This is a genomic window from Citricoccus muralis, assembly GCF_029637705.1.
GTDB lineage: Bacteria > Actinomycetota > Actinomycetes > Actinomycetales > Micrococcaceae > CmP2.
In genome coordinates this window covers 2,934,227-2,991,434 of record NZ_CP121252.1, presented here as the reverse complement: position 1 = coordinate 2,991,434, position 57,208 = coordinate 2,934,227, and the positions used below count along the sequence as shown (strand labels likewise).

The window sequence follows — 57,208 nt, the reverse complement described above, 5'->3', positions numbered from 1 at the left end:
CCCACGGCGTCACCCCCGGCCAGGTGGTGCTGCGCTGGCATCTCCAGCACGGGGTGATCCCGCTGCCGGCGTCGTCGAACCCCCAACGTCAGCACGACAATCTCAGCCTGGACTTCGACCTCACCGGCGATGACATGCTGAGGATCGACGCGCTGGAGCAAGGCCGTATTTGGGGCCAAGATCCCGACGTCCACGAGGAGTACTGAGATGAACACCAGCATCACCGACCCTGTGCTTACCGGCCACATGAAGCAAATGCTGGACGCCCAGCTCGCCTTCGTTACCACCGTCACCGACGAGCGGACCCCGCACGTCGCACCCAAGGGGTCCCTGAACGCGTGGAGCGAGACCGAGCTGTGGTTCCACGACACCCAGGCCGGGCAGACACTGGCGAATATTCGCGCCGGGTCCCTCGTCGAGGTGGCCGTGGTGGACCGCGAGCAGCGCAATGGTTACCGGTTCCTCGGTGCGCCTGTGGTGCACGACGACGGCCCGGTGTTCGAGGAGGCCGCGCGCCGTCGGGCGGAACGCGGCAAGAGCGCCCCGGAAGCGGTCGTGGTGGTGCGGCTGCAACACATCGAGTCCTTCCGGCCGCTCACCACCCCCGAAGCCTGATCAAAATACTTATATTCACCCCTATATAAGTGTTATTGTGGTGAGATGAGTTCAGTGTCCACCCCTCCCTACGGATCACCGGTGGTCGGCATCATCGCCGACATCGTCGCCTCCCGCGCGCTCGCCGATAGAGCGTCTGCCCAGCGCGACATCATGGCGGCCTTTGCCCGCGCCGAGGAATCGGTGCCGGTGCTCCGCTCCGCCTGGGCCACGGTGGGGGATGAGTTCCAGGTGATCGTCGCGGACTGGGCCAGCGCCTTGCGGCTGACCCTGCGTGTGCAGTCGCTGCTGCCGGAGACGGTGAGTTTGCGTTTCGGGATCGGCGTCGGCGAGATCAACACCATCAGGCTCGAGATGGACGACGACGAAAGTGCCGACGACGTCGCACCGGGACCACCCATTCAGGATGGCTCCGCCTGGCTGTATGCCCGCGCCGCGCTGGAAGATGCAGAGGCGCGCCAAGACAAGCGCGACGAGGTGCGCACGGGGTTCCGTGCCGACGATGCCCATCTCACCGCGAGCGTGTCCCAGACCCTGGTGCTGCGCGATCACGTGGTGGCCCGGATGAAAGTGCGTGAGCGCCGCCTGCTGGCCGCGATACTGCAGGGCCACACCCAGCTGGAGGCTGCGCGCGCTGAGGGCATCTCCCAGGCAGCGGTCTCGCAGTCGTTGCACCGTTCCGGGGCCATGGCCCTGCTGGACGCCGATCGAGAGGACTTCCCATGCTGAGCGTTGTGACCCTGCTGGCGGTGGCGGTGACCGATCTGCTGCGCCTGGTCGAGCCGCGGTTGCCGCGCCGCCGGGCCGGAGTGTTCCTGCAGGCAGCCTGGTGGCTGATCCTCACGGTGGTGGGGCTGCTCTGGTTCGCCCCCGTGTGGTGGGCCGGACTGGCCGGTGCTGTGGTCGCTGCCGGGTGGTGGGCGTTGGCGGTCCGCATGGAGACCGGCCCTGACGTGGAGTTGCAGTCCTGGTGGGCGGTCGCCCTCATCGCGGTGGTGGCCGGCTGTGCCTGGCTGGACCTCGAGGTGCTGGGCGTTCGGCCGCCGACGGCGCTGTTCTGGCTAGCTGTGGTGCTGTTCCTGACCCAGACCGGCAACCGGATCACCCGGGCCATCCTCGAACTGTCGGGACGCAGCGTGGCCGGACCGGCGGGCGGTTCGGTGCCGGGCAGCACCTTGAAGGGCGGGCGCGTGATCGGCCCCCTGGAGCGGATCTTCATCACCGTGCTGGCGCTGGTGGGCGCCTACCATGTGGTCGCGGCCCTGATGGCGGCCAAAGGGATCGTGCGGTTCCCCGAAATTTCGGCCGAAGCCAAGCGCGCCGAAGAACAGCGCGACCAGCCCGATGCTGGCGGAATCGCATCGGGTGCCAAGGCCGAAGAATTCCTGGTCGGTTCCCTGGCCAGCTGGGGCCTGGCCGGCGGTGCCGCGCTCCTCGCCTGGCTCTTGATGTGATCGGCCATTGGTGCCAACTTGAATAGCGCAGACCTCCCCACTACCCGTGGATCAGGGGGTCTAGCTGTTCAAGCGGAGGCGGCGCGCCATTCCCGGCAATAACCCTTATTTATTCCCAAATATAAGTGTTTCCGTCAGGTCACGCAGGACCTCTGCGGCGGGCTTCGCTTCGGCCTTCGCCACCCCAACTCCGGCCCAGAGGCTGGTGGACTCGACGTCGTCGCGGCGTTGGGCGGCAGCGCGCAGGGGAGCGGTGAGCTGGTTGATCTCCGGGTAGGCGGCGGGCGCATCCTTATGGTCGCGCTGGAACCGGTTCTCGATGCCGCGGGCCCAGCGCCCGGAGTACGCCCGGGTCAGGGAGGTGCGGGTGAGATTCATCCGGGCTGCGGCCTGCTCCAGCGCCAGTCGATGCGTGGGCGTTGTGCCGGCCTCTGGGGTGCGCAGGAATGCGGTGCCGCACTGCACGGCCGCTGCGCCCAGCTTGAGCGCCTCGGCCACCTGGCCGCTGTTCATGATGCCCCCGGCGGCGATGAGCGGAATATCCGGCCCGACGACGAAGCGGATCTCGGCGAGCAGGTCCAGCAGCGGGGTCTGCCCCGGGTCAGCCTGGGGGTCGTGCAGGGAGCGGTGCCCGCCGGCGTTGGGGCCCTGCACCGTGAGCAGGTCGGCGCCGTGGCGCACCGCGGCCTGAGCTTCCGCGGGGGTGGTGACGGTGACGCCGGTCAGCGTCCCGGCCGCGCGGAGCCGGTCGAACACCTGGGGTGCGGGCAGGCCGAAAGTGAAGGTGATCAGCGGCCAGCTCTCCGCCACGGCAGCGTCGAGCTTCTCGTCCCAGTCGTCGGTGTCGTCCGGGTTCAGGTCGGAGACCTCGGGCAGCTCGACCTCGGCCGCGTGCGCTTCCTCAAGCAGGGTCTCGCGGTAGGCGGACAGCGCTTCGGCGCGGGCGCGGCGCGCTTCAGAATCCGGTGCCTTCCGCTCGGTCGGGATGGCGGTGTTGGCAGGCTCAGGGACGAACAGGTTCACTCCGATGACGCCCGGCTCCTGGGTGCTGCCGGCCGCGGCGAGCGCGGAGCCGGCACCGGCGCTGGCGGCACGGTAGTCCTCAATGAGCTGGCCCACCGGGCGCATCCCGCCGGCCAGGAACGCGGTGGCGCCCTCGGCGGTGATGGTGGCGGCCAGCTCCACGGAGGAGGGTCCGCCCGCCATGGGTGCGGCCCACACCGGTGAGGAGAGCAGCCGGGTCATCATGGTGTTACCTCGCCGGCGGTGATGGAATTGCCGGTCTTGCGCTTCTTCTGGTTGGCCGCGTGCAGCAGCGGCACCGTCCAGTCCTCGCCCGGACTCATCAGTTTCTCCCGACCTTCCACCATCAGCTTGATCGGTGCCGAGGAGCCTTCGCGCAGGTGCACACGCACCTCGTCGTGGGTGATGTGCACTTCCACGGGTTGACGGTGGAAACGCAGAGCGAAGCTCACTCCGGGAAGCGCCTCCGGCAGCACCGGGTTGATGCGCAGCACCTCGTCGCGGGTTTCAACCCCGGCGTAGCAGCGGATCACCATATCCACGGTGCCTGCCATCAGGCCGAGGTGAATGCCCTCACGGGTGGTGCCGCCCTGAATGTCGGAGAGGTCCGATTCCAACGCTTCAGTGAACAGCTCCCAGGACTTCTCCGGGTCGCCCCAGGAGGACACCCAGCCATGCACCAGCCGGGAGAGGGTGGAGCCGTGAGAGGTGCGCGCCAGGTAGTACTCGACGGTGGCGTTGAAGTCCTCGGCGTCGAAGGAGTATCCCATGTTCTCGAGAATCTCCGTGAGCTCCTGCGCGGAGAACAGGTAGGTGAGCATCAGGGTGTCTGCCTGCTTCGACAGCTTGTACCGGTTGGTCGCATCGCCCTCGGCCTGCAGGATCAGGTCCAGCCGTCCGATGTTGCCGTAGCGTTCCCGGTAGGCGTCCCAATCGAACTCGAGGAGGTCTTCGTATCCCTCGAACTGGCTCATAATATGATCGACGCCGTGATCCGTGGGGTGGTCGATGAAGGCGATCTTCAGCCCGGAGGCAATGCGATCCCACTGGTCGAGCTCATCGGAGAAGACGTCGAGCCATTCGGAGAGCGGGTCGCCACGGCCGTCCATCCAGCGCAGTAGCTCAGCTGTCTGGGTGAGCATCCAGGACGTCAGCACGTTGGTGTAGGCATTATTGCGCAGTCCGGAGCCGGGGGTCTCCGGGTAGCCGTCGTGGTACTCGTCCGGACCCATCACCCCGTGGATCTCCCAGCGCCCGGATTCTTCGTTGAAGAACGCCATCGAGGCGAAGAACCGGCAGATTTCCACCAGCATTTCGGCGCCGTAGTCCGACATGAACGCCTCATCGTGCGAGGCCTCGAAGTAGCGCAGCACCGAGTAGGCCACCGCCAGGGAGACGTGGCGCTGGTTGTGCGAGTTGTCGGGCATCCACATCTGGGAGCGCGGATTCCACAGCTCGGTGGGGGTTTCCTCGCGTCCATCGGACCCGGACTGCCACGGGAACATGGCCCCGGCATAACCCTCCTGGCGCGCCATTTCGCGGGCTTCGCCGAGGCGGCGGAACCGGTACATCAGCAAGCCGCGGGTGAGCGAGGGCCGACGCAGGGTGAGCATCGGGTACATGTACATTTCGTCCCAGAAGATGTGCCCGCGGTAGCCCTCCCCGTGCAGGCCGCGGGCGCCGAGCCCAGCGTCGAGCTCACGGCGGGAGCCGAACGAGGTCTGCAGCACGTGGAAGGTGTGCAGGTTCAGGGCCAGCTGCGCCCGGGAGAGCTGCGGGTTCGGCGTGCCGTCGGCGGGCTGGTCGAGCTCGACGGCGAAGCGCTGCCAGTTGATGCCCCAGGCCTCATCGTGGAAGGTCAACAGGGTGCGGAACGAACCGGCTCGGGCGACCCGCTTGGCGGCGTTGTGCCACACCGTGGAGGCGGCGTGATCGCGCGAGGTGGCGACGGCGACGACCTTTTCGATGCGCACCGGACTGCCCTGCTCCAGGTGCACGGAGATGTCGTGACCAACCACCGAATCGGAGTCCTCCACGGGCCGGCGGATCGGCTCTGGCTGGCCGGGTTCAGGCGAGAATACCCGGGTGCGGGTGGCGGTGGCGATGCGCACCTCGGACTGGTTGGTCTCGGTCTCCAGCAGCACGGTGTGTCCGTCGAGTTCGCGGGAGCCCACCGTGGCCAGGTGCACGGCGGCCAGCTGCCGATCGTCAGCAACGTTCTGGTTGGCCACCCGCCCGTCGATCACCGACCGCACCGTGACATCTCCCGACCAGTTCTCGGCCTCCACCGTCAGCTCCAGGGCGGCCAGGTGGTGCCCTGCCATCGACTGGAACTGCCGGGTGGTCACCCGGGTAACGCGGTCATGCAGGTCACGGTACCGGGCCGTGCGCGTCAGCAGCCCGCGTCGCAGGTCCAGGTCCTGGCGGTACTCCAGCAGCTCGGCCGAGGTCGGCAGCAGCGGGGCGCCGTCGGTGGGCGTCACGGTCATCACGGTCCAGTCGGCGGTGTTGACCATGTGCTCGGTCTCCACCTCGCGGCCCTGCACCGAGGAAGTGAGTCGGTTGAACACCCCGGCCAGATACGTGCCCGGGTAGTGCACGTCGCCCGCCACGGTGCCCGGAATCGAACCGCGAGTGCCCCAGTAGCCGTTGGCCAGCGTGCACAGCGCCTCGCGTGTGCCCTCCTGGGTGGGGTCGAAGTCGTCGTAGCGCAACACCCAGTTCGCATCGAACGGCTTCGTCACCCGCCGGTGCAGGTGCAGTACCGAGATATCGGCGACGACGACGTCAGCCCCGGCGTCGAGAAGTCGTTGCCGGTCGTTCGCCCGATCCACGCCCACGACCAAACCGAAGTCACCCGCATGCGAGGCCTGCACCCCGGACACGGCGTCCTCCAGCACGATGGCGTCCTGGGGCTCCACCTCCAGCTGCGCGGCGGCGGTGAGGAACATCTGCGGGGCCGGCTTACCCGGGATCCCGTGCTCGAGGGCGGTGTTGCCGTCCACGATGACGTCGAAGTAGTCCTGCACCCCGCCCGCGGTGAGCACTGCGGACGAGTTGCGGGAGGAGGTGACCAGCGCGGTGGGGATCTCCTGGGCGCGCAGCTCGTCGAGCAGGGCGAGTGTCTCCGGGAACACTGCGACGCCGTCGCGCTCCAGCACGGTCTCGAAAAAGGCTTGTTTGCGCTCGGCGAGGGCGTCCACGGTGAGCTGGGGGTCTGCGCCCGATGCCTCCGCCTCGTCCGCTTCCGGGACCTCGAGCCCACGGGAGGCGAAGAAGGAGCGCACCCCGTCTTCTCGGGGCTTGCCGTCTACGTAGTGCAGGTAGTCCAGCTCCAGGTCGAACTGGCGGAGCCGGTCCGGGTTCGCCGTCGTCGCCTCCACGTTCGCGGGCAGGGCACCGACTTTCGGCAGGGCGTCGTCGAACAGCTCCTTCCACGCTAGCGCGTGGATCTGGGCCGTGTCGGTGACGACCCCGTCCATGTCGAAGATGACGGCACGGTAGCTGCGCACGTAGTGACGGCGCGTGTCGGTGTCCTGCAGGGCGGGGCGATTCAACGCATGCATGGTGCCATCGTATGCGTTGAATCGCCCCGCGCTGAAGCGCGCCCACCGTATCTGGCGTTAATTCCCGATGAATCTGTTGATGCGCCGCCGTTCTCAGGTTCAGACGCCGAAGGCCTCCGGGTACCGGATCTCGCCACGCGGCGTGGGCTGCGTTGGGTGCATGGCCAGCGCCATGAACGCCTCATCGGGAACCTCGAACGGGGCGGTCACACCCAAGCGTGATGCCCGGGTGAAATCGAAGCGCGGGTAGTAGTCGGGGTGACCGAGCACCACCACCAGGTTCTCGCCCCGGTCGCGGGCAGCGTCTAAGACTGCGCGGATCGCCGCGGCCCCGGCGCCCTGTCGCTGGTATGCAGGGTCGACGGCGCAGGGCGCCAAGGCGAGGGCAGGCTGCCCGCCGACCATGCATCGGGTGAGCAGGGCATGGCCGACGGGCGTGCCGTCATCCACGAGGCTTAGCATCGATAGGCCCTCGATCCACGTGCCCGGATCGGTACGCAGCGCATCCACCAACTCCGCTTCAGTCGAGGTCGGGAAGGCAGCAACGTTGATGGCGCGCACCGCTTCCTGGTCCTGCACAGTGCCCGGGCGCTCGGCTCGGGTGCTCCATCGTGGCATGGGGTTCCTCGTTTCGGTGGGGTATCCGGATCGCGATTCAGCAGCGGCTGAGCAGCATCAGCACCTCGTAGTGGTCGGTTTGCGGGAACATGTCCAGCAGCCGGGCGTGCACAGGCGCGAAATCTGGAAGCTGTTCCAGGTCGGCCGCCAAGGTCTTCGCGTTGCACGAGGAGTACAGCACATGGCGGATCTCCTCGGTACTGTTCAGCCAGCGCGCTAAGTCTGCCCCGATGCCGCGCCGCGGCGGATTCACCACCACGAGATCCGGCACATCGTCGGGATGATCCTGCGCCAGCGCGGTCGCATCCCCGGCCACGAAGCGCACCGTGTCCGCGCAGTCGAGATCGGCTGATGTCCGCTGGGCGGCTCGGATCGCCTCGGTCGACACCTCCACGCCCCACACACGACGCCGCTGACCCTTCGCGGGCCCGCTCTGTGCCTGGGCGAGGGAGAAGCCGAATCCACCCACCCCGCAATACAGATCCCACACCGAGCGTGGCTGGTCCTGCGGCGGCAGCGCATCCACCCAGGCGGTGGCCTGGGCGTAGAGCTCCGCGGCAATCACCGTGTTGGTCTGGAAGAACCCCTGCGGGCGCAGGTTCAGCGGCACCCCATTGAGCAGCATCCGCAGCGTCTCGTCCCCGGCCAGGGGGATCTCCTCTTCGCCCTCCAGCAGCGCCTGGTGCACGGGCAACAGGTTGGCGGTGACGACGGCGGCGGGGGTCTGTAGCTGAGCCAACCGGTCCCGCAGGGCCGGCACCACCGTGCGCAGGGCAGGGAGCTGGTCGGTGGAGCGCAGCACGAACCGGATCATCAGCTGTTGCTGGGGCGAGATCGTCACGATCACGTGCTTGAGCTCCCCGGTGCGCTTCCCCACGTTGTACGGAACCAGTCCAGCCTCGGAGATGGCCTCCGCGATAGGACCAAACGCCGCTTCCAACCCGGGTTCGTAGAGCGGGCAGTCGGTGAGGTCGACGCCGGAGCCATCATGGTGCTTGGGGTGCTGGTGCTGATCCAGAATGCCCAGCTTCGGCTGCTCCGCGGTGCCGGTGACCACCATTTTCGCCTTGTTTCGGAACCGTGCCTCGGGGGAGAGCGCCGGATCCGCCCACAATTGATCGGGGTCGACGTCGACGGCGCGGATGCGCGGGTCCAGCAGCTCGCGCACCGCATGCTGTTTGGCCGCCACCTGGTGCCGGTAGCCCACGCCGATGTGCGGGCAGGATCGACACGCACCCGAGGCGAAATGGTGGCAGCGCATGTCTTCATTCTAGGTCCGCGCCGCACCCCGGATCGGCCCACGGCGAACACAACGGACGCGGGGGTTCGCAGACGGTGCGGGTGCGGAGTACTGTCATTTCTGGACCAGCACCACCGTGTTGCCACTCGCGCAACGACGTCGACCCGACCGCTTCGGAGGCACCTCTCATGACGACCATCCCCACCGTTCCCACCGTCGAACTCAACGACGGCCACTCCATCCCGCAGCTCGGTTTCGGCGTCTTCCAGGTGCCGCCGGCAGAAACGCAGAAAGCGGTCGAGCAGGCGCTGGAGGCCGGCTACCGCCACCTCGACACCGCCGCCGCCTATCGCAATGAAGAAGGCGTCGGCCGCGCCATTGCCGCCTCCGGCATCGCTCGCGACGAGCTGTACATCACCACCAAGCTGCGCAACGGCGAGCAGAATATCGCCCGCGAGGCCTTCGAGAATTCGCTGCAGGCCCTCGGTTTGGACCACGTCGACCTGTACCTCATCCACTGGCCAGCCCCGGCGCAGGATCTGTATCTGCAGGCCTGGGAGCAGCTCGTCACCGCACGCCAAGACGGCCTGGCGACCTCCATCGGCGTCTCGAACTTCCTGCCGGAGCACCTGGAGCGCCTGCTAGGCGCCTCCGATGTGGTGCCGGCGGTGAACCAAATCGAGGTGCACCCCACCTTCCAGCAGACCTCAACCCAGGCAGCCACCCGCGCCGCGGGCATCGCCGTGGAGGCCTACTCGCCGATCGGTCAGGGCAAGGATCTGACGAACGACGTCGTCACCAATATCGCCGCCGCGCACGACGCCACCCCGGCGCAGGTCGTGTTGGCCTGGCATCTGGCGCAGGGCACCATCGTGATCCCGAAGTCCACGCACCGTGAGCGCATGGAGGAAAACCTCAACGCCGTGAACGTGACGCTGAGCGATGACGAGATCGCCCAGATTTCCGGGCTGGACACCGACGAACGGGTTGGCGCCGACCCGGCCACCGCCAACTTCACCATGCTCTGAGTCTCGTCCTCGTCTGGACTTGGACGCAGAGAAATAAGCACTTATGGGCGGGTATAGGAAAACTCCTATGCTCGCCCATATTGCGTCAGTATGGATCTACGACGACGTTATTCACTGCAACTTCATCGGGAGCGTGCGCGGCATAGTAAACATTGGCGGCCAGGGAAAAACTACTGAGCAGCTCATCGATCTCTGCGTAGTCGAATGCTGCAGACGAGTGCATCCAGTACTTTTTGCGCGCCTGTTCTTGTTTTTCGATCTCTCAGAGCGGTCCACCACATGTAGAGCACGTGATCTGGTTTGCTGAAGTCAGGTTTGTTTAAAGCTTTTGCGTACGGAGACTGATGAGGGTCCGCAGCCACGAAGGCGGGAAAATCTGCTGAGCGCTGTCCCCCATGATTGTGAATGGTATTTGCTGTCAATGGTGCAATGGGTGCGATTCCTGCGAGGACGTCACGCACCTCCAATGGTGGACGGGTCATTCGCTCCGATTCGCGCGTAATGGCAGACTCCACGTCGCGTGGCTCCTCTGACCAGAGTTGGAGCAGAGAATGATCGGGGTGCTGGATTGGAACGTCACCTACTTGATCGGCAACTGTAGGGAAGTCGCGGAGGTTGAACGTCACCAGTATTTTCGCGCGGGCACACTGCGCCGCCGCATAAACATGCTGGTCCTTGATGTCACACCGAGGGTCGCCTTGGCGCTCTCATGTCCAGTAACCGTCGCTCGCGGGAAAGCATGTTGCATGGCTGCAAGCCGCCGTGAGGCTCTCGCTGGTTCAACACTAAGCTTATTGACTAGGGTGCGTTCGACTTCGTTCAGAATCTGTTCGGACCAGCGGGGTTGAAAAAGGCCGTTCTCCGCCAGTGTGAGCAGTAAACTGCTCAATCGCTGGGGCACCAATACGTGGGCGTCCAACAGTGCGATTCGTGAGCTCAACGGGTGGAAACTATCTGGTCGGGCACATTCGGATCGAAGGTATCGGCGAGATCTCTCAGTGCTTCCTTTCTCGCATCAACTTCCTTGGCCAGGTATTCCTCAAGCGCGCTTTGAGGGATGCGTCGATGTGTGCCTGGCCGCTCGAAACGAATAAGTCCGTCGTCGAGCATTTTGACCAGTGTCGGCCGACTGATCTGCAGGATCTCTGCAGCCTGTTGAGTACTCAAATACTCTCTTCGAGCAACGACTTCTACTTCGTCACCGGCGGCGATATGCCGCAACAGTTCCCGTAGCCCATGGCGGAGTTCGTCACTGAGTTGAATGTCGTGCCCGTCGATCACCAGGGAATGTGCGGACTTGACTAGATCCGCTGCCTGGCGGGCATTGTCACGGGGCGAAACTGTTGGTGCTGCCATGGCTCCATGTAAGCAAACGCAAGGAACGAAAAACAGGCAGGGGCGCAAAGATCCCTGGTTAAAAATGTGACGCACGTTACACTGTGGTCAGTGGAATGCGACACTCACATTTTTGCGCCACGGAACTCAACGACGAGATGAAGAGGACACCATGAGCTCACTCATCATGGCTGTGGTCGGGGTCGTCATGATCGTGACCGGCTACCTGCTGTACTCCCGGTTCCTGGCCAAGAAGATCTATCGGCTCGATCCGGATTTCGAAACACCCTCGCACCGCTACAACGACGGTGTTGACTACGTTCCCACCAACAAACTGGTGCTGTGGGGTCACCACTTCACCTCGGTGGCCGGTGCTGCACCGATCGTGGGCCCTGCGGTCGCGGTGATCTGGGGCTGGCTTCCCGCCTTCCTCTGGGTGACCCTCGGCACCATCTTCTTTGCTGGCATGCATGATCTTGGAGCGCTCTGGGCTTCGGCGCGCAACAAGGGCCAGTCCATTGGCACCCTGTCCGGTCGCTACATCGGCAAGCACGGTCGGAACCTGTTCCTGGTGGTCATCTTCCTGTTGCTGTTGATGGTGAATGCCGCGTTCGCCGTCGTGATCTCGAATCTGCTCGTCTCCACGCCCACCGCGGTGATACCCACCTGGGGTGCGATCGTGGTGGCGCTACTGGTTGGTCAGGCGATCTACCGGTTCAAGTGGAACTTGGCCTGGGTGTCCATCGTCGGTGTGGTGGCACTCTACGCGCTGATCTTGCTCGGCGACCGGTATCCGATCGAGCTGCCGGAGACGATTCTGGGGCTCAGCGCCAACGCCTTCTGGATCGTGGTGCTGTTCATCTACGCGGGCATCGCCTCGACGCTGCCGGTGTGGATGCTGCTGCAGCCGCGCGACTACATCAACGGCCTGCAGCTCTTCATCGGCCTGGGCATCCTCTACCTCTCTATCCTGATTTCACAGCCGACCGTGGTGGCTCCGGCGTTGAATGAGAACGTGCCTGACGGCACGCCGGGGATCTTCCCGTTGTTGTTCGTCACGATCGCCTGTGGCGCGATATCCGGGTTCCACGGGATTGTCTCTTCCGGTACCAGTTCCAAACAGCTCGACAAGGAGACCGACGCGCGATTCGTCGGCTACTTCGGCGCGGTGGGTGAGGGGCTGCTTGCCCTCGGCACCATCATCGCCGTCACCGCCGGTTACCAGACGTTGGCCGCCTGGGAAGAGGTGTACTCCGCATTCAATGAGGGCGGCGTGGTTGCCTTCGTTCAGGGTGGCGGCACCATCATGAACGCCGGACTCGGCATCCCGCCGTCACTGTCGGCCACGATCCTGGCCACCATGGCGGTGCTGTTCGCGGCCACCACCATGGACACCGGCGTACGTCTGCAACGCTTCGTGGTTGGCGAGATCGGCGAAATGATCGGGGTGAAGCTGAAGCCGTGGCTGGCCACGATCATCGCCCTGGTGGTCACCATGGGCCTCGCTTTCGGCGCCGGTGCGGACGGTTCGGGCGGCATGGTGATCTGGCCGCTGTTCGGCACCACGAACCAGCTGCTGGCCGCGCTCACGCTGTCGATCTTGACGGTGATTCTGCTGCAGCTACGCCGTCCGATCTGGCCGGTGTTCATCCCGCTGCTGTTCGTGCTGGTGGTCAGCGTCTACGCCTTGATCGTCCAGCTGGGAACCTTCTACCAGCAGGGCAACTGGCTGCTGCTGGTGATGGACATCGTCATCCTCATCTGCGCCCTGTGGGTGATCATCGAGGCGTTCCGGGCCATGGTCCGGGCGCGCCAGGAGCCCCCGGTGGCGGAGTTCCTGCCCGAGGACGACGAGCTGGAACCGGCCGAGAAGTAAGGGATCTTGATCCGGCGATGACGCGATTCGGTGAGCTGCTGCGGCAGTATTACGCGGGCCCGTACCGCCGCACCTTCGCCCGGGCACGCCGAGACGAGGAGGACCTGTTCATGATGATGGTGTTCTCCGAGGCGCTCGGCGTGCCCAACCCGGCCACCTATTACACCGCCGAGCTGATGCCGGCCATGTGGGAGCAGTTCCACGACTGGCACCGGCGTATGGGCATGGAACGCTCGCCGCTGGATTCGGTGTCGTGCTGCTGAGCCTGCTGCTGGTCCGACAGAAAGAGAGGCCCTGGTGCACCAGGAGTTGATCGGCGCGCGTCGTGTGGTGTTCTTCGGCGGCAAAGGCGGCGTGGGCAAGACAACCCTGGCGTCTGCCGCCGGGTGGTCGGCCGCGGAGAACGGTGCTCGGGTGCTGGTGGTCTCCACCGACCCGGCACACAACCTCGGCCACCTCTGGGACCGAGATATCGGGCAGGCCCCGCTTCTGCTGCACGAATCCGGTAGCGGGGGCAGCGTGACCGGGGTGGAGATCGACCCCGTGGCCACCGCGCGCCACCACTTCGAGGCGGTCGCCCGCACAGTGACCCCGCTGATGCCGGAGCACCTGCACGGCGAGGTGAACCGCTACTTCGCTGCCGCCGACGCCTCCCCCGGGGCGCATGAAGCGGCGCTGATGGAGCGGATGGCGCAGATCGCCACCACCCGGCGGGTATCGGAGCAGACGGAGCCGTTCGACGTCGTCATCTTCGACACCGCGCCGACGGGACATACCACTCGGCTGCTCGAGTTGCCGCAGCTGATGTCCACGTGGGTGGAGGGGATGCTGTCTCGTCGACGGCGCTCCGAACGCTATGCGGCCGCACTCAACGCGCTGCCCGGCTCCGAGGGTGATCAGGACCCGGGTGCTTCGCGCGACGGCACCATCCGGCGGGTGCTGGAGCGGCGTCGTGAGCTGTTCCTGCGTTATAGCGAGCTGCTGCACGACACCGAGCAAACCGGGTTCGTGATGGTGGCCTTGGCCGAACGGATGCCGCTGCTGGAGACCATCGCACTGCATGAGCAGCTGCGCCACACGGGAGTGCCGATCGTCGGGGCCGTGGTGAATCGGCGCTCACCCGCCGACCAAGGCGATTTTTTGGCGGCGCGTGCCCGCTCCGAGGACGAGCACCTGACCTGGGCGCGGGAACGGCTACCGGAGATGCCGCTGTTTCAGACCGGACTGGTGGTCGAGGACGTGCAGTCAGCGACCGGCATGGCCCGCGTGGCCGATACCTTCACCGCCGTCTGATCGTCAGACTGGCTCAGTACTGGGACGCGGGGCGGACGTCGGGTCGATCGAAGCGCTCCGCCAATCGTTCCAAAGCGCGTTCGGCGGCATCGGCCATCACAGAATCTGTGGACATCACGGCGTTGTTCAACCCGATCATGGTGCCGGAGGTGTCCACAGACCCGAGCTCGCCCAGGGTCGTTGCCGCCTCCACTCGCACCGAGGGCTCCGGGTCATCGAGCCGGGAGACGACGGTCAACTCGGCGTCGGTGATATCGCGGAGCGCGGCGACTTTCAGACACACGGAGCGTACCTGCCACGCCTCATCCGATAGCCCGGTGACTACGGCAGGCGCTGCGGCGTGATGCCAGCGGTGCAGCAGCACCTGAGCCGCCCAGACCCGCGCCATCCAGGGTTCCAGGGCGGGCATTCCGCCGAGGAGCTCGATGCTCGGGTCGCCGTCGTCGTCCGGCTGCGCGGCCCCAGTGAGCAGGCGCGTGGCCCAATCGACCAACGGATTCACCCCCAGTCGCAACGCCGCGGCTTCCACCCGCTCGGCCACTGGATCGGGCCGTGGCCCGGATGCCGGGGTGGCAGACGTCGGGGTGATGTGGGCAGACTCGGGCGTCGGGGATTCCTCAGGCAACACCGTCGCAACCTCCTGGAGGGTGGGGAATGATATTTTCTTAAGTATGCCCGCGCGAACGTCGATTGCCCTGAACTTCCGGGCCGAAGCCTACGATTTTCCCGACGGCAGCGTCGACGCCGGTACCGTGATGAGCTGGCTCGACAAGGCCGGATACGCCATGGCTGCCACCTGGACCCGCACCAACGTGGTCGCTGCCTACGTCGGCAATATGCGCTTCCAACATTCCGTGCCGGTGGAGTCCACCGTGGTGGTGCAGGCTCGACTGATTCGCACCGGCAAGAAGACCGTGCACGTGCAGACGCGGCTGCTGCTGCCCGAGCAGCTCGATGAGGACGGCCAGCCCACCGTCGCCACCCAGTGCGTGCTCATCTACACCGCCGTGAACGATGCTGGTGACCCTGTCCCGGTGCCCCCATGGGAGCCCACGACCGAAGGCGGGCTGGCCCGTCGTGCTCTCGCGGAGCGCCGCGGCGTCGAGCACCGCGCGGGGGAGGACGCTCTTGATACCGCCGTATTCCCAGAACCGGAAGACACCTCAGCTGAGATTGTCACTCTCCGGTTCGTGGCCTCCACTAAGGAGGTCCCGCGCGGCGGCAAGGTCCCCGGCGGCACTGTGCTTCGCTGGATCGACGCTGCGGCCGATGTCTGCGCCGCCCGGTGGGTGGGTGCCCCCGTCGTCGCGGTGTTCGCTGGCGGGGTGCGCTTTCTGCGGGAGGTCCGGTCGGGGGACCTGGTGGAGATCGAAGCACGTCTTGTGCACACCACGAAGCGGTCTGTCTACGTCGTGATCCGGGCGCGCACCGGCTCCCGCACTTCCCGCGAGATGCATTCCTTCGCTCATGGTGTGTCGGTCATGGTGTCGACCGGACCTGACGGTAAAGCACGAGAAGTGCCTGCGTGGGAAGCAACCACAGCCGAGGAAAAGGTTCTCGAGGAGATGAGCGTTGATCTCGTGGAGCTACGCAACCGCGTCGTCTATGAATGGGCGCGCAGTTGAGCGTGTGAGTCGTCGCTGACTCACTGATGCAATTGCCTCCAGGTGATGGCGAGACTGCTCGAAAAGAGCGGCAGGCCGCATCGTGCCAGGCCTTGAAGATACTTGTCCTAAGACATGGGCGGGTGCTGCATCGTCGCGAGAATCTTTTTGACTGCACTGACGACCGCATCCGGGTCCAAATCCAACTGGCCCAAGAGGAAATCGTCTGGTGTGCGCACGTCGATGTCGAAGAGCGTAGATGACGCGGCAGGAAAGTCCTTCGTATTGAACGTGACAATGAGTTCTGCGCCAGAGCGAACTGCGGCGGTGTGCCGAGTTTGTTGACCAGGCTTCGCTCTGTTTCCTCGAGGACCTCTGCAGACCATAGTGGTGGGAATTGTTGGGCCGCTCCTCGTCGCAACAAGAGGTCCAGGGTTGGCATGGGGACGAGGACAGAGGCATCCAGGAGAATTAGGAAGGCTATCTACCGCGTTTCATGATCGTCGGGCATGGCGAAGTACTCGTCTTTCTGAGCGGCCTCTCGTGTCTGGCGGGTCAGAAATTCGTCGCGGCTAGCGGCGATTCGCGCTTTATAGGCAGTGAGGTCGGCCAGGAGGACACGGCGATGACGTCCCACCTTCGTGAAAAGAATCTCGCGCTCCACTCCATCGGGGGACGCGGCCAGAAATTGCGCGAGCTGAGCGATCTCCTCATCGTTGATCGAGGTGGGCATGACCGTATCGCGTGCATGGATCAGCAGTCAGCCAGGCAGGCCTCATAGGCGTCTGGTTCCCAGGGGGAGTAGATTGGACCACGCTCCCATCGGAGCTTTCTCCCCAGCCACGGAAGCGATCCTCCATGCTCTGGACTTTGTTGACCCGTTATTCGCGCCCCTATCTGGGGTCGATCATCGCTGTCGTGCTCTTGCAGTTCGTCGCCACGATGACGACCCTCTACCTGCCCAGTTTGAACGCCCGCATCATCGATGAGGGCGTGGCGGTGGGTGACACCGACTTTATCTGGCGCACCGGCGGCATCATGCTCGTCGTGGCCCTGATGCAGTTGGTCTCGGCCATCACCGCGGTCTGGTTCGCCGCCCGCGCCGCCATGGGGCTCGGCCGCGACCTGCGCCAGGCGGTCTACCGCCGCGTGGATGGGTTCGGAACCGCTGAGGTCAACCGTTTCGGTGCGGCCACCCTGATCACCCGCGGTACCAACGACGTCCAGCAGGTCCAGATGGTGATGCTGATGGCGCTGAACTTCATGGTGATGGTGCCGATCATGTCCATCGGCGGCATCGTGATGGCGGTGCGCGAAGACCCCGGCCTGTCCTGGCTGGTGTGGGTGTCCGTGCCCGTGCTGCTCATTTTCGTGGCGATCCTGGTGGCGATGCTCCTGCCGATGTTCCAGCGGATGCAGGACAATATCGACGCCGTCAACGGGGTGCTGCGTGAGCAGATCATGGGTATCCGTGTGGTGCGGGCTTTTGTCCGTGAGGCTCACGAGACCCAGCGTTTCACGGATGCCAACGCCGTGCTCACCGACACCTCGGTGCGCATCGGCCGGATCTTCGTGCTGATGGGTCCGCTGATTATGATCATCCTGCACGGGGCCACGGCCGCCGTACTGTGGTTCGGTGGTCACCGGGTGTCCGACGGGCTGGTTGAGGTCGGCGCGCTGACCGCGTTTATGCAGTACCTGCTGCAGATCCTGGTGGCAGTGATGATGGGCACCTTCATGTTCATAATGCTGCCGCGCGCCGTGGTCTGTGCCCGCCGTATCGGCGAAGTCCTCCAGACCCAGCCATCCATGTCCGAGCCCAGCAATCCGCGCACCCCGCAGGTTCCCGCCGGAGCGCAGCGGCCCGCCGGCACCGTCGAGTTCCGCGACGTCTCCTTTGCCTTCCCTGGTGCCGACGCCGCCGTGCTCGAAAACATCAGCTTCACCGCACCAGCGGGCACGACCACGGCGATTATTGGGTCCACAGGTGCTGGCAAAACCAGCCTGCTCGGTCTCGTTCCCCGGCTCCACGACGTCACCGCAGGCGAGGTGCTCATCGACGGGGTGCCCGTCACTGAACTGCCCCGCACCGAGATCACCGCCGCGCTGGGCTACGTGCCCCAGAAGCCGTACCTGTTCTCCGGCACCGTCGCCGACAACCTGCGCTTCGGCGCCCCCGACGCCGACGAAGCCCAGCTCTGGTCAGCTCTCACGACCGCCCAAGCCGCGGATTTCGTGCGAGAGCGCACCACCGGTGACGGCGACTCCGCCCGCCACGGACTCGACTCCGGCATCTCCCAGGGTGGCACCAATGTCTCCGGTGGCCAGCGTCAGCGCCTCTGCATTGCCCGTGCCCTGGTGGGTCAGCCACGCATCTACCTCTTCGATGACTCGTTCTCCGCGCTCGACGTCACCACCGATGCAAAACTGCGCGCCGCCCTGGGCGACTACACCGATGGCGCCACCGTGATCATGGTGGCCCAGCGTGTCTCCACCATCACCGACGCCGATCAGATCTTGGTGCTCGATGCCGGACGCATCGTCGGCCGAGGCACCCACGACGAACTGATGGAGACCTCCGAGGTCTACCGCGAGATCGTTGACTCCCAGATCACCGCAGAGGAGCTGGCATGAGCGCCGAGAAGAAGAACGAATCCACGGTCGAGCTCTCCGAAGAGGAGATCCTGCAGATGCAGGACTCCGTATCCACGGAATGGGGCGAAGGTGGCGCCCCGCGCAAGGCCAAAGCATTTTGGCCCACCGCCAAGCGGGTCATGGGGGAGTTCCGCACCGAGAAGATCGGCATCTCCGTCACCGTCGCCTTCGTCGTGATCGCCGTGGTGTTCAGCGTGTGGGCACCGAAAATTCTCGGCGACGCCATGAACGTGATCTTCGGCGGTGCCATCGCCGCGAACATGCCCGCCGACATGAGCCGCGAGCAGGTGATCGAGGGGCTGCGCGCCCAGAATGAGAACCAGTTCGCCGACATGCTCTCCGGTATGGACTTCGTTCCCGGCGAGGGCATCGACTTCACGCTGCTCGCCCGGCTGATCGGCGTCGTGCTCGCCATGTACTTCGTGGCGCAGATCTTCATGTATCTGCAGGGGCTGCTCATCAACAAGATCGTGATGCGCATCGTCTACCGGATGCGCCAGCAGATCGAGGCCAAGGTCAACCGGCTGCCGCTGAGCTACTTCGACACCCGCCAGCGCGGGGATCTGCTCTCCCGCACCACCAACGACGTCGACAACGTGCAGACCGCGTTCCAGCAGGCGTTCACCGGTTTCATCTACGCCGCGCTCACCCTGGTGGGCATCACCGTGATGATGTTCTGGCTGTCCTGGCAGCTCGCCCTGATCGCGCTGATCGCCCTGCCCATCTCCGCCGTCGTCGTCGGTATCATCGGCTCCAAATCCCAGAAGCTGTTTACCGCCCAGTGGCGCAATACCGGCCGACTGAACGGGCACATCGAGGAGTCCTTCACTGGCCACGAGCTCGTCACCGTCTTCGGGCGCCAGGACGACATGCGTGCCCGCTTCGACGAGCGCAATGAGGAACTCTACGAAGCCAGCTTCAAGGCCCAGTTCTACTCGAACATGATCATGCCGATCATGCAGTGGGTGACCTACCTGGGCTACGTGGGCATCGCCGTGGTGGGCGGGCTGCGCGTAGCCTCCGGGCAGATGACCCTGGGCTCGGTCACCGCGTTCATTCAGTACTCGCGCGAATTCAACCAGCCGCTGGGTGAGATCGCCGGCATGTCCAACATGGTGATCTCCGCGGTCGCCTCGGCGGAGCGGATCTACGAGCTGCTCGACGCCGACGAAGAAGAGGATCCGGCCCTCGATGAGCTCCTCGACGACGACGCACGGCGTACCGAAACGACGCAAGCATCAGGCTCGACCGCACAGCTGCCGGACCCGGTGGCCGGCCACATCGAGTTCGACCACGTGGCGTTCTCCTATACCCGGGAGAAGCCGCTGATCACCGATCTCTCCCTGGTGGCCCAGCCCGGCCAGGTGGTTGCTATTGTCGGGCCCACCGGCGCGGGTAAAACCACGCTGGTGAACCTGATCATGCGGTTCTACGAGATTGACTCCGGCCAGATTCGTCTCGACGGTATTAATATCGGCGCCCTCGACCGCTCGGTGGTGCGCGCTCAGATCGGCATGGTGCTCCAGGACGCGGTGCTCTTTGACGGCACCATCATGGACAACATCCGTTACGGCCGCCTCGACGCGACCGACGAGGAAGTGATGGCGGCGGCCCGAGCCACCTACGTGGATCGGTTCGTCTCTACCCTGCCCGAGGGCTACCAGACGGAGGTGTCTTCGGATTCCGAAGCGATCTCCGCAGGTGAACGGCAGCTGATCACCATTGCCCGCGCGTTCCTCTCCGACCCGGCACTGCTCATCCTCGACGAAGCAACGTCGTCGGTGGATACCCGCACCGAGAAGCTGATCCAGGAGGCGATGGGCGCGCTGCGGTCCGAGCGCACCTCCTTCGTGATCGCCCACCGGCTTTCCACCATCCGCGACGCCGATCTCATCCTGGTGATGGAGGACGGCAGCATCGTGGAGCAGGGCAACCATGACCAGTTGCTGGAGCGCGAAGGCGCCTACTACCGGCTCTACCAGTCGCAGTTCACCGACGGCGTGGACCCCGACGAGGAGGCACTGGCCACCGGCGCCGTACCCGTGGTGACGGGCGCGACGCCGACGGTCGGTACCAGCGGATCCAGTGATGCCGAAGGTGGCGTCAGCCCTGACGCCCCTTCAACCGCGGGTTGAGCTTGTTGATCACGTCGGTGCGGCCCCGCCGGCGCACCACCTGCGAAGCCGAGCGACGGGAGCACTCGCGCCTCACCGACGACGAGCTCAGCGCCGGTCGATAGGATGGCCGGATGAGCACTCCCAACCCGAATCCGCCCGAGTACGGCGCGCCCGAACCTACCTCGACGACGGCGACCACAGCCGGTCCGGCGATCCCCGCGGGCTGGCCGCCGTCATATCGGCGCGGTGGATCCGGCGGCTACGGGCAGCCGCAGCCGGGCACCCCTTGGGCTCCGGATGTGCGCCCGGGCCGATTCCTGTGGCGGGACCTGCTCGCCGTATTCGTCTACATCGGGTTGTTCGTCATCGGGCTGGGGTCCCTGTTCATTGCCATCCCGGGCGCGATGGACGTGGCGGCCGCGATCGCCGGTACCGAACCCACCACGCCCGAGCAGATGGTCGCCGATCCGGGGTCGGCGTCGTCGTCGGCCGCCCTGTTCTTCGTCAACCTGGTCAACTATTCACTGCTCGCCTTGCTGGCACTGCTGGCCAGCGGGGGGCACCTGATCCAGTCGATGGCCACCTTCCGCCGGCTCTGGGGCCTGAAGCTGCTGCTCATCCCCGGGTTGTGGCTGGGCAGCATCACCCTCTCCATGCTGATCGTGATGTTCCTGGGGGACCCGGTCACCTCCGACAACCAAGCCGCGCTGGAAGGTATGACCACGGTGGTGCCGATGTGGATGATGCTGCTGGTCACTGTGGTGCTGGGGCCCTTCGTGGAGGAGTACCTGTTCCGCCACCTACTGGTCGGCAAGCTCTCCCGCTACCTCACCGTGTGGGTCACCGCCCCGCTGTCGGTGGCGATCTTCGGCGGGATCCACTTCCTCGGCTCCGGGACGTTCGACCTCATCGCCGCGGTGCCGTACGTCGTCCTCGGTGCCGTGATCACGGGAACGTATATCGCGTTCCGATTTTCGCTGGCCTATGCCTACGCCCTGCACCTCTTCAACAATCTGGTGGCCGTGCTGATGCTGTACCTGGTGTACCCGGTGCTCGAGCAGTACCGGGAGATGCTGCCGGATGGCACGCTGCCGGGGGTGGTGAGCGCGTTGCGCCTGATGACCGGTGTCTGAGCAGTCTGAGCAGGCGGAACAGTCGGAACCGACCTCGGTGCACGACGACGCCCGCCCGCTGTCCTGCCAGATTCTGGCCCTGGCGGTTCCCGCGCTCGGCGCACTGGTCGCCGAACCGCTGTTCTTGCTCGCCGACACGGCCATTATCGGTCACCTCGGCACCGCAGAGCTCGCGGGAGTGGGGCTGGCCACCACCGTGCTGCACACCGCCACCGGACTGCTGATCTTCCTGGCGTATTCGACGACGCCTGCGGTGGCGCGCCTGGTCGGATCCGGCCGGGTGGCCGACGCCCTGGCCCGCGGCCGTGACGGCATCTGGCTCGGGGTGCTGCTGGGTGCGCTGCTCGGTCTGGTGGGGTGGCTCACCGCGCCCGGATTGATCACCGCTCTCGGCGCCGACCCGGCCACAGCACTGCACGGCCACGCCGTCGACTATGTGCGCTATTCCATGTTCGGTTTGCCCGCCATGCTGGGCGTGCTCGCCGCCACCGGCGTGCTGCGCGGGCTGCAAGACACCCGCACTCCGCTGGTGGTCGCCGGTGTCGGATTCGGCATCAACATCGCCACCAACTTCCTCTTCGTGTACGGATTCGGCTGGGGTGTGGCCGGCTCCGCAGCGGGAACCTCCGCTATTCAGTGGTGCATGCTGCTGGCATTCCTCGGGGTGATCGTGGGCCGGGTGCGCTCCGACCAACTCACGGGGCTGAGCTGGCGGCCGCGCTGGTCCGGGATTCGGGCCACCGCCCAATTCGGGTCCTGGTTGCTGGTGCGCAACGCGGCCATGCGTGCTGCGATCTTAGCCACCGTGCTGATGGCCACCTGGATGGGCACCACCACGCTGGCCGCCCATCAGCTGGTGTTCATCGTCTACTCCACCCTGGCCTTCGCCCTGGACGCCCTGGCCATCGCCGCCCAGGCCCTGATCGGCCGTGAACTCGGTGCGTCTCGGGAAGCCACCGCCCGGGAGCTCACCCGCACCATGATCCGTTGGTCGCTGTGGTTCGGGGTGATCACCGGGGTGGTGCTCGCCGCGCTCGCCTGGGTGCTGCCCGCCGGTTTCACCCCCGACCCCGAGGTGCGCGCCGCCGCCACGGCCGGGCTGCTCGTCATCGCCGTCACCCAACCGCTGGCCGGATACGTGTTCGTGCTCGACGGCGTGCTCATGGGCGCTGGAGACGCCCGCTACCTGGCGCTGGCCTCGGTGGTGAACCTGGTGGTGTACCTGCCCGGTCTCGCCCTGCTCGCCTGGTGGCTCACCGCCGACAGCGGGGGAGACGGCGGAATATCCGCGCTGAGTACGCCTGCGCTCGTGGGGCTGCTCTGGCTGGGCTTCTCCGGCCTGTACCTGGCCGCCCGTGGGGTCACCCTGTGGTGGCGGATCCGCGGCGACAAATGGATCCGCCTGGGCGCCGAGCACCTGTGAATCTGCTGAGTGTCGAACCCGAGGCGGGAAAGAGCCCTTGAGGCCCGCGCCGACCTCGTGAAAGGTTCGATGCTGTTTGTTGCCAGAACACCACGGTAGTACCGCAACGCAGAGAACCAGAAGGAGAAGACAGAGACCATGTCGACGCTCAAGAAGGCACTCACCACCGGAACCGCCGCTCTCGGCCTCGCCGCGGGCATGCTGGCGATGGCTTCACCGGCCCAGGCTGACACCCACGCGGAGTGGTTCAACAACAAGAGCATCTGCCAGCAGGCCACCGACGCGCGCGTGGCCCACTACCGCGCCTCCGGCTACACCGTCAGCGTGCAGTCCTACTGCAGGGGCGAGCAGTACATCGGGTACATGCCCCAGTACTACTCGAAGATCTACTACAACTGATCCCGGGCGGTTGCGCCCACCACTAGACTGGGTCCGTGGCTGTAACGAAAATTGACCCCGCGATCTCATCCGTCCTGTTCAAACCGGTGCTCATCCGCGCCGGGGTGTCCCTGATTTTCGCGGTGGTCGCGTTCATCATCCAGGAACCCAGCCACGCCGTCACCAGCTTCGGTGTCGCCATTTACCTGCTGCTCTCCGGCACCGCCCTGTGGGAGTACCTGCGGCGCGAACCGGTGCCCGAGGCGATGCGCTCGCCGCTGTCGATGGCCTGCGCGGCCTGGTGTCTCGGCGCCATCGTCGTGGTGGGTGTGCACTTGTTTGAGGCCCCGATGTGGGCGACGGCGGTGGCCGTGGGTGCGGCCTACCTCTTGGGCGGTGTCGCGGAACTGGTGGCCGGTGTGCGCCACCGGAGGGACTTCATCCCGGCGCGCGACCAGATCCTGGCCGGAGGGGTCAACACCCTAGCCGGGCTGGGACTGATCATCTGGTGCACCACCTTCAACGACCACCAGGTCATGGGGCTGACCGGCGCAGTGGCATTCATCATCACCGTGATCACCGCGGTGGCCGGCATCGGTTTCTGGCTCGACGCCCGCGCAGCCGCGAAGGCCGGACATACCGAGGCGAAGAAGCAGACCGGTCTGCGCTGATCCCACGCTGACGGCGGAACTGCCCCGTCTCGTTTCGTCTTCCCCCGTCTCCAACGACTAGACTGGTCGGGTGCCGTTTCACCGGGCACTATCTGCCGAGCCGAGGAGTGTGAACCGTGGGTCAGCCTTCGAAGAAGAAGGGCTTCACCGCATCGATCAAGGCACCCCTGATCTTCTCCGCCGTGCTGGGCCTGGTCGGTGGCGCTATTGCCACCTTCGCCACCACCGGCGGCACGGATAAGCCGCTGCGCATCGATATCGGCCTCATCGCCTTCGGCGTCTTCTTCATGGTCTCCCTCGTGGTGGTCGCCATGTTGCAACTGGCCTCGAAGGACAACCCGAATCACCTCTCCGAGGGATCCGGCATCAACCGGTCCTCTGCGGAACTGCACCGGGCGGCGATCGCCAAACAGCGCCAGAAACTGCGCGAAGAGCGCGAAGCTGAACAGCGCCGTGCCCAGGGCGACAGCGAGCCCACCTACGGTCAGCGCCGCCCCCATGATCAGGACGGCGCAGCACAGTAGGTGCGGAGCGGTGGGGCTACCGCTCTAGTAGTGGAACGTGTCTGACGGCGCCGTGGTGGAGGCAGCGTCTCCGGAGGACTCCGGTCGCCACGTCACCCCGAACGCTTCGGCCAGGGCCGTGATCTTGTTCGCCCGCGCCAGGCGCGGCAAATCTGAACCGTTGCGAATCTGACCGCCGTCGGCCTCGAAATCCGCCAAGAACTCGTGCGCCCAGCCCAGCTCCTCCTGCGACGGCGAGAGCCCCTCATTAATAGCGGCGCACTGCTCCGGGGTCAGACACAGCTTGCCCGACATGCCGAACTCCGCCGTGACCGCGGTCGCTTCGGCCAGCTTCACGCCGGTGGAACCGACCGTCGGCCCATCAATCGCCGCCGGCAGGCCCGTGGCCTTCGCGGCAATGGTGAACTGGCTGCGGGCGTAGGCCAGGGCCATCGGCGACTCCCCGAACCCGGTATCGCGGCGGAAATCGCCGATGCCGAACGCCAGCCGGAACGTGCCCTTGGCCGCGGCAATCGAATTGATCCGCTGCAGACCGCGCGCCGTTTCCACCAGCGCAACCACCGGCACGCCGGGCAGCTTCGCGGCGGTCTCGTTGACGTGATCGGTGGACTCCACCATCGCGAGCATCACCCCGAGCAGTCCGCCCTCACGCTGCGGACCACCCAGCCGGGAGCTGATCACCTGCGCCAGCGCCTCAACGTCGTCCGCCCACCACCTGCTCCCGTAGCCGTTGATCCGCACCCACCCGGTGTGACCGGATGCGAGCCAGTCGAGCACATGCGCCCGAGCGGCATCTTTCCCCTGAGGGGCAACGGCGTCCTCAATGTCCAACACGACGACGTCGGCGGGGGATTCTTCCGCGGCAGCGAACCGTTCCGGTTGGGCGGCGTTGACGAGCAGCCAGGATCGGGCAAGATCGGCGGTCAGCTTCTGACCCGGTGTGGTGGTGAACTCTGCGGTGGCCACGGGAAACGACACGATGAACTCCTGATGAAACGGGGATGGTGCGCGCTGATGCGAGACGGCGCACCAGAAAAGAGAAACGACGCGGATCGGCGTCGGCGCGAGCGGCCAGGCAAGGTGGCTGGCCCGAGGAGTCCGGGTGTGGACGTTGCGCACCAGCATAAACGGTTCGTGACACACATTGCCACAGCGACGGGACGGGCGCGGAATCTGGTGTATGTTGATCCAAACCCGCGCCGAACCGCACCCAAGGAGAATCCATGTCCGAGTCCGCTGCCCAGCCGTCGAACAAATCGGCCGGTCACCTCATCGTCGATACTCTGGTGGCCCACGGCGTCCAGCGTATCTATTCGGTTCCCGGAGAGTCCTATCTGGACGTGCTCGACGGTTTGCATGACTCGCCCATCGAGAACGTGATCTGCCGTCACGAGGGTGGCGCGGCGTACATGGCCGAGGCCGACGGCAAGATGAACTCCGTGCCCGGTGTGGCCATGGTGACCCGCGGCCCCGGTGCAGCCAACGCTCACGTGGGCCTGCACACCGCCTGGCAGGACTCCACTCCCATGGTGCTCTTTGTCGGTCTGATCCCCTTCGAGCACCGTGACCGCGAAGCGTTCCAGGAGTTCGACCCGCACGCCTGGTTCGGTACCGGTGCCAAGCGCGTCATGGTGCTGGACCACCCCGAGCGCGCCTCTGAGATCGTGGCCGAGGCCATGTTCGCCGCGAACTCCGGGCGCCCCGGCCCCGTCGTCGTCGGCCTGCCCGAAGACGTCATCAAGGTCGAGGTGGAGAATCAGCTGCACCCGCAGATCCCGATCGCCGGCGGCGGCATGACCGTCACTGACTGGAAGGCGCTGCACGACGCGCTGCGCAACGCAGAGAAGCCGCTGTTCATCACCGGCGGCAACGACTGGACCCGCGACGGCGCCGAATCGCTGACCGCCTGGCTGGAGGACCACCACATCGCCGCGGCCGCGGAGTGGCGGACCGAGGGCACCGTGCCGTTCCACTCGCCGTCGTATGTGGGCCCCATCGGCTACGGCCGCCCCAAGCCCACCTACGACCTGCTGGAAGAGACCGACCTGATCGTCTTCGTCGGCACCGTTCCCGGCGACGTGATCACCGACGGGTTCAACATCCGCCAGAACTGGGAGAAGAAGAACTTCATCGTCACCATCGACCCGTCCCTGCGCGGCCGCTCCGGCCCGGTGTCGTTTCAGATCGTGGCCAAGCCCGACGTGTTCGTGCGCGACCTGGTGCTGATGGATCTGGAGGTGAAGGACTCCTGGAAGACCTGGACGGCGAAGATGCGCGCCCAGCAGGAGGAATTCGCCGCGCTGCCCGCCGCCGAACCGCTCGAGGGCCCGGCCACCATGGACATGATGATGGCGCACCTGGTGCCCTCGCTGCCCGAGGATTCGATGGTGACCTTCGGCGCCGGCGAGCACACCAACTGGGCGCACCGGTACTTCCCGACGGAGTCCTACGCCTCGATGATCTCCGCGCGCAACGGCTCCATGGGATACTCGATCCCGTCGGCCGTGGCCGCCTCGCTGAACTACCCCGGTCGCCGCGTGGTGACCATCGCTGGTGACGGCGAGTTCCTGATGAACGGCCAGGAGCTGGCGACGGCGACGCAGTACGGCGCCACCCCGCTGGTGATCGTGATGGACAACCAGGAGTACGGCACGATCCGCACCCACCAGGAGCGCGACTATCCGAACCGGATTTCCGGCACCCAGCTGAAGAACCCCGACTTCGCCGCCATGGCGGAGGCGTTCGGCGGCTTCGGCGTCAAGGTGACCGAGAACTCCGAGATCCCGGGTGCGCTCGAAGCCGCGCTGAGCGCCATTGACAACGACGGCCGCTTCGCCCTGATCCACTTGGTGGTCGAGCAGCGCAAGAAGGCGTACTGAGCCGACTGACTGACGAGCTGAGCCGGAGCGGACGGCGGCGCAACGAGGACTACTGCACAGTGACGCAGACCACACTGGTTTGGTAGTCTCGGCGGCATGAGTACCGATCATGTTGCCCCTGTTGTGCCCGCCGTTGCGCTGGAGGCGCGCCCTGAGGTGGAGGGTGAGTCGATCTCCCGCGTGGCGATGACCCACGAGGCCCTCGAACTGCTCCAGAAGCTGCGCGGCATCCACGGTGAGCTGATGATCCATCAGTCCGGGGGCTGTTGCGACGGGTCCTCGCCCATGTGCTATCCGGAGGGCGACTTCCGCACCGGTGACTCCGACATCCTGCTCGGCACCTTCGAGTTGCCCGCCGCTGACACCTCGGATGCCTCCGACGACGCCGCGGGTGACGCCAGGGGTGCCGGAGAGCTGCCGTTCTGGATGAGCCGGGAGCAGTTCGAGTACTGGAAGCACACCCACCTGACCCTCGACGTCGTCGACGGACGCGGGGCCGGGTTCTCGGTGGAGGCGCCCGAAGGGAAACGCTTCCTGATCCGCTCTCGACTCATGAACCCCGCCGAGACGGCTGATACTGCTGGAGCTGCTGAGCCCGACCCGAGTGCGCTGTGAGCGTCCAGCAGCCCTCGGCCGACGCCTACCAGCACCGGGTGGAGCTGGCCCGCGACGCCCTGCGCACCCTGTCTCGCAGCTCACCGCGTCCCCCCTCGGAGGCCCTGCGCTCGGTGCGCCCCGATGTGCTCGCCTCCTGGCAGCGCTCCCTGGAGGCCCACCGTGACCCGCAGCGCGTCTCCGTGCCCTTCGCCGTGCCGACGGCCGACCTGGATTCCGCGCGTCGGCAGCACGCCCTAGCCGCAGCGCTCCCGGTGATCCGCACCCTGCTCATCGACCCCGCGGCCGACGCCGGACTCATCACCGCCCTGGGCAACGCCGACGGTCACCTGCTCTGGGTGGAGGGCGACGAACTCGCCGCGCGCCGGGCCGAATTGATGGGCTTCGTCCCCGGGGCCGATTGGTCGGAAGCCTCGGTCGGCACCGCCGCCCCCGGAGCCGCGCTGGCCACCGGCCGTCCCTCGCAGATCAGCCGCGCCGAACACTTCAGCCCCCTGGTCCACCCGTGGAGCTGCTCCGCCATGCCGGTGCGCAACCCCGCCACCGGTGAGATTGTCGGCGTCATCGACGTCACCGGCGGCGACGACGCCGTCAGTCCGCTCGCTTTCTCGCTGCTGCGTGCCACCGTGACCGCGGTGGAATCGCTGTGGCGCAACCAGCTGACCACCGAAGAGCTGCACACTGATCCGGAGCACGGGCTGAGCCTGCATCAGATGGTCCTGCCCCTCTCTTCGCCTGCCTCCTCGCTGGCCCGGCCGCCAGCACCGCGGCCCGGTCGTGCCGAAGCCCGCGGGGCCGCCCGCCCGCTGGCCGCTCCGACGTCGTCGACCACCCCGCCGCCCGCAGCGGTGATTCACGTGACCGGCCAGCTACCCCCGCGGGTGAGCCGACGCGAACTGAGCCTGCGCCACGCCGAAATTCTCACGCTGCTCGACTGGCACAGCGCCGGACTCGACGGCGCCGCCCTCGAAGAGCTGCTGTACGGGGAGGCCGCGCCCGGAGTCGAGTCCCGGGCCATCACGTTGCGTGCCGAGATCCATCGCCTGCGCCGGGCGCTGAGCTCCCAGGACTGCCCGCTGGCCGTCTCCGCCCGGCCTTACCGGCTCGACGGCGAGATCCGCACCGACGCCGCCCTGGCTCGCGAATCACTGCGCGACGGCGATGTGCAGGACGCGCTCGCCGCCGCCGTCGGACCCGTGCTGCCGCACTCGGACGCCCCCGGCATCGTGCAGATCCGCGAAGAACTCGCCGGTGCCCTGCGCGAAGCGGTGCTCCAGGACGCCGATGCCACCCAACTCTGGCACTACCTCACCCGCCCGGAGGCGGCTGATGATGAGGAACTGTGGCTGATGGCGCTGCGCCTGCTGCCCGCGGAATCGCCCCGCCGCTCGCTCGTGGTGAGCACCCTGGAACGCCTCCGCGCCCAGCGCTGACCTGGCACGTTACCGTTCGTCGCGCCCTGAAACTCCCTGATGCAACCTGTTGCATCGTCGTCGAGCAACCTCCCCGCAACCTCACTGTGACTAGAATCACACTTATACGGGGCCGCCTCGGAGGCGCAGCTTGGACGCCGTTCCTTCTGAGACCCGCTGCCAGTGCCGAGGCGGCCCCGTGCCAACCCGGTCACCGAGCTACAGGAGCACATCATGACTGTCTACGCGAACCCCGGCACCGACGGCGCTGTCGTCGAGTTCAAGTCCCGCTATGAGCACTACATCGGCGGGGAGTGGGTGGCCCCCGTGAAGGGACAATACTTCGAAAACGTCACTCCCATCACCGGTCAGGTCTTCTGCGAGGTCGCCCGCGGCACCGCCGAAGATATCGAAGCGGCCCTCGACGCCGCCTGGGCTGCCGCACCCGCCTGGGGCAAGACCTCCGTGGCCGAGCGCGCCGGTATTCTGAACAAGATCGCCGACCGGATCGAGGCCAATCTCGAAAAGATCGCCGTCGCCGAATCCTGGGATAACGGCAAGGCCGTCCGCGAAACCCTCAATGCAGACATTCCGCTCGCCGCCGATCATTTCCGCTACTTCGCCTCCGCCATCCGCGCCCAGGAGGGTTCGCTCTCCCAGATCGACGAAGACACCGTGGCCTACCATTACCACGAACCGCTCGGCGTGGTCGGGCAGATCATCCCCTGGAACTTCCCCATTCTGATGGCGGTCTGGAAGCTGGCGCCGGCACTGGCCACCGGCAACGCCGTCGTGCTCAAGCCTGCCGAGCAGACTCCGGCGTCGATCATGGTGCTCATCGACCTGATCGGCGACCTGCTGCCTCCCGGCGTCATCAATATTGTCAACGGGTTCGGCCTGGAAGCCGGCAAACCGCTGGCCTCGAACAAGCGGATCCGCAAGATCGCGTTCACCGGTGAAACCACCACCGGCCGGCTCATCATGCAATACGCCTCCGAGAACATCATCCCGATCACCCTGGAGCTGGGTGGCAAATCGCCGAACATCTTCTTCGAGGACGTCGCAGCGCAGGACGACGCGTTCTGGGATAAGGCCCAGGAAGGCTTCACCATGTTCGCGCTGAACCAGGGTGAGGTCTGCACCTGCCCGTCCCGCGCGCTGATTCAGGAGTCCATTGCGGATCGGTTCCTCGACGCCGTCGTCGCCCGCACCCAGAAGATCGTGCAGGGCAACCCCCTGGACACCGACACCATGATGGGTGCGCAGGCCTCCAACGATCAGCTCGAGAAGATCCTCTCCTACCTGGATATCGGCAAGCAGGAGGGCGCCGAGGTACTCACCGGCGGTGGACGCGCCGAGCTCGACGGCGATCTGGCCGGCGGGTTCTACGTGCAGCCCACCATCTTCAAGGGGTCCAACAACATGCGAATCTTCCAAGAGGAGATCTTCGGTCCCGTCGTCTCGGCTACCACGTTCAACGACTACGACGACGCGCTGACCATTGCGAACGACACCCTGTACGGCCTCGGCGCCGGCGTGTGGTCCCGCAACGGCAACACCGCCTACCGTGCCGGCCGCGAAATCCAGGCCGGACGCGTGTGGGTGAACAACTATCACGCCTACCCGGCCCACGCCGCGTTCGGCGGGTACAAGTCCTCCGGCATCGGGCGTGAGAACCACCTGATGATGCTGGACCACTACCAGCAGACCAAGAACCTGCTGGTCTCCTACACCGAGAACAAGCAGGGCTTCTTCTAAACCTGATCGCCCCGTCTGCCGCCCGGCCACCGGGCACCACCTGAAAGACCGTCAGCAACACCTGCCCTAGGTTGTTGCGCCCAAAAAACAGTCATTAAGGAGTCATGATGAGCACCATGAAAGCCGCCGTCGTCGAGAAGTTCGGCGATGATCTCCACGTCACTCAGACCGAACGCCCCACGCCGGGGCAGCACCAGGCGCTGGTTCGCCTGATCTCTACCGGCGTATGCCACACCGACCTGCACGCCGCCGAGGGTGACTGGCCGGTCAAGCCCTCTCCCCCGTTCATCCCCGGACACGAGGGAGTCGGCGTGGTGGAAGAAGTCGGTCCCGACGTCACCGAAGTCAAAGTGGGCGACACGGTGGGCAATGCCTGGCTGTGGAGCGCTTGTGGCCACTGCGAACACTGCCGGACTGGCTGGGAGACCCTGTGCGAGTCGCAGCTCAACGGCGGGTACTCGACGGACGGCTCCTTCGGCGAGTACATGCTGGTGGATACTCGCTACGCCCCGATCATCCCGGAAGGTGCCGATCCGTACGAGGTCGGCCCGGTGCTGTGTGCCGGCGTCACCGTGTACAAGGGTCTGAAGCGCACCGAGGTGCGTCCCGGCCAGTGGGTGGTGATCTCCGGGATTGGCGGCCTGGGGCACATCGCGGTGCAGTACGCGGTGGCCATGGGGATGCGCGTGATCGCCGTCGATATTGCCGACGACAAGCTGGCGCTGGCTGAGAAGCACGGTGCTGAAATCACGGTGAACGCGAATGTGCAGGACCCGGAGCTGGTGATCCAGGAAAAGGTGGGCGGTGCGCACGGCGTGCTCGTGACGGCGGTGCACCCGAAGGCGTTCGGGCAGGCGATCAACATGACCCGACGCGGCGGAACCATCGTGTTCAACGGGCTGCCCCCGGGCGACTTCCCGGCGCCGATCTTCGACATCGTGCTCAAGGGTCTGACGATCCGCGGTTCGATCGTGGGCACCCGGCAGGACATGGTGGAAGCGCTGGAGTTCTATGCGGCCGGCAAGATCCACCCGACCTACCACCGGCGTCCGCTGGAGGAGATCAACGACGTGCTGGAGGAGATGAAGCACGGCAAGATCGAGGGTCGCGTGGTGATCGAGTACTGATGCAGCGCTGATGTGTACTGATCTGTACTGATGCGTACTGATCTGTACTGATGCGTACTGATCTGTATTGAGCCGAGGCTGACTCGGAATCGACAGGGTCCGGCTGCCGCTGACGTGGTGGTCGGGCCCTGTTGTGCGTGGATGCGGGGTGGGCCCGAAACGTCGCGGATCGACGAGGCTGGAAACAATGTTCGAGAATAGTTGCGCACTTGCGCGAATGAGTGTAACCTCGTTATAGAACACCTGAATTACTTCTGAATGACGATAGGGCTCTTTTAGTGTTCGATAGTGCTTTTGGGTGACGTGTTTGGGTGCAGGTCGGGACTGAGCAGGCGGAGCGAGGTGGCGAGCATGGCGGCAGAGAAGATCGACGACGGCGCGCTGCCTGGGCTGCCCTCGGAGGTGACTGTCTGGGATGACCGAAGCACGGCTGAACTGCTTGAGATGGTGTCGTCCGGACTGCAGGTGCTCACCGATCGGCTGGTGGATCCGGCGGCACGGGGTGCGTTCGCCGTGTTCCGTGAGGTGCAACCCGTGGCCACCGCCCAAGACTGGGGTACCGGGTGGAGTAAGGGTCCCAAGGATGACGTTGCGGGCGCTGAAGAGGATGAAGCGGATCCGTTCGCCGAGAAGACTACGTCGACGCGGATCCCGGCGTATCACTGTGAGGAACCGGCGGCGAGTCTGCCAGAGGCGGTGCGCTCGGTGGAATCCATGGCGCGGAGAATCGATGCGCTCCAGACGCGACTGACCGGGCTGGCAGCGGATGCCTTCGACCATGAGGGCGACCGGCCCGAACTGCTCGGCGTGCCCGCAGGACGCGTCATGTACAAGAACCACGCGGCCTACCTGCGCCACCTCACCCACGCCGGCGGTAAGGACATTGCCCAGAGGCTGGCGACGTCGCGCCGTCTGCACCGTGCCGCGGGATCTGGGGCGCTCGTGTTGGTGGGTGCGGAGGACGCTGCGACCGCGGGCCGGGGCGAGGAGTCCGTCGTCGTCGATGATGTCTCGAATCCACGGGACTTCAAGCTGACGACGGCGGCCCGGGCGTTCCACGGTGGTGAGGTGACCGAGAAGTCGCTGCGCTCGATGATCACCGCGATGACTGCCGCAGCAGATACCGCGGAGAAGGTGTCCTACGATCGGGCCAGGGCGAATTCACTGCTGACTCAGGGGGAGGAGCTGCTCACTCGGTCTGCGCGCGATCTCGACGATGACCACTTCTTCCAGGCCGCGGCGCGCTGGCGCCAGCTGGCCGAGAACCTGCTCAACCCCGACGGCGAGTTGCCCGAGGACGAGGAAAAGCTCCAGAAATGCCGCATCCGATATCGCGGGCGGGATGGCAACGGCAACCATGACTGGGAGATGAAGATCGACGACGCGAGCCAGGAGCTGCTCGAGACCATCTGCCAGGCCGCGAACAACCCCGCGGGGCGGACTCTCGAGGGGGAGACGCCGTTTGTCAACGACGGCACCGAGACTCCGGAGATTCCCCGGGGCAAGACGGCCGCTGCTCAAGATCCGGACGGTGACCCGGTGGGTGCGATGGACCGTCGCACCTGGGGTCAGCGCGCACTGAACGCCGTGCTTTCGGTGCTGCACACCGGGCTACGCTCGCCGTCGAACAAGCTTCCCGACCACGGCACCACCCGCCCGGTGGTCATGGTCACCCTGGACTACGCGACAATGATGCGTCAGGCGCACGCGGCGAACCTGCTGCCCGCGGACTTCGACCTTTCGGCGGTCGAGCCGTACAACAAGCCGGAGTTCTACCTCTCGGAGGGGCAGTACACCGGTCCCATCCGCCCCGTTCGGCTGCGCGAGCTGCTGGTGGAGGCCGACCTGATGCCCGTGGTGCTCGGCGGTGCGGGCCAAGTACTCGACATCGGAACCAAAAAACGGTTTTTCGACGGACATCTCCGGGCGGCGGTGGCGGCCCGCGATGGTGGGTGCGCGGCACCGGGATGCACGGCGCCCATTTCTTGGTGTCAGACCCATCACCATCAACCGGCTCGGGAGGGCGGACCCACCGCCGTCAATAATGGAGTGCTGCTGTGCCGGCACGACCATGCGCTGGCCGACCGCGGCGACTGGCAGATTGAGTTCATCGATGACGTGCCGTACTTCCGGGCGCCGATGTACCACGACCCCTGGCAGACCCCGCGGCGCAACACTTACTGGAGATCCGGGGCCGCCACAACGTGACCAATGGCACCTGTGCTGCTGCGGTGAGACAGCGGTGCGTCATCGGTGGCCTGCATGAAGGGGAGCGTGGTGTGAGCCGTCGCCGATCCGTCGGTTGATCGGGCTCGGCGTGTGACTGCACGTCTCGTAGGAGGCCGCGAACGCGGGGTGGAACACCTGGTTCAGCCGGTCGGTGCGGTCCTGCCAGGCATGGATCTCGGGAAGATAGGCGTTGAATTCCTCGACAATCTGCTGTTCGTCCATGGTGAGGAGCCGGCCCTGCTCGACTACGACAACGCCGTCGACGATGACCCGTTCCAGTGAGCTGCCGTTCTCCGAATAGACGAGCTGATGATCCAGCCGCTGTCGGGGCGTGAAATTCAAGGTGGTGAGGTCCCACATCAGCACGTCGGCTCGCTTACCGACCTCGATGGTCCCGATGCGGTCGGCCAGGCGCGCCGAGGCTGCTCCGCCGACGGTTCCCGCACGCAGGGTCTCCGTGACCGTGGGCCACGCCGCTGGGTCGGGGTCGGCCACCTTGTGGAGGAGCGAGGCCGCTTTGATCACTTCCAGCAGTCGTGGAGTGTCCGAGCTAGACCAGCCATCGGTGCCCAGCCCCAGATTGACGCCGGCCTCCCGGTAGCGCCGCCAGGGCAGGACGCCGGATCCGAGCTTGAGATTCGACAGCGGATTGTGCGAAACGGAGACCCCGTGGTCCGCCATGATCTCGAGGTCATCGTCGTCGACCCAGATTCCGTGGGCGAATGTGGTGTGGGGCGACAGGGCTCCGATATCACGCAGGTACCGGGGCAGCGACGTCCCGTAGAACTCGGTGCCGGTGACGAGCTGGGTTTTCGTTTCCAACAGGTGGATGTGGCACTCGAGGTCGTGCCGCACGGCCATCTCGGTGGCGCCGGCGAGCAGATCGGCGGAACAACGCTGAGGAGCAGACGGCGCGAGCATGTAGCGCAATCGGTCCTGTCCGAAACCTTGCACCAGGTTCAGCGCCTGGCGGCTGTAGTCCAGATACTCCTCGGCGGTGACCAGGGCCGTGGCGCGGATCTGATCGGTCACCTCGCCCGGAATCCGGTCGGCCACATAGGGGATGGTGTCGACGAAGGGCAGGTTGATGACGTGACCGGAGACATTCGCCCGAATCCCGATGCGGTCGTAGGCGTCGAGCACGGCGGCCAGCTGCTCGAGATCCTGGGTCGGGGTCTCCAGGACGTCGTCGACGACGGTGGTGACTCCCGATTTCAGGCTCTCCAGCGCGAAGAGCTGGGAGCGGGCGCGGATGAAATCCGGTGAGCAGGGGGCGGAGCCCAGCAGGGGATAGGAGTACAGCATCCACAGTTCCAGCGGCATGTTGTCGTAGCGGCCCTTGAACGGCGCCTCCCAGGAGTGGGTGTGCGCGTTGACGAATCCGGGGGTGACCAAGCGGTCGCGGCCGTCGATGATCTCGTCGTCGTCGCGAGGAACCAGTCCGGGTCCGAGGTCGGTGATGACGCCGTCGGCGATGCGCAGATCCAGGTGCTCAGGGGCGCTGGAGGTGGGATCGGCCAGGGTGATGACGTCGGCGTTGCGGATTAAAAGTGACATCAGGGGGTCCTTTCCCTTCACAGGGGATGGGGGGGGGCGAAATCGGGGAGAGAAGGCGGGCGGAATCAGCCGATGCGGGTCGGCTCAGGCGTGCTCTGCGATCGCTGAGCCAGGCCGAAGGCGGCGGCGACGACGGTTGCGCTGACGATGCCGATCAGTGCGGGACTGCCCCAGCCGACGACGTTCGATGCGAGGGCGCAGGCGGCCCCGACCAGGTACGATGCGACGCCGGGCAGGCGCAGGCGCGGTGCTCCTGTGAGGGCGCCGTTCTGGGGGACGACGCCGCGCCAGGCCAGGAAGAAGGTTCCGATGAGCGCGCCGCCTAGCGGCGGGATGAGGATGCCCACCAGTACGAGGAAGCCGGTCAGGGCATCGGCGACTCCGGTGAGGGCCAGAACGATTGAGATGGCGACGCCGCCGATGATGAACGGGCTCTTGCTCGGGCGCTCGAACAGTTCGGCCCCGGCCACTCCGAAGGCGTAGGCGGCGTTGTCGTTGGTGGTCCAGAGGTTGGCGACCAGCAGCACCACGGCGGCGCCCACCATGCCCATGGTCATCAGGAGTGTGACGAAATCGGCCTCTCCGAAGGCGGCGGCCCCGATGCCCCCGAAGAACAGCATGCCGAACTGCACGAGGATGACCGCAGCCGCGGTCAGGGCGAAGACGCGTGCGGTGGAGCCACGATCGAAGCGGCTCCAGTTGCCGATCTGGGTGCCGCCGCTCACAAAGGTGCCGATCATCAAGGTGATGGCAAGACCGGCTGTCATCTCTCCCTGTCCGGTCACGGTCATGAGCCCTGACCAGCCGCCGACGTGGTCCATGGAGCGGACGAAGACGATGCCGCAGAGGATGAGCATGGCCGGAATGGAAATCCACGAGAGCAGCTCGATCCCTTTGAACCCGACATAAGCCGTGGTGGCCATGAGGATTCCGCCGACGAGGATCACCGGCCAGCTGACCGACCAGCCGAAGGCTGCGGCGACCAGTTCGCCGAGAATGCCGATGGTGATGGCGTACCAGCCCACCTGGGTTCCGCCGAGAATGAGGGAGGCCCACTTGCCGCCCCAGCGTCCTAGCACCGCGCGGGACAGCAGCACCGTGGTGAGTCCGGTGCGAGCACTGGCCACGGCCAGCAGGGCGATGTAGGCGGCGAGGATCACGGTGGCGATCAGGGCCAGGCCGAGATAGGAGCCAAACCCGAACTGGGTGGCCACAGTGCCGCCGGTGACCATGGTGGGGGTGTAGAAGAAGAAGCCGGCGACGACGATCACCAGGGACAGGGTGGGCCGCCGCGCGGAGCGGGGGACCGGGCCGACCGGATAGTCGGTGTCGACCACCGCTGTGCTATCGGACGATGGTGGGCGTCGGGTCGAGAGGGTGGTCATGACGACTCCTGGGATCGTGGGGTGGATCGTGTGAACCGGCACCCTGAACGCTAGAGTCATCGGGCGGCGTGCGGGGCGAGACGAAACACAGCTCAGAGAACGGCACACCGTTGCCCGCATATGGTGTGCGGATGGACACCGTGCCGAAACGGCGTGGAAACACCGCGGGTCTAGCGTGGAAACATGCCCGAACCCGTGATCTCTGAGAAGGCTTCTGTGGAAGCGCCGGTCTCGGTGCTGCCTGATGAATGGCTCTGGCCGACGGTGCGGCAACTGATCGACGACGAGCGGATCGACGTGCGACGGGTGTTTCCGGGGGCGGAGGAAGGGCGCGGGCTGCGGGTGGCCTTCGCCTCGGAGATGACCGATCCCAGTGAGTTTCTGCGCGGGGGCGAGCTGCTGCTGACCACCGGGATCGGGTGGGGCGCCACCGAGGCGCGCCGAGCTGATGCGGCGCGGACCATGATGCGTGCTGCGGCCCGGATCGGTGTCGCCGCCGTCGGATTCGGAACGGGACCGTGGGCGCCGGTGCTGCCCCAGGCGTTGGTCGAGGCGGCACGCCAACTGAAGGTGCCGCTGGTGCATGTGCCGATCAGCACGCCTTTCCTGTCCATCGTGGAATGGGTGGACGCCGCACACGCCGAGGCACGGCGTTCGCGAGCGCAACGGTTGGAGGTCGGGGCGCTACTCCAGCACGTGCGGCAGGGGAATGCGGACGTGTCCATCCTGGCCGAGGCCGCCCCCGGATGGCTCGCCTCTCAGCGCCCGATCGGTGCCATCTGCCATGCCGCGGACCTCCTGGGCGAGGGGCGGATGGCGGACGCGGAGCGGTGCCTGAGCGCCTGCCAGGGCGAGCTGATCTGGGGTGAGCGAGACGGGCAACTGACGATCGTCGGAACGCCGGAGGCGCTGGACCGATATCGCCAGACGTGTCTGGATCCGATGCGGACGCCCTATGGGGTGGGGTCCGCTCTGACCTGGACCCGGCTGCGTCGCGTGCTCGCAGAAGCCTGGTATGCCGCGGAGATCGCCCGCCGCCGGGGACGAGCTGCACACGGCCACGACTTGGCGAGTGTCGATGGACTGCTGATGGGGCTCACCGCCGAACAGCTGGCGCCCTTCCGGACGCATATTTTGGAGCCGCTGCGCCGTTACGACGCGGTGCATCGAGCGGACCTGGTGCACACCGTCTCCGCGTTCCTGGATTCGGAAGGGTCATTGCAGCAGACGGCACAGCAGCTCTTCCTGCACCCCAATACCGTGCGCAAGCGGCTGCACCGGGTGGAACAGCTGGTGGGTGCGGATCCGCTCGACAGGGACGGGTATCTGGTGCTGCGGGTGGCGCTGGGCTCCGCTGGGTTCAGCCAGGGTCAGAGGTAGCGGCCCGCCAGGCGGGTGAGCGAGGCGCGGATGCCCTTGTCGTTCTCGTTCGTGCGGCGCAGCAGCCGGTAGCCGCGCGCGACGAGGGGCTTCACGCCCGAGTAGTCGAACGTCTCGGTCACGCGGGTGCGGGGGCCGGCTTCGGCGTCGTCTGTGTTGGTGTCGGCGTCGTGTTCCAGCGTCTCGAACTCCCAACGCCAGCGGTGTCCACCGGGGTGGCGCCACTCGATGAGGCGGCCGGGTTCGGCGGCGGTGGTGGCCAGCTTCATCACGTAGGGCACCCGGTACATCACCATGTGCACCGAGAACTCGTCGCCGACGCTGAGCTGGTGCGGGCCGGTGACCTTTGGTTTCACGGTGCCGGAACCATCAACCTCGTGATGGCGGTGCGGGTCGGCGAGGAGGCGCCACAACTCGTCGGCGTCGGCATGGACGGTGATGGAGTAACTGATCGCGGTGGGACCGGCCTGCACGCGCACGGGCCAAGCGGCCTGGGGTGAGGTTTGCGGCAGGCCGGTGGCGGGATTGATGCGGTGCTCGGGGGACGACGCGGGATCAGGGGAGTTGGTCATGGGGCCAGTCTAGGGGCACCGGGAGCTCAGCGTTGCGGGGAGCGGTGCAGAAAATCGTTCGGGAGCTGGGCTCAGCTGAGTAGCAGGTCGAGTCGGGCGGAGAAATCGGGGAGAGGTGACGCCGGTTCCGTGGAGAGGATTCCCAGGAGTTCGGCCTGGCGGCGTTGCTGGGTAATCATGGCGTCGCCGATGAGCAGGGCTACGGCGGCCTCGGTCAGCACGGCGGGTTCGGGTGCGGTGGCTGAGGCCGGGGCCGAAGCGGCAGGGGCCGCCGCTTCGAAGATGAGCTCGCGCAGTCGGTGGCCGCCGGTCCCCAGGGCAAGCACGGAAGCGGTCAGTTCGGCGGCATCGCGGGTGCTCAGCAGGGCTGCGTGCAGGGCAAGGGTGCGGGAGCGCACGTCTGCGCGCCAGTGTCCGGTGAGCTCGGGGGCATCGACCCCGTCGAGAAGACGATTGCACACCCACGCCAGCAGTGACTGTTTGTCCGGCACATGCCAGTACAGTGCGCTGGGCTGAACGCCGAGTTGGCCGGCCACGCGGCGCATGGAAAGGTCGGCCAGCCCGAAATCCTGCAGAATCACCAGGGCGGTGTCGACGAGAGACTCCGCCGAGATGGCCGGAGTTGTGCTGGATCGTGCCATGGTTCTACAGTGTACTGAACACCATTCACTGAACACTGTTCAGCAGTGGGTATTCACTCGTTTCACTTCACTCTTTTCACTTCACGAGGAGCACTGATGACGTCGACACCGCAGGTACCGGAGACGACTGCTGACTCGACTGCTGACACGACTGCTGACGCGACGGCGGGCGCGGGTCGGGCGGTGGCGCAGGTGGCGGTATTTGCTGCTCTGATCGCCGCGCTGGGGCTGATGGGGACCATTCCCGTGCCCGGGTTGGTACCGATCACCGCCCAGACCCTTGGGGTGATGTTGGCCGGTGCGGTGCTGGGTCCGTGGCGTGGAGCCGGTGCGGTGATGCTGTTGCTGGGTCTGGTGGCCGTGGGGCTGCCGGTGCTCTCCGGGGGCCGCGGTGGTCTCGGCGTATTTCTGGGGCCCTCAGTGGGGTACCTGATCGGGTGGATCGCCGGGGCGATCGTCATTGGGCTGATAGTGCACGGAGCGCGTCGGTCATCGGCGGTGCGGCCGACGTGGCTGACCACGATTGTGGGATGTGTGGTCGGCGGAATTCTCGTGATTTACGCCTTCGGGATTCCGGCGCAGGCGCTGGTCACCGGGCTGGGAATGTGGGAGACCGCGCTGACGTCGCTGGCGTTCCTACCCGGTGATCTGATCAAGGTGGTGCTGGCCGCGGTGGTGACGATGGCGCTGTGGCGGGCGTACCCGCGGGCGTTCGGCCGGGCATAAGCCGGTGAGCTCTCTGGAGCTGGTGCCGCTGCGCGGGGCTGATCACGGTGCGGTGCTGCGCGAAGCGTTGCGCGTGCGTGACGACGGCGGGGTGCCGCTCGTGGGCGACGAACGCTGGAGTGATGCGCACTGGGAATCGGTGGTGGCGCAGGTGCGGGCCGGGCTGGAACGGATGCCGGATACGGCTGGGCACAACGCGGCGGTGGCGTGGGCAAGCTTCACCTCGGGGTCGACGGCGGCGCCGAAGGTGGTGCTGCGCAGTGCGGCGTCGTGGGAGGTGGCGTTTGAGCCGCTGAGTCGGTTGCTCGGGGTGGCGGCGGGTGACACCCTGCTCATTCCGGTGCACCCGGTGTCGTCAATGGCGCTGTTCGCGGCAGCACATGCCCACCACTCGGGGCTCGAAATCGCGGTACCGGGGCGGCATCGGGTGCGCGCCGAGGACCTGGTGGGTCCCGCCGTCGTGCACTGTACGCCGCTGCAGCTGGGCGACATCGTGGAGCTGTTGGAAGCGGGTTCGATGGGGCTAGACACGGAAAGTACGACGTGGCGTTCAACGTTGCGCGCCGCGCTCGTGGGCGGGGCGCGACTGGCGCCGGAACTGCGGGCGAGGGCCGAACGGTGCGGGCTGAGCGTGGTGTCATACTACGGGGCGGCCGAGCTGTCGCTGGTGGCCGTGGACCAGGGCTCCGGACTGCGCGCGTGGCCCGGCGTCGAGCTCGAGGATCGTGACGGGGTGCTCTGGGTGCGCAGCCAACAGTGTGCCCTGGTGCGAGTGACCCCGGACGGTGCTGTGCCGATTGCTGATGCGCAGGGCTGGGCAAGTGTGGGGGACCGGGTGCGCTGGAGTGACGACGGTGCGTTGGTGCCACAGGGGCGCAGCGACGGCGCGATGCTGACCGCCGGGGCCACTGTGGTGCCGGAGGACGTGGAAGCGGTGTTGGAGCAGCACCCGGACGTGGACGCGGCGCTGGTGTACGGCGAGGACGATGCGGTGTTGGGGCAGCGGGTGTGCGCGCGGATCCAATGGCGTGGTGGAGTGCGGGCTGAGGTGTTGCGCGACATCAGGGCGTTCGCCCGTGAACATCTCACCCCGGCGCAGCGACCGCGCCGCTGGCAGCTGGTGGACGCGCTGCCCCGCACCGCCTCCGGTAAGGTGCTGCGGGTGAGGACCGAGGGGACCGGAGAGATTGACGGAGGCGTCGATGCGTGACGACGTCGTGATCGTGGCCGGTCGGCGCACCGCGATCACCGGTCGATCCCGTGCCCAGGCCGGACTGCGGGCCGACCAGCTGGGCTCCGCCGTCGTGCGTGAGCTGATGGAGGCGACGGGAGTGACCCCGAGCGCGGTGGTGATGGGCAACTGCACCGGTCCTGGCGGCAATCTGGGGCGGCTCACCGCTCTGGGTGCCGGCTGTGGCGAGACGGTCGTCGGATGGGGTGTGGACGCGCAATGCGGCTCCGGGTTGCTGGCGCTGCAGCAGGGGATCGAGCACGTGCAGCGCACCGGATCCGCGGTGATCGCCGGCGGCGCGGAGAGTCCGTCCACGGCGCCGCAGCGTATCGACGTCGCTACCGACCGCGAGATCACCCAGGCCCGTTTCGCGCCCGAGGGGTTCCCCGACCCGGACATGACCGAGGCCGCTGATGAGCTGGCGCGGGTGTGCGGGATCTCTCGGGAGCGCCAGGACCGTTTTGCCGCGCGCAGTCATCGGCTCGCCCGAGCTTCCCTCGCCGCCCGTGCAGTGGTGGGCGGTGAACAGATTCACGACGACGGACCGCGGGGCCTCACCGCGCAGACCCTGGGCCGGTTCGCCCCGATTTTCGGTGCGGCCCCCGACCACACGGTGACCCCCGGCAACACCGCCCGCATTGCCGACGGTGCTGCCGCGCTGCTGGTATTGCCCGAGCGCGACGCCGCAACGCTCGCCGGAACTGCTGGGCCCGGTCCTGGCGTGCGCGTGCTGGCCAGCCAACTCACCGGTGCCGGAACAGCACTCCCCGGTATCGCTGCCGTCGCAGCCGTGCGTGCGGTGCTCGACTCGGCGGGTCGGCGGCTCGACGAGGTAGGCGCCATCGACATCGTCGAAGCCTACGCCGCCCAGACGCTGGCCTGTCTCGACGAGCTCGGTTTGGCTGGTTCCACTCACCTCGCCGCCCCTGCTGACCCAGACGAGATTGACCCCCGGGTCAACGCCCAGGGCGGCGCACTCGCGCTCGGCCACCCCTGGGGTGCCTCCGGTGCGGTCGCTGTGGTGCAGCTGCTGGACCGGCTTGCCGACGCCGCCCCGGGCACCCTCGGTCTCGCCGCCTGCGCCATCGGTGGGGGCATGGGCGCGGCCCTGCTAGTGGAACGTCGCGACGACCCCACCCCAGGAGAACCTGCATGATCGAGATCGACCAGCTCACCGTCGCCGTCGACGACCCCACGGCACCATCCAGTTCATCTGGTTCCCGCGCCACCGGCACCACGGAGCTGCTGCACGGGATCACCACCCGGCTCACCGCCCGCACCACCGCGGTGATTGGCGAGAATGGCTCCGGCAAATCCACGCTCGCCCGAGCCATCGGCGGGCTGCAGAAACCGACGTCGGGCAGCATCCGCGTGCATGACATCGACACCGTGCGCCAAGCCAAACAGCTGCGCCGCGCCGTCGGATTCATTTTCGCCTCTCCCGCCGCCCAGGTCATCATGCCCACCGTGCGCGAGGATGTCGCCCTGACCTTGCGCGGCCGGGGCCTTTCGCGCGCCGAGATCACCGAGCGCGTCAACACTGCCCTGGCCGAGCACGAACTCACCGACCTTGCCGACCGGCCCTGCCTCACCCTGTCCTCCGGGCAGCTCCAGCGCCTGGCCCTGTGCTCGGTGTGGGTGGGCGAGCCCTCCCTGGTGATCGCCGATGAGCCCACCAGCCTGCTCGACGCCCGCCACGCCCGCCTGGTCACCGCCCGGCTGCTGGACCAGTCGCCGCAGTTGCTGCTGGTCACCCACGACCTCGATCTCGCCCGCCGCTGCGAGGAGGCGGTGCTCATCGACGACGGCGTGCTCGCCGCCCAGGGCGCTGCGGAGGACGTCATCGCCGCCTATGAGCAGGTGCTCGCCCGATGAACCGAGCCGTCCGATGAACCTGTCGCTGTACCTCGACGGAGACTCGATCCTGCACCGAGCACCGGCCGGCGCCAAACTCCTGGCGCTGGCGCTGATCGCCGTCGCCGTCTCCTTGCTGCCGATCACCTGGTGGACCGCCGGTGTCTGTCTGGCGCTGCCGGTGCTCGGCTACCTCATCGCCCGGATTCCGCTGCGGCAATTGTGGCTGAACCTGCGTCAGCTCGTGTTTTTGCTGGCGTTCCTGCTGGTCACCCAGCTGATCTTTCTCGACGTCGTGCATGCCGCGGCCAACACCTCGCGGGTGATCGGACTGGTGCTGCTGGCCGGGCTGCTCACCCACACCACCCGGGTGTCGGTGATGGTCGAGACGGTGGTGCGCCTGCTCACCCCGCTCACTCGGATTCCCGGGGCGCGCCGCGTCGGTCTGGGTCCACACGTGCCGGAGAAAATCGGGTTGGCGCTGGCGCTGGCCATCACCTCGGTGGGCCACCTCTCCGCGGTCATCTCCCAGGTGCGCCTGGCGCAGCGCTCCCGCGGGGTGAAGCTCTCGGTGTGGCGGTTCGGCAGCGCCTGGGTGGTGCCCGTGCTGGTGCTCACCCTCAAACACGCCGACGACGTCGGAGACGCCCTGGTGGCCCGCGGGCTCGACTGAGCCTACAGTGAAACCATGGCCGATCTCACCGCCGCATCGATTGATCAATTCGTCACCCAGACCCGCGACGAGCTCGCCGCACTGGAAGACCCGAAAATCCGTGCCGTCAACGAGCGGCACGGGGACGACCACGGCGTGAATCTGACCAAGTTGCGCGCCGTCGCGAAGAACCTGAAAGCCCAGGTCAAGCAGCACGTGACGAGTGCGGGCGGACATACCAAGGCAGCGACAGCCGCAGTGCACGACGTCGGCGTCGCGCTGTGGGACACCGGGGAGACACCGCTGCGGCTGGTGACCCTGCTGATCGTGCGGCCCCGGGACTTCACCGCTGAGGACTTCGACCGTATGCTCCGGGAGTCTCGTGCCGCGAAAACCACTGCCTGGCTGATCGGCTACTTGGTGCTGAAATCCGGACATATTGAAGAACTGCGCACCCGCTGGCTGGCTGAGCCCGGAGACCCGGAGATCTACGCCGCCGGCTGGGCGCTCACCGCCGACACCGTGGTGAAGCACCCGGACCGCCTCGATCTGCCGGGTCTGCTCGACACCATCGAGTCAGACATGGCTGACGTCGAGGAGCGTCCGCAGTGGGAGATGAACACCACGCTGGCCATGATCGGCATCCACCACGAACCCCTGCGTGACCGGGCGCTGGCCATCGGCGAGCAGCTCGAGGTGCTGAAGGACTACCCGACGCCGCCCAACTGCACCTCGCCCTACGCGCCCGAGTGGATCACCGAAATGGTCCGTCGGCAGCCGTAGGGCACCCCGGAAATAGAAGCACCGTCGCCGGTGTTGCCGTGAATGAACCTCACGGCTGGCATCCGCCGGCCGGTTCCCGATTCTGGAGGAACGTTTTGACGACCGCACGCGTACAGATTCCCGGCACCGATCTCTCGATCTTCCCCATCAACCTCGGCACCAACACCTTCGGCTGGACCTCCGATGAGGCCAGCGCCCACGCCGTGCTGGACGCCTTTGTGGCCGCCGGCGGCAATTTCCTCGACACCGCCGAGTCCTACCCCGCCTGGGTGCCCGGCAATACCGGCACCGAATCCGAGACCATCATCGGCACGTGGCTGGCCGCTCGCGGGAACCGCGATCAGATCGTGCTGGCTACCAAGGTCGGCGACCACCCGGATCACAAGACCCAGAACCCGGAGTACATCCGCGGTGCCATCGACGCCTCGCTGGAACGTCTGCAGACCGACTACGTGGATCTCTACTACGCCCACCGCGACGACGAGGTCACCCCGATTGAGGACATCGCCCGCGTTTTCGACGAGCTGGTCACCGCCGGGAAGATCCGCCACGTCGCCGTGTCCAACTACTCGCCGGACCGGCTGAACGCCTGGCTCGACGTAGCCGACGCTGAGGGGCTTGCCAAGCCGGTCGCGCTGCAGCCTCAGTACAACCTGGTGTTCCGTCAGGAATTCGAGACCGACTACCGCCCGATTGTCGAGCGACACGATCTCGCGGTGTTCCCGTACTTCGCGCTGGCTGCGGGCTTCCTCACCGGCAAGTACCGCACCGAAGCCGACCTCGAGGGCGCTGACCGGGCCCGCATGGTGCAGGGCTACTTCAACGAGCAGGGCCTCGCGGTGGTGTCCGAGCTGGTCGCCGTCGCGGAGACCCACGGTGTGCAGCCCGCCGCCGTTGCCCTGGCCTGGCAGCTCGCCCATGGGATCACCGCCCCGATCGTCTCGGCACGTACCCCCGAACAGCTGGCGGACCTGGTAGTCGCGGTGGACCTGAAGCTCAGCGACGACGAGCTGTCTCGCCTGGACGCCGCCTCCGCCCCCTTCGCCTAACCCCGGGCGTCCTGGCTTACACTCGGAGCATGTTCATCAAGATCTGTGGGCTGAAGACGCTCGACGATGTGTCTGTGGTCCGTGAGGCCGGGGCCGACGCCATGGGCGTGGTGCTCTCCCAGACCAGTCCGCGCGCCGTGTCCCAGGAGCGCGCGCGGGAACTGATCGACGCCGGCGCCCCGGAACTGACCACCGTGCTGGTGGTGCACGATCTGACTATTGACGACGTCGTCGCCGCTGCCCAATTCACCGGAGTCGACGTCGTCCAGCTACACGGCTACTCCGAGCAGGACGTGCGCCGGGCCTGTGCTGAGCTTCCGCGGGTGTGGCGTGCCGCCTCGATCGGCCACGGACCCGTGGAGGTGGGTGCGCTGGGCGAGGAAGTGCTGCTGCTGGATTCTGCCACCCCCGGATCCGGCTCGCGGTGGGATCTCAGCCAACTGGACACCGCTCCTACCGGTCACTGGATGGTGGCCGGCGGGCTCGCCCCCGACAACGTCGCCGAGGTCATCGCCGAAGCCCAGCCCTGGGGCGTGGACGTGTCCTCGGGCGTCGAAGCCGAGCGGGGAACGAAAGATCACGCGAAGATCCGCGCCTTCGTCACCGCTGCGCGGAGCTGAACCGGACCGACTGACGCTGCTCACAAAAGCAGACAGGAGCGCTCGCCAGCTGGCGAGACGCTCCTGTCTTTCTTTGATGGCGCAGGCGATCAGTGCGCGGAGGTTTCTCCGATGCGGCGTTCGACCGCGGTGAGTGACCGTAGCTGGGTGACGTGGCGCGGCTCGAGCTCCTCGACGGAGCCGACCTGCAACAGCTTCATGGTGCGCTCGATCTCACCGCGCAGGATCTCGATGGTGCGGTCCACGCCGCGCCGGCCGCCGGCCATCAGGCCGTACAGGTAGGCGCGGCCGATGAAGGTGAACTTTGCACCGAGCGCCATGGCCGCCACGATGTCGGAGCCGTGCATGATTCCGGTGTCGACCATCACCTCGGTGTCCTGTCCGACTTCGCGCACCACGTCAGGCAGCAGATGGAACGGCACCGGGGCCTGGTCCAGCTGACGTCCGCCGTGGTTGGAGAGCAGGATGCCGTCCACGCCCATCTCGGTCAGGGTCTTCGCATCTTCGACGTTCTGCACGCCCTTGATCACGATCTTGCCGGGCCACAGGGCGCGGATCTCCTTGAGATCGCCGAAATTGATCGACGGGTCCATCGCGTTGTTGAGCAGTTGGCCGACGGTGCCGCCGGTGGACTGCAGGGAGGCGAACTCCAGCGTCGGCGTCGTCAGGAAATCGATCCACCACCACGGGCGCGGCACGGCGTTGAGCACCGTCTTGAAGGTGAGCTGTGGCGGAATGGAGAAGCCGTTGCGGGCATCGCGCATGCGGTTGCCGGCAATCGGGGTGTCCACGGTGAAGAACAGGGTGTCGTAACCGGCGTCGCGGGCGCGCTCCACCAGACCGTACGAAATCGAGCGATCCCGCATCACGTACAGCTGGAACCAGTTGCGGCCGTGGGGTGCAGCGGCTCTCACATCCTCGATAGAGGTGGTACCCAGGGTCGAGAGGGTGAAGGGGATACCGGCATCAGCGGCGGCGGTGGAGCCAGCGAGCTCGCCCTCGGTCTGCATGAGGCGGGTGAAGCCGGTGGGGGCGATGCCGAAAGGCAGGGCTGACTCCTTGCCGAGCACCGTGGTGGTGGTGTCGAGCTGGGAGACGTCGTTGAGGATGCTCGGGTGGAATTCGATGTCTTCGAAGGCCTGGCGGGCGCGGGTCAGCGAGATTTCCCGGTCGGCGGAGCCATCGGTGTAATCGAAGGCGGCAGCCGGCGTGCGGCGCTTGGCGATGCGGCGCAGGTCGGCGATGGACTGTGCCTTCTGCAGGCGGTTGCCGGTAAAGTCCAGGCTCGGCTTCTTGAACTGCATGAGCTCGAGAAGCTCCTTGGGCTGCGGAATCTGACGACGAATCATGGTGAAGGCTGCCTCCTAGACATAGGACTCCCGTACTGTGATTGGCATCATATCACTCTGTGGTCAGACCACAAGATGCAGGGAGTGAGTTCTGGAGGCAGCCTTCAGCAATTGACGGGGTCTCAGCCCCGGCCGAAGCGAGTGAGCCGCAGGGAGTTGGCGACGACCAGCACCGAACTCGCAGCCATCGCGATGCCGGCCAGCATGGGATTGAGGAAGCCCAGGGCGGCGACGGGGATGCCGGCGGTGTTGTAGAGGAACGCCCAGAACAGGTTCGTTTTGATCACCCCGAGGGTCTTCCGCGAGAGCCGCACCGACTGGGCGACCTGGGTGAGCGAGGAACCCATCACGGTGATCTCGGCGGCGTCGCGGGCCACATCGGTGCCGGAGCCCATGGCGATGCCGAGATCGGCCTGGGCCAGCGCCGGGGCGTCGTTCACGCCGTCACCGACCATGGCCACCACGCGCCCGGATTCTTGGAGCTCGCGGACCTTGGCTACCTTGTCTTCGGGGCGGACTCCGGCGAACACGTCGTCGGGGTGAATGCCCACCTCGGCGGCGACTTGGCGGGCGACGGAAGCGTTGTCGCCGGTGAGCAGGATGGGACGGAGCCCGAGTTCGCGGAATTCGGCGATGGCGGTGGCCGAGGTGGGCTTGATGGTGTCCTGCAGGGAGATGATCCCGGCGAGGGTGCCATTGATGCTCACCCAGACGGCGGTGGCGCCCTGAGCCTCGGCGTCGGCGAGGGCTTGGTGCTGGGCCTGGGTGAGGTCGCCGGCGGTGAGCTGCTCGGTGATAAAGGTGGACCGGCCCGCGGCGACCCGGTACTCGGTGCCGTTGAGGGTGGCGGTGCCGATGACGCCCCCGCCGGCGGTGGAGACGAAATCACTGACCTCGGGCAGGGCGGTATCGGTGGTGCGCTCGCGTGCGGCGTCGGCGATGGCGCGGGCGATCGGGTGCTCGGAGTAGGACTCCACGGCGCCGGCCAGCACCAGGAGGGCGTCGTCGTCGACGGGCGAATCGGGCAGGGACTGCACTGCGGAGACCGCCATGACGCCCTCGGTGACGGTGCCGGTTTTGTCGAGCACGATGGTGTCTACGGAACGGGTGTCTTCGAGGACTTCGGGGCCGCGGATGAGGATGCCGAGTTGGGAGGCCCGACCGGTGCCGGCGAGCAGGCCGACCGGGGTGGCGAGGCCAAGGGCGCACGGGCAGGCGATGACGAGCACGGCCACTCCGGCGCGGAAGGCGGCGTGGATGTCGCCGGAGAAGGCGAGCCAGGCGACCACGGTGATGATCGCGATGACGAGGACGATGGGCACGAAAACCGCGGAGATGCGGTCGGCGAGCCGGGCAATGGGGGCCTTGGCGGACTGGGCATCGGAGACGAGTTGGCCCATTTGCGCCAGGGTGGTGTCGGCGCCGGTGCGGGTGGCGCGAACGACGAGGCGGCCGGAGGTGTTGATGGTGGCACCGATGACGTCGTCGTGGACGGCGACGTCGACGGGCAGGGACTCGCCGGTGACCAGGGAAGCGTCCACGTGGGAGCGGCCGGAGACGACGGTGCCGTCGGTGGCGATTTTTTCGCCAGGGCGGACGATGAACTCGTCGCCGACCTGAAGCTCCGAGGCGGGGATGGTGGTTTCGACGCCGTCGCGCAGCACCGTGGCGGTCTGGGCGCCGAGGCTGAGTAGGGAGTCCAGTGCGGCGCCGGCGCGGGTTTTGGCGCGGTCTTCGAGCCAGCGGCCGAGCAGTAGGAAGGTGGTCACCACGGCCGCGGTCTCGTAGTAGAGCTGGTGGTGCGCCATGGCGGACATGTCCCACCAGGCGGCGTCAGCGTGGGCACCGGCGTGGGCGGTCATGGCTGGATCGAGGATGAGCTCGACGGTGGAGAACAGCCAGGCCGCGGTGACGCCGATGGAGACGAGGGTGTCCATGGTGGAGGAGAGGTGGCGGGCTGCTTTGGCGGCGGCGCGGTGGAACGGCCAGGCCGCCCAGAAGGTCACGGGGGTGGCCAGGACCAATGCGACCCAGGCCCAGTGCGGGAACTGGGCGCCAGGGAACATCGAGATGATGAACAGTGGGAGGGTCAGCGCGGCGGCGACGATGAGCCGCGGTTGCAGCGTGGACGCTGAGGGGCCGTGGTTCATATGGTCGTGCGGGTCGTGCTCACCGTGCTCGCTGTGGTCACCGTGCTCGTGGTGATGCTCGCCGTGCTGGTGGTGATGCTCGCCGTGCTGGTGGCGGGCGTGGGGGTCGGGGGCGACGCGCGCTTCGTAGCCGGCACGGCCGACCGCCGCAATCAGGGCGTTGTCGTCGATGTCTGACGGGGCGGTGACCGAGGCCCGGTTCAAGGGCAGGTTCACGGTGGCTTCGACCCCGGGCAGGCCGGTGAGCTTGCGCTCGACGCGGGCGACGCACGAAGCGCAGGACATGCCGGTGATGTCGAGGGTGAGCTGGCGGCTGGTGTCAGGAGTCGGAGTCGAGGTGTTCATCGGGACAAGTCCGACCTTCCAGAAGGTAGGGGAATTCAGGCGAGGGTATAGCCGGCTTCGGCGACGGCGTCCCGCAGCTGTTCCTGGCTCAGCGGGGATGCCGAGGTGACGGTGGCGGTGGAGACCCCATGAGGGACCAGGTCTACCGCGACGTCGGTGACGCCGTTCAGGGCGGAGAGCTCACGGGTGACGGCCTGCTGGCAGTGACCGCAGGTCAGGCCGGTCATGGAGATGGTGGTGTTGGTGCTCATGGGTGGTTCCTTCGGTCGGTGGTGAATTAGCGGACGAGGCGGCCGATGGCGGCGGTGGCCTCGGCGATTTTTTCGGCGATAAGGGTGTCGTCACCGCTGGCGGCGGACTGCTGTGCGGCTTCGGTGACGCAATGACCCAGGTGGTCTTCGAGCAGGCCGAGGCTCACGGCGTGCAGCGCTTTCGTGGCCGCGGAGACCTGGGTGAGGACGTCGATGCAGTACTGGTCCTCCTCGACCATGCGGGAGATGCCGCGGACTTGACCCTCGATGCGGCGCAGGCGCTTCAGGTAGGCGTCCTTGGCGGGAGTGTAGCCGTGCGGTGGGGCGGGTTCGGTGGTGCTCACGCTGCCATCGTATACCCCTAGGGGGTATTAAGTCGAGCCCAGGTGACGGACCAGTGAGGGGTTGAGGTGGGGCGGATTTCAGGTTCTAGGATGGGGGGCGTGGAGACAACGCCTGCCGAGACCGAGCATATTGCCGGCTACCGCGGCCCGGACCGGGCCGTGCCCACGGCGCACTCCACCCACGAATCCTCCTCGCGGCTGGAATCGTGGGCGATCTGGGTGGCCATCGCCGCGGCCGTACTGGCGGCCGGGCTCGGAACCCTGCTGTTCAGAGGTCAGCTCACTCCGCTGTCTGCGACGTTCTCGGTGGGCACCGTGGCCGGCTGGTCGGCTGCGATCGGAGCAGGCATCTCGTCGCTCATCGGGTTGCTGATCGTCACCGGACCGCAGTTGGGCACCCTGGGGTGGATGCGCCGTCGGCTCTGGGTGTGGTGGATGGTCGACCTCATCGGGCTGGTTATCATCCACGCTGCTATTGCAACGCTGGCCGCCCTGAGTACTTTTCGACTGTTCCAGCAGGCGTTCCAGGGTCTCGAAGTCGATGCGATTGCGGCGACGGTGATGCTGGCGGTGGTTTCTGCGGCGGCCTCGTACTTTGGTTTCAACTCTGCGGCCCGGGCGTCGACGTCGTCACTGTCTATTCTGATTGCCCTGTTCATGGGCGCGGGCATGCTCGCCTCGATGCTGCTGGCCGAGAACCCCTACTGGTGGCACGCGTTTTTCTCGGAGCTGGGCACCGGGCAGGCCGGAGTGCTCTCCTTCTGGACGTTCAACACCACCATCACCGTCTCCGGGATGATGCTGATCACCCTGGCGAATTTCATCACCCAGGACCTCTACGCCTGGGCGGAGCATCGGCGTGCCACCGGGGGCCGCCGGGCGCATGTGCGCGTGCTCAAGGGCGGGATGATGATCATCGGTGTGTGCATGATCGGACTGTCCTGGGTGCAGATCAACGTGAACGACCCCATCCATACCGCTTTTGTTCAAGTGCTGGCCGTGGTGTTCATCCTGATGCTACTCACCATCCCGATCTGGTTGCCCGGGGTGCCGGCGGCGCTGTACGCGATGAGCTACCTGATGCTGGGGCTAGGCGTGGTGGCGGTCGTGCTGTGGGAGCCCCTGGGGTACTACAACCTGACCGCGCTGGAGCTGGCCTTCGCCGGGATCATCTTCGCCTGGCTGGTGGTGCTGATCCGCACCGTGGATGCGCTGGTGCAGGATCTGGATCAGCTCGAGGAAGTGCTGTGAGATGTCTGCGCTGAGTCTGGCTCTGGCCTATCGACGCCTGACCGAATCCAACACTGCACTCAAAATGCTACGGGCCGACCTGTTGCCCGTGATGGCCGCCGTGTTGCAGACTCACCTTGGTACGCCCGGGACGCGTGTGAACACCGAAGACCTGCATGAAAGTATCGACGCCGAACTAGAAGAATTGCGTGACCATTTCGACCTCTCGGACCGGACCGCCAGGGCTTATTGTGATGACTGGCGACGGGCGGAGGTTATCGTGCGTCGTCCCGCCTCGGGCTCGCGCGGGGAAACCTATGAACTCTCGGCCGCGGGCTTTGATGCGCTGCGGATGCTCGAGCAGCTGAGGACACCGCCCCGCACGGCCACGGAATCCCGTCTGGTCAGCCTGGCCCAGTCGGTGCATCAGCTGGCCATCGACACCGACCCGCACAGCGCGCGGCGCCTGGAATCCCTGCGTGCCGAACGAGATCGGATCGACGCCGAGATCGCCCGGGTGCGACGGGGCGATCCCCGGTCCCTGCTGCTGGATCGCCGTCGTTCCCATGAGCGGGTGGACGATATCTTGAGCCAGGCACAGGGACTGCCCGCGGATTTCGCCCGCGTGCGATCCCGGTTCGAGGAGCTCAACCACGAACTGCGACTGTCGATTCTGGAAGCCAAAGACAGCCAGTCTCAAGTACTGGACGATGTCTTCCGCGGCGTTGACCTGATCGAGTCCTCGGATGAAGGCCGGACCTTCTCAGCGTTCTCAGCCATGGTGCGAGATCCGGAACAATCAGCCGCATTCGACGAGGACATCGCCGCGATCCTGGACCGTGATTTCTCGTCGAGCCTGAGTACGCAGAGCCGACGCGCGCTGCGTTCACTGATGCGGCAGATGAAGGACGGATCTCGAGAAGTTCAAGACATCCTCACCGAGTTCGCGCGCGGCCTGCGCCGGTATGTTCATTCGCACGAGTTTCAGCGGGACCGGGCGCTGAACGGGCTGCTCAAGGATGCGCTGGCCCAGGCGGCCCCGGTGTCCCAGGTGCTCAAACCCTATGCCGACGTCGGCATAGGATTGGAACTCTCCAGCGTGCGGCTGCATTCCGTGGGGGAGATTCTGCTGCATGACCCGCAAGAATTCGACGCCGGACAAGAGCTCGCCGAATCGGAGGAGACCGCCGTCGACTTCGACCAGCTGGTGGCGATCGCACGCGAGTCCGAGATCGACTTCGCCGAACTGGTCGATAACGTCAACGAGTTACTGAAGAGCCCGGGAGTCGATTCCCTGACGGTGGGCGACGTGCTGGACGTCTACCCGGCCACGCAGGGTCTGGCCAGCGTGGTGGGGTTGATGTCCTTGGCGAAAACGCATGGGACCATGGACGAGGACCACGAGCGCGTCACCTGGACCGGTGTGGATGACATGATTCGCACGGCAGTGGTTCGTAGCCACCGATTCACGGAGAACATCACCCTATGACGGATACTTCGCACGCCGCCGACTCGCATGATCGAGTCGATGCAGACGGCACTTTGGGCGTGAACCAGGGGGTGCATCTCTGGCACGGCGATACCGGTTCCTTGGGTTTGGGCACGCGGCGTGTCCTGCTCGAGCTCTTGAAAGGCCCGTACGTTTCTGGCACGCAGAGTCCGCAGCTCTGGGCTGCGCTGATCGCGGATGAGGACTTGGTCCGGTCGCGTCTGCACGAGCTGTTCCTGGATCTGGTGCTGGACCCGGTCGATGAATTCGCGTTTACCCGCAAGGTGGTCACGCATGAGATTGAGGTTCCGGTCGCGGTGCGCAGCGAACGGCTGACCTTCCTCGACACGGCCATGCTGTTGGTTCTGCGCCAGATGCTGCTCGCGGCTCCGGGGGAACAACGGGTGATCGTGGGGCAAGAGGACGTGTACGAGCGATTGAGTATCTACCGTACCGGTGATGAGCTGTCCTTTGAGCGCAATTTGAATGGCTCATGGAACAGGATGACCAACAAATTACGCGTGATACACAAATCGGGCGAAGGCCGGTACGAGATTTCTCGCATGGTGCGATTTTTGATCGACGAAGACCGGGTCAAGGAGTTGATTGAGGTCTACGAACGCTTAGGCTCAGACGTCGATCACGTCACCAACGACGAAGATCCGCAGAACAGGGTAGATGACGCATGACCCAAGCACTCTTTCCACTGGATCCGGTGATGATCGCGGAGCAATCCCGGGCACGAGGTGCGCAACGACCCGACGTCGGAAGTCAGTGGCGACTTGCCGAAATACAGCTGGCCAACTGGGGCACCTTCGATGAGCAGATCTACCGGATCCCGGTGGCCTACCAGGGGCACCTGATCACCGGGCCGTCGGGATCCGGGAAGTCATCGCTGCTGGACGGGATCGCGGCCGTGCTCACCCCGGACAAATGGTTGCGCTTCAACGTGGCAGCCCAGACGGCCGGAAGCCGCACGGACCAGCGCAGCCTCGTCAGTTATGTACGCGGCGCCTGGACGCGCACCGCGGACGCCGAACACGACCGGGTAGTGAGCAAATATCTGCGCCCAGGTGCAACCTGGTCGGGCATCCTGCTGCGCTACGAAAACGGCACGGACAAGCCGCTGTCACTGGTGCGGCTGTTCTTCCTGAAAGGCTCCTCGACGTCGACGTCGGACCTCTCCGATGTGTGCATGCTGGAACGAAGCGCCCTGGACCTGAACGACCTGCAGAACTATGCGCGCAGCGGACTGGAAACGCGCAAAATCAAAGCGGATCATCCCGATGCGATCGTCACGTCCAACGGGAGCCACGCCCGGTTTTATGCGCGCATGCGCTCCATTTTCGGTATGGGCAGCGATGCCGCACTCCAGCTGCTGCACAAGACCCAGTCCGCGAAAAGCCTGGATTCCCTGGACCGACTGTTTCGCGACTACATGCTTGAATCCCCGCGCACATTCGAGCTCGCCGATACCGCGGTCCAGCAGTTCGTTGACCTCAAAGATGCCCATGACCACGTGGTGCAACTGCGCCTCCAGCGGGACCAGTTGCTGCAGCTGAAAATTGCGGTAGAAAAATACGATGAGGCCGAGCAGGATGTTCAGCGCACCTCACTGCTCAGCGCCAGTCTGCGGCCGTTCCAGAAGCGTTGGGAGCGCGATTTACTGACGGCGGATACCGCAGCTCGTGCGCGCGAACTGGTGGAGCTCGACGCCGAGGACCAACGCACTCGCCGCGCGGTGGACGCGGCTAAGGATGAACACGCTCGCGCTCACCGCATGACACAGGATGCGGGCGGCTCCGAAGTGGAACATCTGCAACAGCGGGTGGATCATGCCGAACGTCTGCACCGCGACGTGGAGTATCGCTGGGAGACTCTGCGCGGACAGCTGCAACAAGCGGGCATCGAGCAGGCGCCGACCACTGCGGCGGAATTTGCCGAACTTCAGGCACAGGTCGCACCGTCGGATGACACCGCAGGGCTCCAACAGGGCCCGAGCCACCAGGACCAGGAGCGACTTTCATCGGCGCGGACCCGGGTGCGGGGCATCGAGTCTGAAATTGCGGGGCTGCGGCGGTCCGGAACCTCCGTGCCGGAGTACCTGCTGCAGATTCGCGAGCAGTTGGTGCAGGCCACCGGGATCAGCGAGAGCGCATTGCCCTTCGCCGCCGAGATCATCTCCGTGAAAGAAACGGAGGCGCAGTGGACCGGGGCGATTGAACGGGTTCTGCGCAGTTTCGCCCTGACCATGCTCGTGCGTCAGGAACACCTGGCGACGGTGCGGACCTGGGTGGACGCCAACCGGATCCGGGGGCGGCTGGTCTACGAGCAGATTGCTACCAAGCCGGCTTCACCCCGACCGGCGCGCAGCGCGACCTCCCTGGTGAACAAGGTGACGGTGGTGGAATCCGGGTTCGGCGACTGGGTGCGGTGGGCCCTGGCCGAACGCTTCGATGTCGCCTGCGTGATGACCCCGGATGAGCTGGACCATCACGACCGTGCCGTCACCGTCCAGGGCCAGTTGAAAACGTCGCGCACCCGGTACGAAAAAGATGACCGTCGTCGTATCGACGACCGCAGTCAATGGGTTCTCGGCGATTCCGAGGCCAAACTGGAAGCACTCATCGTGGAGCTGAAGGAGGCGCAAGCCGAACTGGACGAGGCCGAGGCCATCGTCGACGATGCCCAGCGGAAAGTGAACCAGGAGAACTGGCGGCAGGGGCTGCTCTCGAGCGTGCGTCAGCAATCGTGGTCGGACCTGGACCGAGATGCCGCCGCGGAAACCGTGGAGCAACTGCGCCAGCAGTTGCTGGAGCTCAGTGACTCCGACGGTGACCTGGCACGGGCCCTGGTGGCCGAGAAGGAAGCGGCAGCCGCGCTGAAAGCCGCGGAAGACGCCCAACGCGAGGCGGAATACGCGTCGCGCAGCGCGCGCGAACAGCTCGACACGTTGCAGGCCCAGCTTACCCAACGAAACGACGCTATTCGTGCCGGCAAGGTGGCTGACGTGGATCCGGAGGTGGC

51 protein-coding genes and 1 pseudogene (2 of these 52 cut by a window edge) are annotated in these 57,208 nt (G+C 66.2%); 35 read left to right on the top strand and 17 right to left on the bottom strand.

Annotated features, from left to right (window positions below; genetic code table 11):
• The 4 genes in view from P8192_RS13750 to P8192_RS13735 are tightly spaced (at most 45 nt apart) and all read left to right on the top strand, a layout consistent with a single transcriptional unit that may run on beyond the window.
• Positions 1–206 carry the end of an aldo/keto reductase gene (locus tag P8192_RS13750; RefSeq protein ID WP_278157563.1) on the top strand. The gene continues 664 nt to the left of window position 1, outside the view, so the window shows 206 of its 870 coding nt (coding positions 665–870); the start codon falls outside the window, past its left edge; its stop codon occupies positions 204–206.
• A 1-nt stretch (position 207) separates the two neighbouring features.
• A complete protein-coding gene (locus P8192_RS13745; protein WP_278157562.1) occupies positions 208–615 on the top strand; it encodes a pyridoxamine 5'-phosphate oxidase family protein in 408 nt (135 codons plus the stop codon).
• A 45-nt stretch (positions 616–660) separates the two neighbouring features.
• The gene (locus P8192_RS13740; RefSeq protein WP_278157561.1) at positions 661–1,344 is read left to right on the top strand and encodes a SatD family protein; all 684 of its coding nucleotides are present in this window, start codon (positions 661–663) and stop codon (positions 1,342–1,344) included.
• Complete coding sequence (locus P8192_RS13735) at positions 1,338–2,069, top strand: hypothetical protein (protein WP_278157560.1); 732 nt, start codon at positions 1,338–1,340, stop codon at positions 2,067–2,069. The genes P8192_RS13740 and P8192_RS13735 overlap by 7 nt, the downstream gene beginning before the upstream one ends.
• Positions 2,070–2,174: 105 nt before the next feature.
• On the opposite strand, the gene P8192_RS13730 is transcribed toward P8192_RS13735, so the two are convergent.
• The 4 genes from P8192_RS13730 to P8192_RS13715 all read right to left on the bottom strand — a co-directional run bounded on the left by P8192_RS13730 (position 2,175) and on the right by P8192_RS13715 (position 8,537).
• Positions 2,175–3,317: a nitronate monooxygenase gene (locus P8192_RS13730; protein ID WP_278157559.1), complete on the bottom strand. Its 1,143-nt coding sequence runs from the start codon at positions 3,315–3,317 to the stop codon at positions 2,175–2,177.
• The gene (locus P8192_RS13725; protein ID WP_278157558.1) at positions 3,314–6,658 is read right to left on the bottom strand and encodes a beta-phosphoglucomutase family hydrolase; all 3,345 of its coding nucleotides are present in this window, start codon (positions 6,656–6,658) and stop codon (positions 3,314–3,316) included. The genes P8192_RS13730 and P8192_RS13725 overlap by 4 nt, the downstream gene beginning before the upstream one ends.
• A 99-nt stretch (positions 6,659–6,757) precedes the next feature.
• A complete protein-coding gene (locus tag P8192_RS13720; RefSeq protein WP_278157557.1) occupies positions 6,758–7,276 on the bottom strand; it encodes a GNAT family N-acetyltransferase in 519 nt (172 codons plus the stop codon).
• A gap of 37 nt (positions 7,277–7,313) precedes the next feature.
• Positions 7,314–8,537 (bottom strand): methyltransferase domain-containing protein, encoded by a 1,224-nt coding sequence (locus tag P8192_RS13715; RefSeq protein WP_278157556.1) that lies wholly within the window; start codon positions 8,535–8,537, stop codon positions 7,314–7,316.
• A 167-nt stretch (positions 8,538–8,704) separates the two neighbouring features.
• Between P8192_RS13715 and P8192_RS13710 the strand changes: the two genes are divergently transcribed.
• Positions 8,705–9,544: an aldo/keto reductase gene (locus P8192_RS13710; RefSeq protein WP_278157555.1), complete on the top strand. Its 840-nt coding sequence runs from the start codon at positions 8,705–8,707 to the stop codon at positions 9,542–9,544.
• Positions 9,545–10,480: 936 nt separating this feature from the next.
• Here P8192_RS13710 and P8192_RS13705 read toward each other — a convergent pair.
• Positions 10,481–10,900: a helix-turn-helix domain-containing protein gene (locus P8192_RS13705; protein ID WP_278157554.1), complete on the bottom strand. Its 420-nt coding sequence runs from the start codon at positions 10,898–10,900 to the stop codon at positions 10,481–10,483.
• Between the two features lie 151 nt (positions 10,901–11,051).
• Between P8192_RS13705 and P8192_RS13700 the strand changes: the two genes are divergently transcribed.
• Genes P8192_RS13700 through P8192_RS13690 form a run of 3 tightly spaced genes read left to right on the top strand, consistent with a single transcriptional unit; the run spans position 11,052 to position 14,048 of the window.
• On the top strand, positions 11,052–12,755 hold the full coding sequence (locus P8192_RS13700; RefSeq protein WP_278157553.1) for a carbon starvation CstA family protein: 1,704 nt from the start codon (positions 11,052–11,054) through the stop codon (positions 12,753–12,755).
• 17 nt (positions 12,756–12,772) lie between these two features.
• Entirely contained in the window at positions 12,773–13,018 is a 246-nt protein-coding gene (locus P8192_RS13695; protein WP_270106973.1) for a cory-CC-star protein, read from the top strand.
• A gap of 34 nt (positions 13,019–13,052) precedes the next feature.
• Positions 13,053–14,048, top strand: a complete 996-nt coding sequence (locus P8192_RS13690; protein ID WP_278157552.1) for an ArsA family ATPase — start codon at positions 13,053–13,055, stop codon at positions 14,046–14,048.
• Positions 14,049–14,061: 13 nt separating this feature from the next.
• Here the strand turns inward: P8192_RS13690 and P8192_RS13685 are convergent, their stop codons facing one another.
• Positions 14,062–14,673, bottom strand: a complete 612-nt coding sequence (locus tag P8192_RS13685; RefSeq protein ID WP_278157551.1) for a HEAT repeat domain-containing protein — start codon at positions 14,671–14,673, stop codon at positions 14,062–14,064.
• A 46-nt stretch (positions 14,674–14,719) separates the two neighbouring features.
• Between P8192_RS13685 and P8192_RS13680 the strand changes: the two genes are divergently transcribed.
• Positions 14,720–15,673, top strand: coding sequence for an acyl-CoA thioesterase (locus P8192_RS13680; protein WP_278157550.1), 954 nt, complete (start codon positions 14,720–14,722; stop codon positions 15,671–15,673).
• Positions 15,674–16,136: 463 nt separating this feature from the next.
• Here the strand turns inward: P8192_RS13680 and P8192_RS13675 are convergent, their stop codons facing one another.
• Positions 16,137–16,385 carry a hypothetical protein gene (locus tag P8192_RS13675; protein ID WP_278157549.1) on the bottom strand — a complete coding sequence of 83 codons (249 nt, stop codon included), beginning with the start codon at positions 16,383–16,385 and terminating at the stop codon, positions 16,137–16,139.
• Between the two features lie 125 nt (positions 16,386–16,510).
• On the opposite strand from P8192_RS13675, the gene P8192_RS13670 reads away from it, so the two are divergent.
• On the top strand, positions 16,511–18,286 hold the full coding sequence (locus tag P8192_RS13670) for an ABC transporter ATP-binding protein (RefSeq protein WP_278157548.1): 1,776 nt from the start codon (positions 16,511–16,513) through the stop codon (positions 18,284–18,286).
• Positions 18,283–20,442, top strand: a complete 2,160-nt coding sequence (locus P8192_RS13665; protein WP_278157547.1) for an ABC transporter ATP-binding protein — start codon at positions 18,283–18,285, stop codon at positions 20,440–20,442. The genes P8192_RS13670 and P8192_RS13665 overlap by 4 nt, the downstream gene beginning before the upstream one ends.
• On the opposite strand, the pseudogene P8192_RS13660 reads toward P8192_RS13665, so the two are convergent.
• Positions 20,411–20,491: pseudogene (locus P8192_RS13660) on the bottom strand (50S ribosomal protein L36); the annotation flags it as partial. The gene P8192_RS13665 and the pseudogene P8192_RS13660 sit on opposite strands and share 32 nt — an antisense overlap.
• 64 nt (positions 20,492–20,555) lie before the next feature.
• Here P8192_RS13660 and P8192_RS13655 point away from each other — a divergent pair.
• The 5 genes from P8192_RS13655 (at position 20,556) to P8192_RS13635 (ending at position 24,553) form a co-directional block, all read left to right on the top strand.
• Positions 20,556–21,557: a CPBP family intramembrane glutamic endopeptidase gene (locus P8192_RS13655; RefSeq protein WP_278157546.1), complete on the top strand. Its 1,002-nt coding sequence runs from the start codon at positions 20,556–20,558 to the stop codon at positions 21,555–21,557.
• Entirely contained in the window at positions 21,550–22,980 is a 1,431-nt protein-coding gene (locus tag P8192_RS13650; RefSeq protein WP_431521120.1) for an MATE family efflux transporter, read from the top strand. Before P8192_RS13655 ends, P8192_RS13650 begins: the two co-directional genes overlap by 8 nt.
• Positions 22,981–23,118: 138 nt before the next feature.
• The gene (locus P8192_RS13645; protein WP_278157545.1) at positions 23,119–23,379 is read left to right on the top strand and encodes a hypothetical protein; all 261 of its coding nucleotides are present in this window, start codon (positions 23,119–23,121) and stop codon (positions 23,377–23,379) included.
• Positions 23,380–23,414: 35 nt separating this feature from the next.
• On the top strand, positions 23,415–24,029 hold the full coding sequence (locus tag P8192_RS13640) for a hypothetical protein (RefSeq protein WP_278157544.1): 615 nt from the start codon (positions 23,415–23,417) through the stop codon (positions 24,027–24,029).
• A 116-nt stretch (positions 24,030–24,145) separates the two neighbouring features.
• Entirely contained in the window at positions 24,146–24,553 is a 408-nt protein-coding gene (locus P8192_RS13635) for a hypothetical protein (protein WP_270106982.1), read from the top strand.
• Positions 24,554–24,577: 24 nt separating this feature from the next.
• Here P8192_RS13635 and P8192_RS13630 read toward each other — a convergent pair whose 3' ends face one another.
• The gene (locus P8192_RS13630) at positions 24,578–25,531 is read right to left on the bottom strand and encodes an HpcH/HpaI aldolase/citrate lyase family protein (protein WP_278157543.1); all 954 of its coding nucleotides are present in this window, start codon (positions 25,529–25,531) and stop codon (positions 24,578–24,580) included.
• A gap of 245 nt (positions 25,532–25,776) precedes the next feature.
• Here P8192_RS13630 and P8192_RS13625 point away from each other — a divergent pair, with 245 nt between their 5' ends.
• From P8192_RS13625 to P8192_RS13600, 6 genes are all read left to right on the top strand, one after another.
• Positions 25,777–27,432: a thiamine pyrophosphate-dependent enzyme gene (locus P8192_RS13625; protein WP_278157542.1), complete on the top strand. Its 1,656-nt coding sequence runs from the start codon at positions 25,777–25,779 to the stop codon at positions 27,430–27,432.
• A 96-nt stretch (positions 27,433–27,528) separates the two neighbouring features.
• Positions 27,529–28,047, top strand: a complete 519-nt coding sequence (locus P8192_RS13620) for a DUF779 domain-containing protein (protein ID WP_278157541.1) — start codon at positions 27,529–27,531, stop codon at positions 28,045–28,047.
• Entirely contained in the window at positions 28,044–29,480 is a 1,437-nt protein-coding gene (locus P8192_RS13615) for a GAF domain-containing protein (RefSeq protein WP_278157540.1), read from the top strand. Before P8192_RS13620 ends, P8192_RS13615 begins: the two co-directional genes overlap by 4 nt.
• 213 nt (positions 29,481–29,693) lie before the next feature.
• The gene (gene adh / locus P8192_RS13610) at positions 29,694–31,217 is read left to right on the top strand and encodes an aldehyde dehydrogenase (protein ID WP_278157539.1); all 1,524 of its coding nucleotides are present in this window, start codon (positions 29,694–29,696) and stop codon (positions 31,215–31,217) included.
• A 107-nt stretch (positions 31,218–31,324) separates the two neighbouring features.
• The gene (gene adhP, locus P8192_RS13605; RefSeq protein WP_278159842.1) at positions 31,325–32,344 is read left to right on the top strand and encodes an alcohol dehydrogenase AdhP; all 1,020 of its coding nucleotides are present in this window, start codon (positions 31,325–31,327) and stop codon (positions 32,342–32,344) included.
• A 351-nt stretch (positions 32,345–32,695) separates the two neighbouring features.
• On the top strand, positions 32,696–34,552 hold the full coding sequence (locus tag P8192_RS13600) for an HNH endonuclease signature motif containing protein (RefSeq protein WP_278157538.1): 1,857 nt from the start codon (positions 32,696–32,698) through the stop codon (positions 34,550–34,552).
• Positions 34,553–34,591: 39 nt separating this feature from the next.
• Here P8192_RS13600 and P8192_RS13595 read toward each other — a convergent pair whose 3' ends face one another.
• Both P8192_RS13595 and P8192_RS13590 read right to left on the bottom strand, forming a co-directional pair.
• Entirely contained in the window at positions 34,592–36,130 is a 1,539-nt protein-coding gene (locus tag P8192_RS13595) for an amidohydrolase family protein (protein ID WP_278157537.1), read from the bottom strand.
• A 65-nt stretch (positions 36,131–36,195) separates the two neighbouring features.
• Entirely contained in the window at positions 36,196–37,515 is a 1,320-nt protein-coding gene (locus tag P8192_RS13590) for a cytosine permease (RefSeq protein WP_278157536.1), read from the bottom strand.
• Positions 37,516–37,698: 183 nt separating this feature from the next.
• On the opposite strand from P8192_RS13590, the gene P8192_RS13585 reads away from it, so the two are divergent.
• The gene (locus tag P8192_RS13585; RefSeq protein ID WP_278157535.1) at positions 37,699–38,895 is read left to right on the top strand and encodes a helix-turn-helix domain-containing protein; all 1,197 of its coding nucleotides are present in this window, start codon (positions 37,699–37,701) and stop codon (positions 38,893–38,895) included.
• Here the strand turns inward: P8192_RS13585 and P8192_RS13580 are convergent.
• A complete protein-coding gene (locus P8192_RS13580) occupies positions 38,886–39,467 on the bottom strand; it encodes an SRPBCC family protein (RefSeq protein WP_278157534.1) in 582 nt (193 codons plus the stop codon). The two genes, P8192_RS13585 and P8192_RS13580, sit on opposite strands and share 10 nt — an antisense overlap.
• Positions 39,468–39,538: 71 nt before the next feature.
• Positions 39,539–40,108, bottom strand: coding sequence for a TetR family transcriptional regulator (locus tag P8192_RS13575; RefSeq protein WP_278157533.1), 570 nt, complete (start codon positions 40,106–40,108; stop codon positions 39,539–39,541).
• Between the two features lie 93 nt (positions 40,109–40,201).
• Here P8192_RS13575 and P8192_RS13570 point away from each other — a divergent pair, with 93 nt between their 5' ends.
• From P8192_RS13570 to P8192_RS13535, 8 genes are all read left to right on the top strand, one after another.
• Positions 40,202–40,834: a biotin transporter BioY gene (locus P8192_RS13570; protein WP_431521183.1), complete on the top strand. Its 633-nt coding sequence runs from the start codon at positions 40,202–40,204 to the stop codon at positions 40,832–40,834.
• Positions 40,835–40,838: 4 nt separating this feature from the next.
• Positions 40,839–42,044: an ANL family adenylate-forming protein gene (locus P8192_RS13565; RefSeq protein WP_278157531.1), complete on the top strand. Its 1,206-nt coding sequence runs from the start codon at positions 40,839–40,841 to the stop codon at positions 42,042–42,044.
• Positions 42,037–43,221 carry a thiolase family protein gene (locus P8192_RS13560; RefSeq protein WP_278157530.1) on the top strand — a complete coding sequence of 395 codons (1,185 nt, stop codon included), beginning with the start codon at positions 42,037–42,039 and terminating at the stop codon, positions 43,219–43,221. The genes P8192_RS13565 and P8192_RS13560 overlap by 8 nt, the downstream gene beginning before the upstream one ends.
• Complete coding sequence (locus tag P8192_RS13555) at positions 43,218–43,940, top strand: energy-coupling factor ABC transporter ATP-binding protein (protein ID WP_278157529.1); 723 nt, start codon at positions 43,218–43,220, stop codon at positions 43,938–43,940. The genes P8192_RS13560 and P8192_RS13555 overlap by 4 nt, the downstream gene beginning before the upstream one ends.
• A gap of 13 nt (positions 43,941–43,953) precedes the next feature.
• Entirely contained in the window at positions 43,954–44,592 is a 639-nt protein-coding gene (locus P8192_RS13550; RefSeq protein ID WP_278157528.1) for an energy-coupling factor transporter transmembrane component T family protein, read from the top strand.
• A gap of 15 nt (positions 44,593–44,607) precedes the next feature.
• Positions 44,608–45,354, top strand: a complete 747-nt coding sequence (locus P8192_RS13545; protein ID WP_278157527.1) for a DNA alkylation repair protein — start codon at positions 44,608–44,610, stop codon at positions 45,352–45,354.
• Between the two features lie 95 nt (positions 45,355–45,449).
• Positions 45,450–46,403, top strand: a complete 954-nt coding sequence (locus P8192_RS13540; protein ID WP_278157526.1) for an aldo/keto reductase — start codon at positions 45,450–45,452, stop codon at positions 46,401–46,403.
• Between the two features lie 29 nt (positions 46,404–46,432).
• Positions 46,433–47,023, top strand: coding sequence for a phosphoribosylanthranilate isomerase (locus tag P8192_RS13535; protein ID WP_278157525.1), 591 nt, complete (start codon positions 46,433–46,435; stop codon positions 47,021–47,023).
• Positions 47,024–47,112: 89 nt separating this feature from the next.
• Here the strand turns inward: P8192_RS13535 and P8192_RS13530 are convergent, their stop codons facing one another.
• From P8192_RS13530 to P8192_RS13515, 4 genes are all read right to left on the bottom strand, one after another.
• Positions 47,113–48,372, bottom strand: coding sequence for an alpha-hydroxy acid oxidase (locus tag P8192_RS13530; RefSeq protein ID WP_278157524.1), 1,260 nt, complete (start codon positions 48,370–48,372; stop codon positions 47,113–47,115).
• 122 nt (positions 48,373–48,494) lie between these two features.
• The gene (locus tag P8192_RS13525) at positions 48,495–50,867 is read right to left on the bottom strand and encodes a heavy metal translocating P-type ATPase (RefSeq protein WP_278157523.1); all 2,373 of its coding nucleotides are present in this window, start codon (positions 50,865–50,867) and stop codon (positions 48,495–48,497) included.
• 35 nt (positions 50,868–50,902) lie between these two features.
• Positions 50,903–51,118: a heavy-metal-associated domain-containing protein gene (locus P8192_RS13520; RefSeq protein WP_270107012.1), complete on the bottom strand. Its 216-nt coding sequence runs from the start codon at positions 51,116–51,118 to the stop codon at positions 50,903–50,905.
• A gap of 26 nt (positions 51,119–51,144) precedes the next feature.
• On the bottom strand, positions 51,145–51,462 hold the full coding sequence (locus tag P8192_RS13515) for a metal-sensitive transcriptional regulator (RefSeq protein ID WP_270107013.1): 318 nt from the start codon (positions 51,460–51,462) through the stop codon (positions 51,145–51,147).
• Between the two features lie 99 nt (positions 51,463–51,561).
• Here P8192_RS13515 and P8192_RS13510 point away from each other — a divergent pair, with 99 nt between their 5' ends.
• The 4 genes in view from P8192_RS13510 to P8192_RS13495 are tightly spaced (at most 59 nt apart) and all read left to right on the top strand, a layout consistent with a single transcriptional unit that may run on beyond the window.
• Positions 51,562–52,713, top strand: coding sequence for a hypothetical protein (locus P8192_RS13510; RefSeq protein WP_278157522.1), 1,152 nt, complete (start codon positions 51,562–51,564; stop codon positions 52,711–52,713).
• Between the two features lies 1 nt (position 52,714).
• Entirely contained in the window at positions 52,715–54,181 is a 1,467-nt protein-coding gene (locus P8192_RS13505) for a DUF3375 domain-containing protein (RefSeq protein ID WP_278157521.1), read from the top strand.
• 59 nt (positions 54,182–54,240) lie between these two features.
• Complete coding sequence (locus P8192_RS13500) at positions 54,241–54,870, top strand: DUF4194 domain-containing protein (protein WP_278157520.1); 630 nt, start codon at positions 54,241–54,243, stop codon at positions 54,868–54,870.
• A protein-coding gene (locus P8192_RS13495) for an ATP-binding protein (protein ID WP_278157519.1) crosses the window boundary here: on the top strand, positions 54,867–57,208 show its 5' portion. It continues 1,060 nt past the right edge of the window; the window shows 2,342 of its 3,402 coding nt (coding positions 1–2,342); its start codon is at positions 54,867–54,869; its stop codon lies off the right edge, out of view. The genes P8192_RS13500 and P8192_RS13495 overlap by 4 nt, the downstream gene beginning before the upstream one ends.

What these genes read in the sequence shown, in the direction of transcription:
- P8192_RS13745 (WP_278157562.1), top strand. Translation starts at nt 208, where the DNA reads ATGAACACCAGCATCACCGACCCTGTGCTTACCGGCCACATGAAGCAA.
- P8192_RS13740 (WP_278157561.1), top strand. Translation starts at nt 661, where the DNA reads ATGAGTTCAGTGTCCACCCCTCCCTACGGATCACCGGTGGTCGGCATC.
- P8192_RS13735 (WP_278157560.1), top strand. Translation starts at nt 1,338, where the DNA reads ATGCTGAGCGTTGTGACCCTGCTGGCGGTGGCGGTGACCGATCTGCTG.
- P8192_RS13730 (WP_278157559.1), bottom strand. Translation starts at nt 3,317, where the DNA reads ATGATGACCCGGCTGCTCTCCTCACCGGTGTGGGCCGCACCCATGGCG.
- P8192_RS13725 (WP_278157558.1), bottom strand. Translation starts at nt 6,658, where the DNA reads ATGCATGCGTTGAATCGCCCCGCCCTGCAGGACACCGACACGCGCCGT.
- P8192_RS13720 (WP_278157557.1), bottom strand. Translation starts at nt 7,276, where the DNA reads ATGCCACGATGGAGCACCCGAGCCGAGCGCCCGGGCACTGTGCAGGAC.
- P8192_RS13715 (WP_278157556.1), bottom strand. Translation starts at nt 8,537, where the DNA reads ATGCGCTGCCACCATTTCGCCTCGGGTGCGTGTCGATCCTGCCCGCAC.
- P8192_RS13710 (WP_278157555.1), top strand. Translation starts at nt 8,705, where the DNA reads ATGACGACCATCCCCACCGTTCCCACCGTCGAACTCAACGACGGCCAC.
- P8192_RS13705 (WP_278157554.1), bottom strand. Translation starts at nt 10,900, where the DNA reads ATGGCAGCACCAACAGTTTCGCCCCGTGACAATGCCCGCCAGGCAGCG.
- P8192_RS13700 (WP_278157553.1), top strand. Translation starts at nt 11,052, where the DNA reads ATGAGCTCACTCATCATGGCTGTGGTCGGGGTCGTCATGATCGTGACC.
- P8192_RS13695 (WP_270106973.1), top strand. Translation starts at nt 12,773, where the DNA reads ATGACGCGATTCGGTGAGCTGCTGCGGCAGTATTACGCGGGCCCGTAC.
- P8192_RS13680 (WP_278157550.1), top strand. Translation starts at nt 14,720, where the DNA reads ATGCCCGCGCGAACGTCGATTGCCCTGAACTTCCGGGCCGAAGCCTAC.
- P8192_RS13675 (WP_278157549.1), bottom strand. Translation starts at nt 16,385, where the DNA reads ATGCCCACCTCGATCAACGATGAGGAGATCGCTCAGCTCGCGCAATTT.
- P8192_RS13670 (WP_278157548.1), top strand. Translation starts at nt 16,511, where the DNA reads ATGCTCTGGACTTTGTTGACCCGTTATTCGCGCCCCTATCTGGGGTCG.
- P8192_RS13665 (WP_278157547.1), top strand. Translation starts at nt 18,283, where the DNA reads ATGAGCGCCGAGAAGAAGAACGAATCCACGGTCGAGCTCTCCGAAGAG.
- P8192_RS13655 (WP_278157546.1), top strand. Translation starts at nt 20,556, where the DNA reads ATGAGCACTCCCAACCCGAATCCGCCCGAGTACGGCGCGCCCGAACCT.
- P8192_RS13645 (WP_278157545.1), top strand. Translation starts at nt 23,119, where the DNA reads ATGTCGACGCTCAAGAAGGCACTCACCACCGGAACCGCCGCTCTCGGC.
- P8192_RS13625 (WP_278157542.1), top strand. Translation starts at nt 25,777, where the DNA reads ATGTCCGAGTCCGCTGCCCAGCCGTCGAACAAATCGGCCGGTCACCTC.
- P8192_RS13620 (WP_278157541.1), top strand. Translation starts at nt 27,529, where the DNA reads ATGAGTACCGATCATGTTGCCCCTGTTGTGCCCGCCGTTGCGCTGGAG.
- adh (WP_278157539.1), top strand. Translation starts at nt 29,694, where the DNA reads ATGACTGTCTACGCGAACCCCGGCACCGACGGCGCTGTCGTCGAGTTC.
- adhP (WP_278159842.1), top strand. Translation starts at nt 31,325, where the DNA reads ATGAGCACCATGAAAGCCGCCGTCGTCGAGAAGTTCGGCGATGATCTC.
- P8192_RS13600 (WP_278157538.1), top strand. Translation starts at nt 32,696, where the DNA reads ATGGCGGCAGAGAAGATCGACGACGGCGCGCTGCCTGGGCTGCCCTCG.
- P8192_RS13595 (WP_278157537.1), bottom strand. Translation starts at nt 36,130, where the DNA reads ATGTCACTTTTAATCCGCAACGCCGACGTCATCACCCTGGCCGATCCC.
- P8192_RS13590 (WP_278157536.1), bottom strand. Translation starts at nt 37,515, where the DNA reads ATGACCACCCTCTCGACCCGACGCCCACCATCGTCCGATAGCACAGCG.
- P8192_RS13585 (WP_278157535.1), top strand. Translation starts at nt 37,699, where the DNA reads ATGCCCGAACCCGTGATCTCTGAGAAGGCTTCTGTGGAAGCGCCGGTC.
- P8192_RS13580 (WP_278157534.1), bottom strand. Translation starts at nt 39,467, where the DNA reads ATGACCAACTCCCCTGATCCCGCGTCGTCCCCCGAGCACCGCATCAAT.
- P8192_RS13575 (WP_278157533.1), bottom strand. Translation starts at nt 40,108, where the DNA reads ATGGCACGATCCAGCACAACTCCGGCCATCTCGGCGGAGTCTCTCGTC.
- P8192_RS13560 (WP_278157530.1), top strand. Translation starts at nt 42,037, where the DNA reads ATGCGTGACGACGTCGTGATCGTGGCCGGTCGGCGCACCGCGATCACC.
- P8192_RS13555 (WP_278157529.1), top strand. Translation starts at nt 43,218, where the DNA reads ATGATCGAGATCGACCAGCTCACCGTCGCCGTCGACGACCCCACGGCA.
- P8192_RS13550 (WP_278157528.1), top strand. Translation starts at nt 43,954, where the DNA reads ATGAACCTGTCGCTGTACCTCGACGGAGACTCGATCCTGCACCGAGCA.
- P8192_RS13545 (WP_278157527.1), top strand. Translation starts at nt 44,608, where the DNA reads ATGGCCGATCTCACCGCCGCATCGATTGATCAATTCGTCACCCAGACC.
- P8192_RS13535 (WP_278157525.1), top strand. Translation starts at nt 46,433, where the DNA reads ATGTTCATCAAGATCTGTGGGCTGAAGACGCTCGACGATGTGTCTGTG.
- P8192_RS13530 (WP_278157524.1), bottom strand. Translation starts at nt 48,372, where the DNA reads ATGATTCGTCGTCAGATTCCGCAGCCCAAGGAGCTTCTCGAGCTCATG.
- P8192_RS13525 (WP_278157523.1), bottom strand. Translation starts at nt 50,867, where the DNA reads ATGAACACCTCGACTCCGACTCCTGACACCAGCCGCCAGCTCACCCTC.
- P8192_RS13520 (WP_270107012.1), bottom strand. Translation starts at nt 51,118, where the DNA reads ATGAGCACCAACACCACCATCTCCATGACCGGCCTGACCTGCGGTCAC.
- P8192_RS13505 (WP_278157521.1), top strand. Translation starts at nt 52,715, where the DNA reads ATGTCTGCGCTGAGTCTGGCTCTGGCCTATCGACGCCTGACCGAATCC.